This window comes from Rhodococcus sp. MALMAid1271 (assembly GCF_049195265.1).
GTDB lineage: Bacteria > Actinomycetota > Actinomycetes > Mycobacteriales > Mycobacteriaceae > Rhodococcoides.
Genome location: NZ_JBMIRQ010000058.1, coordinates 115344 through 170698 on the forward strand (window position 1 = coordinate 115344; position 55355 = coordinate 170698).

Here is a 55355-nt window from a genome sequence, read left to right on the forward strand (position 1 = left end):
CAGTACGGCGGACATCGACTGCACCGCGTCGAGCTGACGCGTCAGGGTTTCCACATCGGTCCGGTCGCGCACCGTCAGCACGGTACCCAGATCACGGCTGTCGCGCAGCACTTTTCGGGCGGCTGCAATGACCACCACCTCGTTCACGGCGGCGAGCACCGGCTCGGCCGTCGGAGTTTCGATGACCTCGAGCAGCCGCGGGGTCAGACCGATGTCCTCCACCCGCATCCCCGGCCTGCCGTCGATCGAGAGCAGCGTGCGCGCCTCGTCGTTGACGACCGTCACCACCCCGTCCGGGTCGATTGCCACCACGCCCTCACCGATTCCGTGCAGCACGGCCTCCTGTTCACGCACGAGTTCGGCCAGTTCCTCCGGCTCGAGCCCCAGGGTCAGTCTTTTCCACCTGCGCGCCAACAGAATCGAACCGACCAGGCCCAACAACAGCACGCCACCGGTGACCAACCCTCCGTTGATCAGATCCTTCGACATTTCGGTGCGAACGGCCGTCGTCGAAATGCCGACGCTTACTTCACCGATCACCACGTCCCTCGAACCGAGTGCCAACACAGGCACTTTCGCGCGTACGGAGTCGCCGAGGGTGCCGCGCTGCTGCTCGACCACCTCGTTTCCGGCCAGCGCGCCCGAGGGGTCGGTGCTGACGCGTTGACCGAGAACGGTGGGGTCCGGGTGCGCCAACCGCAGACCACGATCATCGGTGATGACGACGAACAAGGCATCGGTGCGAATCCGAGCACCTTCGGCCGCGCGTTGCAATGCCCCGCCTGCCAGCACTCCCGCAGGTGCGGCATCGGTGCCCGCGGTGTCGGCGGCCGAGAACTGCTCGACGAGCGAACGGACCTGCGGATCCGACGCCACCGTCCGCGCGACCGCGAGGGCGCGTTCACCGTATTCCTCGCTCGCCTGCCTGCCACTGCTGATCGCGAACACTCCGAACGCCACCGCCAGAGCCACCGCCACCAGTGCGGCCTGCAACAACAGCACCTGAGTCCTCAATCGCACTCGGCCAGGCTATGCCCAGAACACACCTTTGGGGTCATTCCGCAGGCTCCACTTCCGGGCCGTGAGCACAATGCGCAAAAGGCTCTTTACGTCGCTTGCGCGGGTAGTGCGCACAACAGCGACCCTGTGACGCCGGTTACGTAACTTCAGTCACACACCGAGTCCGACCGGACCCACCTCACACATTCGACAAGGAGTGCACGATGTTGGTGATACTCGGCTTCCTCATGGTCGCCGCCTTCATGTTCTTGATCCTGACGAAGAGAGCAACGCCCGTCGTCGCACTCACTCTCGTGCCCGTCATCTTCGGTCTGCTGGCCGGTGCCGGGCTCGGCATCGGCGATATGATCACCGACGGCATCAAATCGCTGGCCCCCACTGCAGCCCTGCTCTTCTTCGCCATCATCTTCTTCGGAATCATGATCGACGTCGGACTCTTCGATCCGCTGGTCCGCGGCATCTTGCGGGTCGTTCGCAACGATCCGATGAAACTCGTTGTCGGAACCGCTGTTCTGGCCATGGTCGTCTCGCTGGACGGTGACGGCTCGACGACGTTCATCATCGTCACGTCCGCCCTGTTGCCGCTGTATCTCAAACTCGGTGTCAGCCCGGTGATTCTGACGGTCGTCGCCGGTCTCGCCAACGGCACGATGAACATCATTCCGTGGGGCGGCCCGACGGTTCGCGCTGCTTCTGCTCTCGGAATCTCCCCGTCCGAGGTTTTCGTTCCGATGGTTCCCTCGATGATCGTGGGCCTGATCATCGTGCTGCTCTTCGCCGTTCACCTGGGCATCATGGAACGCCGACGCATCGGCAAGCTGATCTACGAGCCCGAACTGGTGGCCTCCGGTGGTGGCGGGGGCAGTATCGGTAGGAGCGGCACGGCAACCGGCGGGGCGGGCACCGGTGGATCGGACGACGGCGAATCGGGTCAGTTCTTCGACGGCCTCGACCCCAACCGCGCCACTCTGCGCCCGAAGCTGCTGTGGTTCAACGCTGCTCTGACGGTCAGCCTGCTCGTCATCCTCGTCATGGATGTCCTCCCGATTCCGGTGCTGTTCATGATCGCGGCCTCGATCGCATTGACGGTCAACTTCCCCAAGGTCAAGGAGCAGGGCGACGCGATCGCTCGGCATTCGTCCTCCATCGTCTCGGTGGTCGCGATGGTTCTTGCTGCGGCGATCCTCACCGGCGTCTTCCAGGGCACCGGAATGGTCGAGGCCATGGCCGAGTGGCTGCTCAACGTGATCCCGTCCGGTATGGGCCCGTACCTGGCCGTCATCACCGGCATTCTCAGCATCCCGCTGACGTTCTTCATGACCAACGACGCCTTCTACTTCGGGGTCTTGCCGGTGCTGACCGAGACTGCGGGCAAGTACGGCATCGACCCCGTCGAGATGGCCCGTGCCTCGATCACCGGCCAGCCCGTGCACCTGCAGAGCCCGCTGGTTCCCGCCATCCTGCTGCTGGTCACCCTCGCCGGAGTCTCGTTGGCCGATCACCACAAGAAGGTGCTGTGGCGAGCAGTGGTCGTGTCCCTGGCCATGCTGGCCGTCGGCGTCGTCCTCGGCCAGATTCCGTTCGGCTGAACCCCACCCCCACTTCGTAGGAGAAACCGCATGACTGTCGGCGTACTGCACAACAATGCACCCGAGGGCCGCGCCGCCCTGGCGGCCGCGGTTCGCGAGGCCCGTATCCGAGAAACCGATCTCGTCGTCCTGCACGCACTGTCCGGATCTGCCGAACCGGCTGCCGAGACGGTCGAGACTCAGGCGGTGTCCACTGCCGTGGACTCCGCGTTGAGCGATCTCGATCACGCCGGTGCCGTCACCTGGTCCGTGGCAGTGGGCCGACCCGATCCCGACGCCGTGAGCACCGTGTTGGCATTGGTGGAGGAGCACAAGTCCGACATCCTGGTCGTCGGCTCGCGCCATCGCTCGGCCGTCGGCAAGTTCCTGATGGGACAGACGATTCAACGCCTGCTCCTCGAGATTCCGGTTCCGGTTCTGCTGGTCAAGTCCGGAGCATGAGTGCGTCCGACCGGATGAGCCGAGCGCTCGGGGCCGACGGCACCGTCCTCGCGAATCAACCGTCCTCGCGAATCAGCCGTCGGCGCGGGGTAATTCGACCCGGAACCTCGCGCCCTTCCCCGGGACGCTCTGCACGCTCACGGTGCCACTGTGAGCAGCCACCAACGCCGCAACGATCGACAACCCGAGACCGCTGCCACCACTCTCGCGGGTCCGCGAGGAGTCCGCTCGATAGAAGCGCTCGAAGACGTGAGCGGCCTCGTCTTCACTGAGACCGGGCCCGGTGTCCTGCACGTCGAGCAGCACCGACGACCGGGTCGTCTCGACGCACACGGTGATCGACGCAGTGTCGGGGGTGTGCCGAACTGCGTTTCCGACGAGGTTCGCCACCACCTGACGCAGCCGTGGGTCATCGCCGATGACTTCGGGAATCCCTTGCTCTGCCATCACTTTCAGTGTGATGTCTCGGCCGGGCGAGATCGCCGTGGCGTCGTGGACGGCATCGGCGGCGATGGTCAGCACGTCGACCCGGCGCATGTCGAGAGGGCGTTGGGCATCGAGCCTGGCCAGCATGAGCAGGTCCTCGACGAGCAGACCCATACGCGCCGACTCGCCTTCGATACGCGTCATCAGCAACGAGATGTCACTCATCGCGCCCTGCCGATACAGTTCGGCGAATCCGCGAATCGTCGTCAGCGGCGTCCGCAGTTCGTGGCTGGCATCGGCGACGAACCTGCGCATCCGGTCTTCCGATGCACGGGCCGCCTCCTCCGAGGCCGCGGTTGCGGCGAACGCGCGCTGGATCTGCGAGAGCATTCCGTTCAGGGCCGCCGACAACCGACCCACCTCGGTCTTCTCACTCCATTCGGGTACGCGGCGATGCAGATCCCCGGCCGCGATGGCCGCCGCAGTCGTCTCCACCTCGCGGAGGGGACGAAGACTGCGTCGCACCACGAAGTAGGCCATCACACCCAGCGCGAGCAACACGGCCGCGCCGATGTAGAACTGCAGTACCACGAGCCTGCCGACGGTCATCTGATTGGCGCTGAGCGACATTCCCACGGTGGTCGAACCTGCGCTGTTGGTCACCGTGATCACCCGCCACTGCTTCGACGGGTCACCCTCGGACCCGACGGTTTTCGGGATCGCCGACGGCGGGCCCGACAGGTCCGGACCGTCGTTGGCCACATCGTTGATCGGGCCGCGCACGGTACCGTCCGTGGCCACCGAGCGAACGAAGAAGTTCGACGGGGGCCGACCCGGGTTCGGCTCGTCCAGCGGCGGGAGCGGGCGGGCGTCGGGTTGCGCCCACCCACGGGAGGCCTCCACCAGTTGGCTGTCCAGGCGACGCATCAGAGACGTCTCGAGCGAGGTCGTCACCGCCACTCCCGACGCCAACAGGCCCACCCCGACCAGAAGCAGCAGCGCCGCGACCAAGGTCAGTCGCAGCGGGAGATGTCGCAGCCGTGCCCGAAGCCCCCTCACCGTGGCCGGCGCATGACGTATCCGACTCCTCGCAGCGTGTGGATCAGGCGGGTATCGCCTGTGTCGACCTTGCGTCGCAAGTAGGACACGTAGGACTCCACCACTCCCACTTCGCCGCCGAAATCGTAGTGCCACACATGATCGAGGATCCGCGGCTTGCTCAACACGGTTCCCGCGTTGACCATGAAATACCGCAACAGCGTGAACTCGGTGGGCGAGAGGGAGATCGGCTCGCCTGCCTTCCAGACCTCATGGGTGTCGTCGTCCAGTTCGATGTCCGCGAACACCACTCGCGACGGTTGCGCGTCCTCGTCCTTGCCCCATCGCCGCAGAATCACCCGGAGCCGGGCGACCACCTCTTCGAGGGAGAACGGCTTGGTGACGTAGTCGTCCGCACCGAGGGTCAGGCCGGTCACCTTGTCGTCCACCGAATCGCGCGCCGTCAGGAACAGTGCCGGTGCATCGGTCCCGTCGGCGCGCAGGCGACGCAGCAGCCCGAAGCCGTCCATGCCGGGCATCATCACGTCGAGGATCAGGGCCTCGGGCCGGAAATTGCGGGCCTTGTCCAGAGCCTCGGGGCCGGACGAGGCCGTCGCCACCTCGAATCCCTGGAACCTGAGACTGACCGACAGCAGTTCGACGATGGTGGGCTCGTCGTCGACTATCAGGACTCTCGCCTCGGGTGTCTCGCTCACGGTACCCATCTTCGCGCGCGAGACTGCTGGTTCGCTGCACTCTCGCTGTGAGGTTGCTGTGAGCCTGTCGCCGAAACAGCGAGACCGAGGAGGGGGCATGATGGCAGCGATGCTCGATGCGAACACCGACTCCCGTCCGCGGGCTCGGCGTCCGATCTCATCCATGCACGTATTCGCAACTCTGCTCGTGTTGGGCATCGTCTTCGGTGCCGACGCTTCCCGGTGGGTCCTGTCGTCCCCGGCGCTGCGGACCGGTACGACGGTGTTCACCGGGATTTTCGTCCAGGCGACGCCTTTCCTGGTGCTCGGTGTGCTCGTCAGCGGTGGCATCGCCGCGTTCGTCTCGCCCCGTGTGCTGCAGAAGGTGGTACCGAAGAACGCCACCGCTGCGGTCGGAGTGAGCGGTCTCGCGGGAATGGCGTTGCCCGGTTGTGAGTGCGGGGCCGTGCCGGTCTCGCGTCGGTTGATGGATCAGGGTGTTCCTACCTCTGCAGCTCTGGCATTTCTGCTCTCGGCACCGGCGATCAACCCTGTCGTCCTGGTCTCCACCGCAGTGGCCTTCCCCGGCGAACCGGCGATGGTGCTCGCGCGGTTCCTCGGCTCGCTGGCGACAGCTCTGGTGATGGGTTGGCTGTGGACCAGATTCGGCAAGGCCGAGTGGATCACCGCACGGCTCGCTGATCGCGAACACCGCCACGAAGGCACCCCGTGGGAGACCTTCCGTGAGTCTGCGCGGGCGGACCTGCTCCAGGCCGGAGCCTTTCTCGTGTTCGGAGCAGCGGCAGCCGCGCTGCTGCACCTGGTGGTTCCGGACTGGGTGTTCGCGCATCTGGCTGGGCAGCTGCTGCTCTCCATCGTGGTCATGGCCGTCCTGGCGGTGATCCTGGCGCTGTGCTCGGAGGCCGATGCATTCGTCGCGGCCAGCATGTCGATGCTGCCGCTGTTGCCTCGGCTGGTGTTCCTGGTGGTCGGACCTGCTGTCGACGTGAAATTGATGGCGATGCAGGCGGGCAGTTTCGGACGCGCCTTCGTTGCTCGCTTCGCCCCGTTGACCTTCGTCGTCGCGATCGTCTGCGCCTCGGTGAGCGGCTACGTGTTGGTGGGTGCGCGATGAAACGTGAGGTGCAGAATCTGCTGCTGCTGTTCCTCGGCGGGGCCACGGTCAAGATCTCGTTGGACGGCACCTTTGTGCGATACGTCAAACCGTCGCTGCACCCGTATCTGCTGGCCGCCGGGGTGGTGATCGTCGCCCTGGCGATTGCGTCGATCGTTGCCGACATCCGCCGCGGTGGGCCCGGCGACGACGGACACGATCATGATTCGCGTCCGTATTGGCTGCTTCTGGTCCCGCTCGCGGTCATCGTGTTCATCGCCCCGCCCGCGCTGGGCGTCTCGGCCGTCGGCGATCGATCCGTCACCTCGGCAGCCGATCGTCAGAGGACAGCGTTTGCACCCCTGCCGGACGAGGACGCGCCCGAGGTTGCTCTCCTCGAGGTCGTCCAACGCGCGGTCAGGGACACCGAAGGCAGCCTCGACGGTCGGGAGATTCGCGTCACCGGATTCGCCGTCGCCACCGCAAACGGTGGCTCGCCGCGCGCCGACGGCACGAGAGAAGGCATCGACCTCGCCCGCATCCTCATCATCTGCTGCGCGGCCGACGCCAGGTCCGTTCGCATCCATCTCGATGCAGGTCGCGTCCCTCTCGACGGCATTGCGGAGGGCACCTGGCTGCGCGTCTCGGGGACCGTCGACGCGGCTACTGCCACCGAGCAGACGGCATTCACGCCCACGATGACGGTCTCGTCGGTAGAACGTATCGAGGCACCGGAGAACACGTACGCGTACTGATATGGCCACTTCGGCCCCAAATTGGTACGATCGTACAAGTCACTTCCGACAATCGGACGAGGGGCACCGTACCCGCTCAGACAAGACGGTGTCAGAGGAGTGATCTCTCATGGCTTGGCTGATTCTCGTCGTCTCCGGTGTTCTCGAAGCGATCTGGGCAACCGCGCTCGGCAAATCCGAGGGCTTCACCAAACTCGGGCCGTCGGTGGTGTTCGGTGTCGCGGTGGTGCTCAGCATGATCGGACTCGCGATCGCGATGCGGTCGTTGCCCACCGGTACCGCCTACGCAGTATGGGTCGGTATCGGTGCCACCCTGACGGTCACGTACGCCATGATCACCGGGGCCGAGGCCGCCTCGCTGCTCAAAGTTGCGCTCCTGCTCGGCATTGTCGGATGCGTTATCGGACTGAAGGTTCTTCACTGATTTTCCGAGCTACGAGCAGTTACAGTAAGACGATGAACTGGGTGTCAGCGATCACACTGCCCGCGCGCGCCGGACTCGCGATCGCCGAGCAGGCAGTCGGCGTCGCGGAGGTTGCCCTGGCGACCACCCGGATGGCATTGGCAACCGGCGCGTCCAATACTGCAGGCGTGGCCTCGCTGGCCAACCCGCGCGGCGGCACGATGCAGCTTCTCACCCAACTCGGTCAGCTCACCTCCGACGACCGCGCCTTGGGCAATGCACTCAAGGAGGGCGGGCCCCTCGACCGCCTGCTCGCCCAGGGAGGCGTCGTCGATCGCCTCACTTCCGAGGACGGGACCCTCGAACGGCTGCTGGCCCCGAGTGGGCCGGTCGAACGGATTCTCGCGCCGGGAGGACCCCTGGATCGGCTACTCGCCGAGGACGGACCGCTCGAGCGACTGCTCGCCGAGGGCGGCCTGCTCGACCGCATCACCGCCACCAACGGTCCGCTCGAACGGCTCACGGCCACGGACGGCCCGCTCGAGGTACTCACGCGTCAGGACGGCCTGATCGAACGCGCCATCGCCGAGGACGGCATCCTCGAGACGATGCTGGCCGAGGACGGAGCCGTCGAGCGCTTGACGGCCAAGGGCGGTCCACTCGATCAGTTGGTCAAACTCTCCGAGACGCTGACAGCGGTGGCACCGAACATCGAGCGGATGAGCATTTCGATCGACATCCTGCAGGATTCCGTGGAGATACTCTCCGCAGCGGTTCACCCGCTCGGAGAGTTGGTCGGTCGGCTTCCGAGTCGCTGGCTCAAAAGCGGCAAACAGTCGGTACACGAGCTGCACTGACTCACCGGACCGCTGGGTCCATGTCCGAGAGAACTCCCGTGTCGGACAATCACATCCGCAGCTGAATCTCGACGAGCAGACGTGCATCGGGATCGGTGAGATCGAGCTCGAGGATCTGCTCGACGCGGCGGATACGGTAACGCAGAGTGTTCGGGTGAACGTGCAGAGACTCGGCAGCGGACCGAACGTCGCCGAAGCACGCCAGGTACCTGTCCAGACTCTCCCTCATTCTCGCGTCGTTGGATGCGTCGTATCGGTCGAGGGCGGCGATACGCGGATCACGCAACTGTTCGTGGTTGCCGATCAGTTCGAGAATCTCCCCCAGCAGCACCGATGTTCTCGACTCTTCGAGCGTCGTGACACGCACCTCCCCGGTGGTGCCGTCGAGTACCCGATCCACCTCGAATCTGGCTACGGCCACGGCTTCGAGGTCTGCGATCGGCGCAGCCACCGCGGCACGCAGGGCCAGCGAGGTCCGCGTCTCGATCCGGCCGACGGCATCGGCGGTCCAGGCCGAAATCGGGGTGCCCGACGCCACCCCGGGAAACAGTGCGTAGATTCTCGCACCGATGGTGGTGACCAGGGATTCACGTCGAAAAGCGCTGGCGTGCAGACGGATCGACGGTGCCAGGGTGCCGATGTCGAAGTCTCCGCAGGGAGCGAACCCGACGACTGCCGAGGACCCGGAGGTGGGGATCGACAGCGCCGACGCCAGCGAGGGCACGTCCACTCCGCCGCCCCGCGCCCCGAGTAGTCGCTGAATCTGCAGGGTCTCGTTGGTCGGCGCGTTGGTGATGCGGGTGATCAGCCGGGCCGCGACAGCCGAGGCTCCGCGCAGTACCGCGTCGGCTTCCCCGGTGAGCGGAGTGAGGCCCTCCTGCACCCAGATGGTCCCGAGAGTCGTCGAGCTACCGATCAAACGACGAATCCCCACCGCGAGGCGTCGACGAATCCCCAGTTCGGGATCGGCGGGCACGTCGATGACGTCGTCGGTGCGACGCAGGCGATCGAACACCCCGCGCTCGTGCAGTCGGCGCAGATAATCGGCGGGTCCTTCTCTGCCGAGGATCGACAGGGTTCTCAGTTCGTCGGCTGCGTCGTCCGCCGCCGAGTAGGCCAACACGTGTGAGCGCTCGTCTTCGATGCTCACCATGCCCTTGGTCAGTGACGCGACCGTCTGCGCAAGTTCGTACAGATCGGTATCGGCCCCGAAGGTGTCGTTCTCCGGGTCGTGCGCACGTACTTGGTCGAGCACTCCGCGCGTCATCGACAGCAGCAGTTCCCATCGTGTTTGCCGGTGCACGGCAACCAACGCGATACCGGCCTCGCGCGCTCCGTGCGTCAGCGCAGCCGAGTCGGCGACCTTGGTCAGAACTGCGAGCGGCCTGTCGGTGGTGGAGCGCAGCGCGAGATCGTCGAGCCAGCGCACCACCTCGGCCTCGGTTACTCCCACCAGCAGCGTGACATCGGCGCAGGCACCGGGGGGCAGCCGGAGGTCGTCCGCGTCGAGCAACGCCACCGAGCCGACGGTCATGTCGATCCCGGCAGGGGCGAGGACGAGTTCGACGACCGCGCTGTGCAGTGATGCGAGCAGTGTTCGGAGCGTGACGGCGTTGGCCATGCGGACAAGTACATCACGAATTCTTTGGCCGATGAGCTGATTGAACGGCCTGCGGATCGGACTTCAATGAGCACAAGACATCGACGACGAGGAGCAGCCATGGACGCGGTCACATCCGTACCAACCCCCACCAACGAGCCAGTGAACACCTACGCCCCAGGGACCCCGGAACGCTCTCGCCTGCGTACGCACCTGACCGAGCTCCGAGGCTCCCCCGTGGACATCCGACAGGTGATCGGCGGAGAACACCGACATGCGGACGGTCCCGTGGAGAACGTCGTCGAGCCGCACCGGCACTCGTCCGTCATCGGCAGCTTCGCCGGTGCCGGTCACCAGGATGTGCGCGATGCCATCGACGCCGCCAGCGCAGCGGCCCCGATGTGGCGGGATCTACCGTTCGACGAGCGCGCTGCGGTCTTCCTGCGCGCGGCCGATCTACTGTCGGGTCCGTGGCGCGAAAGGATCGCAGCGGCAACGATGCTCGGTCAGTCGAAGTCCGCATACCAGGCCGAGATCGATGCCCCCTGCGAGCTGATCGACTTCTGGCGGTTCAACGTCGCGTTCGCTCGGCAGATCCTCGCCGATCAGCCGGTATCGGCTCCGGGAGTGTGGAACCGGCTCGAATACCGCCCGCTCGAGGGGTTCGTCTACGCCATCACCCCGTTCAATTTCACCGCCATCGCGGGCAACCTACCCACCGCGCCTGCGCTGATGGGCAACACCGTGCTGTGGAAGCCCTCTCCCACCCAGGCCGTGGCCGCGTACCTGACACTGCAACTGCTCGAAGCCGCAGGACTACCACCAGGGGTGATCAATCTGGTCCTCGGCGATGGGCCGATGGTCTCGGAGGTGGCCCTGGCCGATCCGCGCATGGCCGGCATTCACTTCACCGGCTCCACCGCGACGTTCCAGACGCTGTGGCGCGAGGTGGGCAACAACATCTCGAACTACAACTCCTACCCGCGTCTGGTCGGTGAGACCGGAGGCAAGGACTTCATCGTCGCGCACAGCTCCGCCGATCCGGATGTGCTGACCACGGCCATGATTCGCGGTGCATTCGACTTCCAGGGCCAGAAATGCTCGGCAGCATCGCGGGCTTTCGTCCCGAAATCGGTGTGGGCGAAGATGGGCGAGACGTTCATCGAGCAGGTTTCGGCGCTGAAGTACGGCGACGTGACCGACCTGTCGAATTACGGCGGGGCAGTCATCGACCGAAAGGCATTCGACCGCAACGCAGCTGCCCTCGACCGGGCCAAGTCGGTGCCGAGCCTGACCGTCGCTGCAGGCGGAACCTGCGACGACTCCGAGGGATACTTCGTCTCCCCCACCGTCCTCCTCGGCGACGACCCGACCGACGAGGCCTTCACCACCGAGTACTTCGGCCCCATCCTCGCCGTGCACGTCTACGACGACAGCAAGCCCGACGGCTACGCCGAGACGCTGCGCACCGTCGACACCGGATCGAAGTACGCACTGACCGGAGCAGTCATCGCCACCGATCGCGCTGCCGTCGAACAGGCCCACGCGGCATTGCGATTCGCGGCCGGGAACTTCTACGTCAACGACAAGCCGACCGGTGCCGTGGTCGGTCAGCAACCGTTCGGTGGCGCTCGCGCCTCGGGAACCAACGACAAGGCCGGGTCACTGCAGAACCTGCTGCGCTGGACCTCCGCCCGCACCGTCAAGGAAACGTTCGTCCCGCCGACCACCCACGGCTACCCACACCAGGAAGGCGAGGGAACGCGATGACCACCGTGCTCAACAATCCCCTTCGGCCGGCGCTGCTGGCGGCGGCCAGGTCCTCGAAACTGCAGGCCGGTCTCACCCGGATTCGGGCGACCCGATCGCTCGTCGACCGATTCGTTGCAGGAGAGTCCGAACCTGCGGCCGTCGCCGCCGTCGATACGCTCCTGTCCTCCGGCCGCTTCGTTTCGGTGGACTATCTCGGCGAAGATACCACCGACCGCTCCCAGGCTGCCGCCACCGTGGATTCGTATCTGTCTCTGATACAACGCTTTTCGACGAGGGACACGAGCGGAAGAGCGCTGGAGGTCTCGCTCAAGTTGTCGGCGCTCGGCCAGGGAATCGACCGCAGTCTCGCGCTCGAGAATGCGCGAACGATCTGCACCGCGGCCGAGGCAGCCGGAGTGTGGGTGACGGTGGATGCCGAGGACCACACGACCACCGACTCGACGCTGTCGATCGTCCGCGAACTGCGCGCGGATTTCCCCGATCTGGGCACGGTGCTGCAGGCGTACCTGCGGCGCACCGAGGCGGACTGCGTCGCCCTGTCGGGGCCGAGATCGCGGATCCGACTGTGCAAGGGGGCGTACAACGAACCGTCGTCGGTGGCGTTTCAGAGCGCTCGCGAGGTGTCCGATTCCTATCTGCGGTGCCTGCAGGTGCTGATGGAGGGCAGCGGATATCCGATGGTCGCCTCGCACGACCCGGACATGATCGAGGCTGCCGAGCGGCTGGCAACATCCGCAGGGCGGTCTTCCGATGAATTCGAGTTCCAGATGCTCTATGGGATACGCGATCCGGAGCAACGGCGGCTCGTCGACGCCGATCGACACGTTCGGGTGTACGTGCCGTACGGAGAGCAGTGGTACGGCTATTTCATGCGCAGGCTGGCCGAGCGGCCTGCGAACCTGATGTTCTTCGCGCGCTCGCTGATCTCGCGTAGGTAGCGGGTTCTCCGGTCGAGTCGATCACCGCGAATGCGCGCGCGTTTGCCAGGTGCGCGCGGAATCTCCCCTTTACTGAGACGATTTCGCACGCATTCGACGAATGCGCGCGCATTCGCGGACCGCGGGAGCCGGCCGCCGCTTCCCAGGGAGCGATCCGGCGTGGATTAGGTTGTGCCACATCGGGGCATCCCGAGGTCATGGCAAATTACAGAGTGATCGATCCGCACGGAACCGTCGTCGATACCAAGGACATCTCCAGTGCCGAGGACGCGCAGGCCTGGTTCAAGGACAGTCGCGCAGACAACGAGGACCTGGGGTGGCGACTGGAAGTCGAGCACGACGGCGAGTGGGCCTTCTTCAGTGACTCCGAAGGAACAAAGGACTAGATCGACTGTCCCGCAACGGAATCGGACGGCATTACAGATCGGTTGCAGCCGTCCGATTCTGCCGGAGTCGGTGCACCTGATGTCGATGGACCGGCGGTCGATGAACCGACCGGGGCATGCCCGTGCACAACAGTGGGCAGCCCCGATATCGGAGCTGCCCACCTCTTATCGCGGCGATGATCGCCGGAGCACTGAAGATTGCCGAAGTACTACCGCCCGTTCGACGGTCGAGCCATCGGAATCGTGGAGTCGAGCTGTGCGACCTGCAGCAGGCGCGAGACCGAACGTCCCGCGACGACCGACCAGGTTGCCCCGATGCCTGCGGTGTATTCGCGTACCGCATCGAACACGGTGAGTCCCGCGATACCGAAGAAATCGACATCGGTCAGCTCGAGGGTCACATGCGCTCTGCTGGACATGCGACTGCACACGAAATCGGAGAACATGGGCGCGCTGCGCATATCGATATCCCCGTGAACAGCGACGATCAGTGAACCGTCCGGTCCATCGTGTGCGGTGAAGATTGCGCCGGTTGCTGCCACGGATACGGACTTTTCCGCGACGGCCGACGAGGTAGTTCGGACTTTGTTGCCTGAAGATTCAACACTCATGGCAGATCCCATCGATCGGTCGAACTGAGGGGGAAACCGATTGACGCAGTGGGAGCATTGTGATGCCCGACCCGGACGCCGACTTCGCTGCGTTTCCCCGTGACCGGCTGTTAGCTCAACCGCTGCCAACCCTACGTCACCGGCAGCCTCAGCGTCCAGCATCGGCTCGAGCAGGCCGCCCACCAGCGTCTCGAACGTCAGGCGGTGCCTGCATTCATGTTCGACTGCGGTTGCCCAGGTCGGCATGGTGTTCGCGCATGGCACCGATGAGGGATTCGAACACTCGATGGGCGGCTGCCAGATCGGCGTCGGGAAGGTCCGCCAGAGCGGCACTGGTGCGTACACCGAGGGGGCCGAAGAAGCCCCGAGCCACCTCCATCCCGTGCTCGTCGTACCGCAGAATCACCTTGCGGCGGTCTGATACGTCCGACTCTCGCCGAATGTGCCCCGAAGCGATCATGCGCTCGACCAGATAGGTGATGGCCGCAGAGGACAGCCCCAGCATTGCGCCGAGTTCGCCTGCGGTGAGGGGCGAACCCTCCACATCGGCGACCATCACATGCAGCAATGCTCGAAAGTCGTTGGGCCGCAGATTGTGCAGGGCACCGAACACCTGGCCGATCTGCTCGGAGACCGAAGACAACGCTCGCAGATCCGCTGATATCGCGGATTCGAGGTGGTTTCGGTCGGACATGTCGGTGGTAACTCCTTCGCATCGGTCACCGTCAGCGTACTGCCCGCAATAGATTCAGTTGCTTAACATCTAAGTTAATGAGATTGTTTAGAACGTGGACAGTACCCGAACCGACCGCAACGACGCCTGGGACCGCATCGCCGCAGCAGTCACGCACCGAAGGTCCTGGGCTATCGCGCTGGCGATCCTCGTCCTTTCCGGTGCCGTGATGGGGCTCGTCGGCAGCAACGATTCCGCGGGCCAGTCGCCGAATTCACTGCCGACCTCCGCCGAGTCGTATCAGGTGGACCAACTGCTGGCCGAGTTTCCGGATTCCGACACCGCGCCCGTGATTCTGGTGCTCAGTCGCCCCGACGGCGCAGACCTGACCCCCGCCGATATCGACGCCGCCACCGCCGCTCAGAACAGGCTGCTCGCCGTCGATCGCTCGGTCCCCGACCAACCCGGCCCTCCCCCGATCGTGGCACCCGACGGAAAGGCCGCTATCGCGATCGTCCAGGTCGATTCGAAGTTGTCGGGCTTCACTCTCGACGACCTGATCACCGACCTGCGGAGCGCAGCAACCGAGAACCTCCCGCCCGATCTGCGCGCTCAGGTCACCGGCGGACCTGCGTTCGGTGCCGACATCGCGAACTCCTTCTCCGGTGCCAACTTCACGCTTCTCGCCGTCACCGCCCTCGTGGTGGCAGTACTACTGATCGTCACCTACCGGTCACCCATCCTGTGGTTGGTTCCGCTGGCCGTCATCGGATTCGCCGACCGATTCGCCACCACTGTCGGCACCGTCCTCGCACAGGCCACCGGACTCTCGTTCGACGGTTCGACCTCGGGCATCACCAGCGTGCTCGTGTTCGGTGCCGGGACGAACTACGCGTTACTGCTGATCTCTCGATACCGCGAGGAACTGCGTCGCGAGTCCGATCACCGGCGTGCCCTGCGGAACGCCGTCCGGCACGCAGGACCTGCCATCGTGGCCAGCAATGCAACCGTCGTGCTCTCGCTGCTGACCTTGTTGTTGGCGATCCTGCCGAGCACACGCAGCCTGGGAGCTCTCGCCGCCGCGGGCCTCGTGGTCGCAGCGGTCTTCGTCCTGTTCGTACTGCCTCCGCTACTGGCCCTGTTCGGCCCGAAGCTGTTCTGGCCGTTCGCGCCCAAGGAGACCGACCGAGACACCACCACCGAGGGCGTCTGGCACTCGGTGGCGGCGGGCGTCGCGAAGCGTCCCGTGGTGACGGCCTCGGTCACCATCGCTGCCCTGTTGGCGTGCTGCGCGGCATTGTTCGGGACCCAGATCGGACTCTCCCAAACCGAGCAGTTCCGAGTGACCGCCGAGTCCGTCGAGGGCTTCGATACTCTCTCGCAACACTTTCCGGCCGGTTCTGCCGACCCGATCACGGTTCTCGCACCCACCGACGAGGTCGACTCGGTGATCGGCATCGTCGAGGGCATCGGCGGAGTCGTCTCGGTCGATCGCGTCGCAGATTCCGACACGGGCCTGACCCGCCTGTCGGTCGTCACCGACGCTGCCCCCGCGTCGGACGCGTCGTTCACCGTGGTCGAGAATCTGCGCTCGGCACTGTCCGATGTGGACGGTGCCCGAGTCGGTGGTAGCGACGCCAAAGCGCTCGACACCACCGATGCCTCTGCTCGCGATCGCCTCGTGGTGATTCCCGCAATCCTCGTGGTGGTGCTGGCGGTCCTGGTACTGCTGCTACGAGCTGTTGTGGCACCGCTGATTCTCGTCGCGACAACGGTGCTGAGCGCAGTGGCCGCGATCGGCATCGGCAGTTGGGTGAGCCTGCACATCTTCGGATTTCCTGCACTCGACGACAACACACCGCTGTTCGCGTTCCTGTTTCTCGTCGCCCTCGGGGTGGACTACACGATCTTCCTGGTCACCCGGACCCGCGAGGAAACACATCTCCACGGCACCAGATCTGCCATCGTGCGGGCCGTATCGGCCACCGGCGGCGTCATCACGAGCGCGGGAATCGTTCTGGCAGCAGTGTTCTGTGTGCTCGGCGTGCTGCCTCTGATCACCCTGACCCAGCTCGGCATCATCGTCGGACTCGGCATTCTGCTCGATACCTTCGTGGTACGAACCGTCGTCATCCCCGCCCTGTTCACCCTCATCGGCCCGCGGATCTGGTGGCCGAACACACTCGATTCCGGCACGACCACAACACCCGGCACGAAATCAACACCCGGCACGACCACAACACAAGGAGCGAATTGATGAAGATCCGTAACGCATTCGGCCGCACCGCACTTGCCGGTGCCGTCCTGGCGGGCGCACTGCTTGCCGCTACCCCCGCGCAAGCGCAACCGGTGGGCCCGTTGGGATCGGTCGGCCTCGAACCGCTCGCCCCGGTCGCGTCGCTGGACATCGACCGCTACCTCGGCACCTGGAACCAGGTTGCTGCAGTACCGCAGCCGTTCAACCTGATCTGTGCGCGCGACACCCAGGCCAACTACCAGTTGATCGACGCGTCGAACATTCGCGTCGAGAACACCTGCACCACCTGGACCGGTCAGGAAAACCGCATCGTCGGTAACGCACGGGTCAATGACACCACCACCAATGCCCAACTGCACGTGAGCTTCCCGGGCGTTCCCACCCAGGAGAGCCTGGACGGTCCGACCAACTACATCGTGGCCTACATCGCCGAGGACTACTCCTGGGCATTCGTCGGAAGCCCGGCCCGCACGTCCGGATTCGTGCTCAAGCGCACGCCCGACGTCAGCGTCGAGCAGTTCCGCGAGATCCGCGGCGTCGTCGAATCGCTGGGTTACGACTCGAACTTCATCACCACCACGCCCACCCCAGGTGGAGCGACCACGATTCAGCAGCTGTCGACGGTGTAGTGCTTGCGGCAGTGGTGCGGCTCCGTTTCCGGATCGGTCGCGCCGCACCACTGCGGCTACGCACTCAGTTCGCGCCGAGGATCGAGATCGCGAAGATCAGGCTGTCGCCCGGTTCGATTCCGGCCTGCGGCTGCCCGCTGGGGTAACCGTCTGCCGAGGTGACCGCGACGGCGACCGTCGAGCCGACGGTCTGTCCGGCGATGGCCTTCTGGAAGCCCGCAACCACGCCGCCGAGCGGGAACTCGACCGGCGCTCCTCGCTCGTAGCTGCTGTCGAACGTCGTGCCGTCGCGTCCGTTCACACCCATGTAGCACACCGATACCGTCGCATCGTCGGCGACGACCGGGCCATCTCCGGCCTGCAGCGTCTCGACCTGCGTCTCGGCGACACTGAACGGCGTCTCGACCGTGACCGCAGGGGCCGTGGTGTCCGTGGGTCCGACGACGGCGATGCTGCCGGTGTCGCCGGCCAGCGTCCACTCGGGTGTTGCCGATGCATCAGGGGCGGCCGTAGGGCACGTGCTGGCCGCCGCTGCCTCGGCCGAACCAGCGGTGGAGCTGGAAGCGGTGGTGGACGTGGCAGTTGCCGAGGTGTCGGCGTCCGAACTGCACGCACCGGTGATCAGCGCGAGCGAAGCGGCGGCGGCCAGGAACAGGGTGCGGGTCGTCTTGTGATTCACCGCGCCCACGGTACAAGGAGCGCAGCGATCCCCGTCACAGTGCCGCGCGAAATATCTCGGCGACGGGAGTGGACGCACGCCCGATCAAAGCCTGCAGGTCACCGGAGTCGGTATCGAGCTCACCGCGAGAGATTCCGGCGTCAGCACTGGCGAGCATGGTCGCCACGACGTCCGGCAGGCCTGCGCCCTGGAGTACGGTCGCGTACTCGGCCTCGCCGAGATCCTTGTAGACGACCGGCTTTCCGGAGAGGTCGGCGATGATGGCGGCCAGATCGGCGTAGCTCAGGTGTTCGTCACCGCCGAGCTCGTAGATCTTCCCGCCCTGGTTGCTCGACGTCAGGACCGCAGCGGCCGCTTCTGCGTAGTCGGCTCGCGAGGCCGCGGCAATTGTGCCGCTGCCGGCTGCGCCGAGCAGAACTCCGCCGTCGACGGTCTGGGCGAGCGATCCGAGGTAGTTCTCCCAGTACCACCCGTTACGCAGGAACACCGCGGGAATGCTGGACGCGGTCAGGCGCTGCTCGGTGGCCCTGTGCTCAGGTGCCAGGCTCACTCCCGACCTGTCGGCGGCCAGCAGGCTGGTGTACGCGATCAGGCCCACTCCGGCCGCCTCCGCGGCCTCGATCACGTTGTTGTGCTGCGCAATTCGCTGGCCCACTTCCGATCCCGAGATCAGCAGCACCGTGTCCACTCCCGCGAATGCCGAGGTCAGGGCGGCAGTGTCGCTGTAGTCGGCCACGCGCACGACAAGACCGCGCTCGGCGAGCGGGGCCGCTTTGTCGGCGTTGCGCACGACGGCGACGATATCGGCCGGTGCGACGCCGCGGCGGAGCAGCGAGGCGATGACGAGCCCGCCGAGATTGCCGGTTGCTCCGGTGATTGCTGTGGTCATGAAGATCGCTCCTGAAGTTGAAGTATCAAGCTATATGCATCATGCACTTACTTTTCGTGCAGTGCAACATCGATCAATAGCACTTCCGGATTTGCTTGCGCTAACATGGTCGGATGTCCGAGGCAGCCGAATCTCTCGCAGCATCCGTCTTCGCACGCGAATGCGCGTCCAGGCAGACGCTCCACAACGCGACGAGCCGCTGGGCAGTACTGGTGTTGGCCGCACTCACCGAGGGCGACTACCGATTCAATGCCCTCCGCCGACGCGTCGACGGAGTCAGTGAACGGATGCTCGCGCAAACTCTGCAGACCCTCGAACGCGACGGCCTGACAGTGCGTACCGTGCTCGAAACCATTCCGCCGAAAGTGCAATACAGCCTGACCCCACTCGGTCGCGAGGTCGGATCACGATTGACCGATCTCATCGAACTCATCGAAGGCTCGATGCCGACCGTGCTGGAGTCACGCGCCGAGCACGACGCGCGCTGACGCACCGGGGCTTGTTCCAGGCGGGGTCACCAAGCACCACTCGTTGCCCTCGGGGTCGAGCAATACCTGAAAGGATCCGGCCGCGTCGGAGTGCTTCTGGCCGACCACTGTCGCACCGAGACCGACCGCCCGAACCACCGCGTCGTCGATGTTCGGTACATCGACATCGAGGTGCAGTCGGTTCTTGACGACCTTCCCCTCCGGAACTCGCTGAAATGCCAGGCGGGTGAACCCGGGAACATCCACGAAGGACCACGAGTCGTCGCGTGCTTCCGGTTGCCCGCCGAGCACCCCGGCCCAGAATTGCGCCAGCACCGCCGGTTGCGTGCAGTCGAACACGATTTCGTCGATGCGCCCGATCATGACGCCATCCTAGGGACCGACCACCCCCAATGGTGCGTTATCTTTTCGTTGCTGAACCGAGACCTATTCGAGATGTTCGCGAATCCGCGCCGTCGCTCGCCGAAGCCACACTCGAAACCAGGGAGTCGGGTCCCTGACAGAACTGGCCCAGCCCCCTCGACACGCGGCACACCGGTGCCGACACACCGATCTCGGGAGGCATTCACCATGTTCCACACCAAGAGAATTCTCGGCGGAGCGGCAGCATTCGGATTCGCCTGTACCTTCGCGGCCCTGGTGCCGGGCACGGCGTCCGCAGCTCCGGTCGCGTGCACCACCGCACCGGGAGGCATGGACATCACTGCTCTCGCGGGCGGATCTCAGTGCGACAGCTCGGCCGATGGCGCGAGCGCCGCAGCCGGCGTCGGGCTCGAAGGCTGGGGGTCGGCCGAGGCCATGAACAACGCTGCAGCCCTCGCACTGGGGCTCAATGGCGGTACCGCCGTCAGCAACGGCAGTTTCGGCGGCGCACCCGCAGCAATCGCCTTCGGCCCAGGCGCCCTCGCGCAGAACACCGCGTCCGGTCTCGGCCTGTCGATCGCAGTGGCCGCGCCGGGTTCGACGATCACGCTCACCCCCGAGGGTGCAGTATGCGAGGGCGCAGGCATCGCAGGCAGCTTCACCACATTGCAGGGCTGCATCGGCTGACGTCCGCCTCCGAAAAGACCGGTAGGCGATGTTGATGCCGCCGAGGGCCGGGTCATCTACAGTTTCAATGACCTACAAGTCTCGGCATGCGAGTCGGCAACGACCCGCTGAACAAGGAGTTCGACGGCAATGATGTCCTACCTGCTCTACGACGTGCTGCTCCCCCAGCTCGGCCACGACGTCGCGTCGTACTGGGCACACCTTCTGGTCATCGCCCCGATCTGATTCGGGTAGAAGACGAGGCACAACGAAGCATCCCCGCTCGGCAGAACAGTCCGGGCGGGGATGCTTCGAGCACGTGCGGTACTCGAGTCAGACGGGTTCGGGCAGAAGCCGCGTCAGCACATCCGAGAGAGTGACGACGCCGATCGTGCGTGAGCTCTCGCCCGCACCGACCGACGCGTCGACCACCAACGCCAGGTGGTGCCTGGTTTCCCGCATCGAGGCCAGCGCCACGTACACCGGGGTGGTGGAATCGAGCGTGTAGGCCGGACGCGTTATCTGCGCCAGATCCTCCGCATCGGTCAACGTATCTCGAACGTGCACAACACCTTTCACCACATCGTCATCGCTGACGAGAATCCTCAGATGTCCACTGATGCGCGAGACCTCCCGCACGTCGTCGATGGACGCCGAGGACGACACCGATGTGGGCGTGCCGCTCTGGGCAACCAGATCCCCGACGGTAAGATCCTGCAACTCCAGCGCACCGGAGATCTGGGCCTGGTAGCTGGCGTCGAGCGCCCCCACATTGACCGAATGCTCGACGAGCTGACGCAGGTCGTCGGCGTTCTGGCCCGAGCCCACCTGATCGGCAGGCTCCACCCCGACCCTGCGCAGGCACCAGTTCGCCATGTTGTTCAACACCGTCAACACCGGACGCGTGAGAAACATGAACCCGCGCATGGGAAGTGCGAGCATCGTGGCCGACTTCTCCGGATGCGCGATGGCCCAGGATTTCGGAGCCATCTCGCCGACGACGAGATGCAAGAAGGTGACGATGATCAACGCGAGGACGAAACCGAGAACATCGGCGAACCAGTACGGAAGGCCGATACTGCCGAACAGAGGCGTGAGCCAGTAGTGCACGGCGGGTTTGGTGGTCGCACCGAGCGCCAACGTGCAGATGGTGATGCCGAGCTGAGAGCCGGCGAGCAGCACGGTCAACTCCGACGAACTACGCAACGCGGCCCGTGCGGCCCGCGAGTTCGGTGCAGCATCTTCGAGGCGGTGCCGCTTGGCCGCGAGCAACGCGAATTCCACTGCGACGAAGAACGCACTCGCCGCAATGAGACCGATGGTGACGGCGAGGAATACCCAGATATTGCTCATCGATGTGCTCCTGCGGCGTCGGTCTCGGCCGAATTCTCGTCGTGCTCGGTTGCTCGCTCGTCGATGGTGAGAGTGAGCAGTGAGGGCACGTGGCTGTCGATCTCCTGCACCTCCACGGTGACGAATCGAACGGGCGTCTCGTCGTCATTGGCGAGATCGGCGTTGTCGGGCGGTAGATCCACTTCGATTCGGGTTCCGACTCCCGGCAGCGAACCGTGGTGCGCGATGACGAAACCGGCGATGGTCTCGTAATCACCCTCGGGCAGATCCACCCCGATCGCGCGTTCGACCTCGTCGATGTGCACCTCGCCCGCCATCGTCCAACTACCGTCGTCGGCGCTGACCGGGCTCGGGTCCGGTACACCGTCGTCGTGCTCGTCGGTGATCTCACCGACCAGTTCCTCGGCCAGATCCTCGATGGTGATGACGCCGGTCAGTCCGCCGTATTCGTCGATGACGCAGGCCAATTGGTTGCGGGTCGCCCGCAGTTCGCGCATCGCATCGGGCAGGCTCTGCATCTCGGGCAGAATCAGCGCCTCGCGGGCAAGACCGGAGATCGGCGTCGCATCGGGTTCGGCGGAGTCAAGCACGTCGTGCAGATGCACCACACCCACGATTCCGTCGTCCTCGTTCAGCACCGGGTAACGCGAATGTTCCTGCCCCATCAACGTTTTCACCTCCCCCAGCGTGTCGGTATCGCGCACGGTCGCGGCACGTGAACGCGGGATCATCGCATGTTCGACGTTGCGCGTCGGGAAGTCGAGAATCCGATCGAGGAGCGTCGAGAGCTCCTCCGGGAGGTCACCGGTCTCACGCGAGTCGGACACGATGTGTTCGAGATCGCGGGGACTTGCCGAGTGCTCGACATCGTGCACGGGCTCGATCTTCAGTGCTTTGAGCAGCAGGTTCGAGGACTGGTCGAAGATGGTGATCAACCAGCCGAAGAGTTTGAGATAGATGGTCGTCGACAGTGAGAGCCATCGAGCGACCGGTTCGGGACGAGCGATCGCGAAGTTCTTCGGAAACAGTTCGCCGAACAGCATCTGCACGAACGTCGAGAACGTCAGCGCCAGAACGGCACCGAGTCCCACGCCGACAGCGGTCGGAATTCCGATGCCGCCCAGCATCGTGCCGAACGACTGGCCGATCAGCGGTTCGGCGACGTAGCCGACCAGAAGTCCGGTGACCGTGATGCCCAGCTGGGCACCGGACAGCATGAACGAGGTGCGCTTGGTGACCGTCAATGTACGGGCCGCGACGGCGTCACCGGCTTCGGCACGCGCCTTCAGGCGGGACCGGTCCACGGTCATGTAGGCGAATTCCTGCGCAACGAAGTATCCGGTTGCGACAGTGATGAGAAAAACGACGAGCAGGCCGAGCAAAAGAGTGAGCAGAACGCTCATCCGCCGGACACCGCCTCGCACGTAGTAGCTGTAGTGCGGGGGGCCGTGTCCGGCCCGGGTTTATCGCTGTCCATGATTCCTCGGGGTTGTCTTGGGTGAAGTTTGTCCGATACTACCGGGTCAGCGTCGGTATCGGATCACGGTGCCTTCACGACGAGCACTGGAACCGGGCAATCGAGCAGCACCCGCTGCACCGTGCTCCCCATCAGGAACTTGCCCACCGCGGATCGACGCTTGGAGCCGATGACGACCAAGCTCGCGCCGACGTCTGCAACGAGATCGACCAATGCGCCCGCCGGATCGCCGCCATCGGGCTCGACGCGCAGGGTCGGAGCCGCTCCCGGGAGCACCCGCTGAACCTCGGCCTGCGCCGCGCTACGGTCCTCGGCCGATATCGAATCCCGGTCCACCACGGACAACACGACCAATGAAGCCCGCCGCAGTTCGGCCTCGGCAGCACCGCGGCGCAATGCTTCGTGTCCCTCCGGTGTGTTGCTCATAGCTACTGCCACTGCGCTCGCTACCGACACGGTCTCTCCCGTTGCTCGAATCCACCGAGGTCAACCTCGAGGTTTTTGTGAATTGGACTAATCAGACAGACTGTATCTAACCTGACGCTGTGACACATCACACGAAAGGTCTCTGATGGCGATCTCTCCCACACTCCTACGAACTGTCGGTGCATTGGTGGTGGTGGGAGCGGTGACTGTGGCAGGCATCGACGCCGCCCGCAGTACCAGCGGCTCCGACGCCCGCGCCAAACTGACCTTGATAGCACCGGCCGCCGCGGGCGGAGGCTGGGATCTGGTGGCACGCGAATCGCAGCAGGCGCTGCGCAGCGATGGCATCGTCAACAATGCCCAGGTCGTCAACGTTCCCGGAGCCGGTGGCACCATCGGTCTGAGCCAGCTCGAAAACCTCGCAGGTCAGCCGACGACGGTGATGATCACCGGCACCGTGATGCTCGGCGGAATCGCGATCAACAGGTCCGAGACCACTCTCGCCGACACCGTCCCGATCGCCAAGCTCGCCGAGGACTTCGAGGTGTTCGTCGTCCCCCAGGATTCACCGATCCAGAATCTGGACGACATGATCGAGGCCTGGCGGGCCAACCCGGGCGGACTTCCTATCGGCGGCGGCTCACTCGGCGGCATCGACCACATCGTCGCCGGGCAGTTGGCACAAGAAGCCGACATCGACCCTGCCGCAATCAATTACATTGCCTACTCCGGCGGCGGTGAAGTGCTGACGTCTCTGCTCTCCAACACCGTCGGCGTTGCAGTCAGTGGTTTCAACGACTTTCGCGATCAGATCGAGGCAGGCAACGTGCGCGCTCTCGCCGTGGCATCGCCCGAACCGCTCGACGGATTCGATGTGGACACCTTCATCGAACAGGGTTACAACGTCGATCTCGTCAACTGGCGAGGAATCGTTGCGCCACCGGGGATCTCGGACGAGGACCGACAGACTCTCATCGAGATCGTCGGCGAGATGGTCGAGACCGAGCAGTGGGCGACGGCCGTCGAACGCAACCGCTGGAAGGAATCTGTGGTGAGCGGGGACGAATTCGGAGAGTTCCTCGACGTCGAGCAGGCACGTATCACCGGAATTCTCGAGGAGTTGGGGCTGGTATGACAACGACGACTACCGAAACGAGCCGATCCTTCTGGACGGGCCGCAGTGGGCTGATCGTCCCCGCTCTGCTCGTCGCGCTCGGCGTGTTCCTGGTCTACGGAACTGTCACCATGGAAGTGCCGGCCACTGCCACTTCACCTGGCCCACAAGTGTTTCCGGCTATCGTCGCCGGTGGCTGCTTCGTCGTCGCAGTCCTGGTCGCCATCCAACTGATGGTCACCCCCGAGGTGATCGACCGTGGAGTCGACGACGACGGAATACCGCACAGCGGTTCGGTCAGCAACTGGCGCACGCTGTCGATCACCGTTGGATCGGTGGCTGTGTTCATCGCCCTGCTCGACCCGCTCGGCTGGGTCCTGGCCGGCGCAGTGCTGTTCTGGGGTGTGTCGATCGGATTGGGCGGACGCCGGTACGTGTTCGACGCGGCAGTGGCTCTTCTGGTCTCGAGCGCAATTCAGATCGCATTCTCCGCGGGCCTCGGCCTGAACTTGCCCGGCGGCGTCCTCGCCCAGATCTTCTGACGGAGCTGAACTTCTGATGGATTCATTGAGCAACCTTCTCGACGGGTTCGGCACCGCGCTCACTCCGATGAACATCGTCTGGGTGTTCGTCGGCGCACTGCTCGGCACCGCCGTCGGCGTCCTACCGGGCCTCGGATCGGCCATGGCGGTGGCACTGCTGCTGCCCGTCACGTTCACCCTCGACCCCACAGCCGCGCTGATCATGTTCGCCGGAGTGTATTTCGGCGGTCTGTTCGGCGATTCAATCTCCGGAATTCTGATGAACACCCCCGGCAACAGCACCGCCATCGCCGGCACGTTCGAGGGCCATCGAATGGCCAAGAACGGACGGGCTCCACAGGCTTTGGCGACCTCTGCCATCGGCGCTTTCATCGGCGGCATCGTTGCAACGACTCTGGTGGTGTTCTTCGCCCCGACTCTTGCATCGCTGGCAACCAATTTCGGACCCGCCGAGTACCTGGCCCTGGCCGTATTCGCCTTCATCGCGACCTCTGCGGTGGTGTCGGACTCCGTGCTCAAAGGCCTGACCGCACTGTTGATCGGTCTCACGCTGGCCGTGATCGGCATCGACGGGCCCTCCGGCGCTTCACGATTCACGTTCGAGGTACCGGCCCTGTTCGACGGCATCCACATCGTCGTCATCACCGTGGCCATGCTCGCACTCGGTGAGGTCATCCACATCGCGTCGAAGATCGGCCGCCCCGAGGATCGGACGCTGATCAAATCACAGGGACGACCGTGGTTGAGCAAGGCCGAGTTCCGCGATGCGCTACCCGCATGGTTGCGCGGCACTGCATTCGGTGTGCCGTTCGGTGTGGTTCCCGCGGGCGGTGCCGAAGTGCCGAGCTTCCTGGCGTACGGAACCGAGCGCAGGCTCGATCGCAAGCGCGCGACGCCCATGTTCGGCAAGGGGGCAATTCGCGGCGTCGCCGGTCCCGAGGCCGCCGGAAACTCCACCGCAGGTACAGCAATGGGTGCCCTGCTGGCTCTGGGTCTGCCGACGTCCGCGACCGCCGCGATCATGTTGGCGGCCTTCCAGCAATACGGCATGCAGCCCGGACCACTGCTGTTCGAGCGCAGCGGCGATATCGTCTGGGCCCTGCTGGCCAGCTTGTTCGTTGCGATGATCGTGCTGCTGATCCTCAACCTGCCGTTCGCACCCTTGTGGGCGCAGCTGCTCAAGATCCCGAAGAATTACCTCTACGCAGGTATCTCGGTCTTCGCTGCACTCGGGGTCTATGCGTCGAGTGCGTCGATCGTGGACCTGATCTTCATGCTGGGGCTCGGCATCGTCGGATTCATGATGCGCCGCTACGACATTCCGCTGGCACCGGTGTTGATCGCGGTGATCCTCGGCCCACTCGCCGAGGAATCGCTCCGACGCGCGTTGGCAGTCAGTGAGGGCGATCCCACGATTCTGGTCGGTAGCGGCATCACGATCGTGCTCTACGCACTGATGACCATCGCCGTCGTCTTCTCGATCGTCAGTAAGGTGCGCGCCCGCAAGACCGCAGACTTCTAGGTCTGCGGTTCGCAGTTCGTATACCCCGGGCACGCATCGCTTTCCGCGTGCCCGGGGCGTTCGTCAGTGCTGCAGGGCCGGATAGTCGGTGTACCCCTGGGCACCATCGGTGTAGAAGGTGCTCTGGTCCGGCTCGTTGAGCGGCAGATCCTCGCGCCAGCGGTAGGCGAGATCGGGGTTGGCGATCGCCGGACGGCCGACGACCACAGCGTCGCCGATTCCCTCGTCGAGCAGCGATCGTGCTTCGTTGCGGCTGGTGATCTCACCGAATCCGCTGTTGACCAGTACCGTGCCGCCGAACGCCCGCCGCAGGTCCTGGACGAGTTCGCCCGCCGGTTCCTTGTGCAGCACACTGAGATACGCAAGACCGAGTGGTGCGATTCGATCCACCAACGCTCGGTAGGTGGCACGCACATCCTCGGCGTCCGTCTCGAGCGCGTCTTGAATGTTGTGCGCCGGCGAGATCCGAATACCCACCCGGCCCGCACCGAGCGCCGCGACCACTGCCTCGACGACCTCGGCGACGAATCGCGCTCGATTCTCCGGCGCGCCGCCGTAGGCATCTTCCCGAATGTTCGATGCAGGCGAGAGGAACTCGTGGAGCAGGTAACCGTTGGCACCGTGGATCTCCACGCCGTCCATTCCGGCGGCAACCGCGTTCTTCGACGCCTGCACGAACTCTTCGATGACCGACGGCAGCTCGTCCTCGCGCAATGCTCGCGGGGTGGGGTACGGCTTCTTGCCCTCGTAGGTATGAGTCCGGCCGTCGATCGCGATCGCGCTGGGCCCGACGACCTCGTGGCCGCCGGTCGTCGCCTCGTGAGTGACGCGGCCTGCGTGCATCACCTGAGCGAAGATCACCCCGCCGTCGGCGTGCACTGCGTCGGCGACGGTGCGCCAGCCCTCGATCTGCTCATCGGTCACCAAGCCGGGCTGACCAGGAAAACCCTGACCGGCCCGGCTCGGGTAGGTGCCCTCGCTGACGAGCAGACCCAGAGATGCCCGCTGCCTGTAGTACTCGACCACCAGCGGGCCCGGCACACCGCTTGGCCCGGAACGCATTCGCGTGAGCGGGGCCATCACCAGGCGGTTGTCGAGCTTCAGGTCACCGAGGGTCATCGGGGAAAACAACTTCATGGATCTCTTCTCCTCACGGGCGTGCACAACGTGCGTCACTACGCCGAACCCACGAGAACCATGAAGCTATTCCGCCTCGAGATATTGCTCACGCAACTACACAAGTGGAACGTGGAGCGCACTCACAAGATGTAGAGCATCTCCTGATACGTCGGCAGCGGCCACAGATCGTCGGCCACCATCGCCTCGAGGATGTCCGCAGCGGATCGTACTGCCGCCATCGCAGGCAGCAGTTCTTCCTTGGCATGAGTGGCCTCGGCGAGAGCCTCACCGCCCGGATCGGCCTCGAGCGCGGCCTTCAAGGTGGCCAGCGCGCTTCGCAGCTCGGACAGCGGCTCCGAGACCGCCTGCAGCGCAGACATGTCCGGGTCGATTCCGGCACCGGAGAGTGCACTGACGTTCTGCGCCAACTCGGTCTGGTATCGCACCGCCGCGGGCAGGATGGAGGTCTGCCCCATCTCGAGGGTCAGACGCGCCTCCACGAACACCGTCAGCGCATACTGCTCGAGTCCTACCTCATAGCGCGAGTGCATCTCTCGGTGGTTGAAGACCTTGTACTTCTCGAACAGTTCCATCGCCGACTCCGAAACGAGTTCCGGGAGCGCGTCGAGCGTCGTCCGCAGGTTCGGCAAGCCGCGTGCCTTCGCCTCGATCTGCCAGTTGTCGGAGTAGCCGTCGCCGTTGAACACCACTGCCCCGTGTTCGGTGATGATCTCCGTCAGCAGGTTCTGCACCGCGGTGTCGAAGTCGGTGCCCTCGGCGACAGCAGTTTCGAGGTTGGTCGCCATGTAATCGAGCGCCTCGGCCATGATCGTGTTGATCGTGACCATGGGGCCGTTGACGGTCTGCATCGAACCGGGTGCGCGGAACTCGAATCTGTTGCCGGTGAACGCAAACGGGCTCGTCCGGTTGCGGTCGCCCGGATCTGTCGGCAACACCGGCAGAGTGTCGGCACCGATCATCATGGTGCCCTTGCCCTTCGAGGACGTGGCTGCGCCCTTGGCGATCTGGTCGAAGACGTCGGCCAGTTGGTCGCCCAGGAAGATCGAGATGATCGCGGGCGGTGCCTCGTTGGCACCGAGTCGGTGATCGTTGGTCGCCGACGCCACCGAGGCGCGCAACAGACCGCCGTACTTGTGCACCGCGCGAATAACGGCGGCGCAGAAGACGAGGAACTGCGCGTTGTCGTGCGGATTGTCGCCGGGCACCAACAGCGATCCCAGCTGGGAGTTTCCGAGCGAGAAGTTGACGTGCTTACCCGAGCCGTTGACGCCTTCGAAGGGCTTCTCGTGGAACAGGCACTCCATGCCGTGCTTCTTGGCGATCGTCTTGAACATCGTCATCAGCAGTTGTTGGTGATCTGCTGCGATGTTGCCGCGCTCGAACATCGGCGCGATCTCGAACTGTCCGGGCGCAACCTCGTTGTGCCGAGTCTTGGCCGGGATTCCCAGCTTGAACAGCTCACGCTCGGTGTCCATCATGAAGCCGAGCACTCGCTCGGGAATGGCGCCGAAGTAGTGGTCGTCGAATTCCTGGCCCTTGGGCGGCTTCGAACCGAACAGGGTGCGACCGGCATTGAGCAGATCGGGGCGAGCGAGGAAGAAGTGGCGGTCGACCAGGAAGTACTCCTGCTCCGGCCCGCAGAACGAGACGATGTTCTCGATGTCCTCGTGCCCGAACAGCTTCAGGATCCGCTCGGCGTGAGCGCCCATTGCCTGCTGCGATCGCAACAGCGGCGTCTTGTGGTCGAGCGCTTCGCCGGTCATCGAGACGAACACCGTCGGGATGCACAGGGTGTTCCCGTTCGGGTTCTCGAGCACGTATGCGGGACTGGTGACGTCCCAGCCGGTGTATCCACGGGCCTCGAACGTGTTGCGCAGGCCGCCGTTGGGGAAGCTCGATGCGTCGGGCTCGCCTTGAATCAGCGTTTTGCCTGCGAACTCGGCGAGTGCGCTGCCGTCCCCGACGGGGTCGAAGAAGCTGTCGTGCTTCTCGGCCGTCAACCCGGTGAGGGGGTAGAACACGTGCGCGTAATGCGTCGCGCCCTTCTCGAGCGCCCAGTCCTTCATCGCCGACGCGACCGCGTCGGCGACCATGGGGTCGAGCTTCTTGCCCTTGTCGATCGTCGCCATCACCGACTTGAACACCGATTTGGGCAGACGCTTCTGCATGACGACCTTGCTGAAGACGTTCTCACCGAAGATCTCGCCCGGCTTCTCGTCTCCGACGAAGCTGACCGCAGGCGGTACATAGGCCTCGACGTCTTTGATCGCCTGCAGGCGGACGGCATTTCCACTCATGGCTACCCCTCGACACGGTGTGCGCTCCGCAGCTGGATTGTGCGGAGTCCGACGGGGCGACTGTACGAACGCGACGTGGCGGTCGTGTTTCGTCATTGTGTCCACTGCGAGGCAAAACCCGAGCCACAGTTTCCATCTGTGCCCGCCCGGGTAGACCCAGACAACCATGCCACCACCGGAAGGCGTAACCCCATGACCGATGAGTTGACCGTCCGCCGCGTGATTACCGCACCCCCGGCATCGGTGTTCACAGCGCTGGCCAACCCCGAGGTTCACGCTGCTGTCGACGGCTCGGAGATGCTCCGCGGCGCGATCGACCCGGTGCCGATGCGTGAGGTGGGTGACACCTTCGCGATGCAGATGTATCAGCCGCAGCTGGGCGAGTACGTCATGGAGAACACCGTCTTCGTCTTCGAACAGGACCGACGCATCGGCTGGATTCCCCGACGCCAGGGCATGGAGCCTCGCGGTACGCGATGGTCGTGGGAACTCGACGACTTGTCCGAGGACCGTACTGCGTTGACCCAGGTCTACGACTGGTCCCGCGTCACCGACCCGGAGTTTCGGGCGGCGGCGGGCTTTCCCCGGGTGACCGAGGAGCAGATCGTCGGCACCATGGGGCGACTGGCCGACCATCTCGGCGTCACCGTCGAGAACTGACCCACCCAGACGAGAAAGAGAACACGATGGTCGACGTCACCAGAACCTTCACCGTTGCGGTCGCGCGCGAGAACGCCGCCGCGTATCTCCGGGACTTCGCCCACGCGTCGGAGTGGGATCCCGGAACCCAGAGCTGCAGACAAGTGTCCGACGGCCCAGTCGCCGCGGGTACGCAGTGGCACAACGTCTCGAAGTTGTTCGGGATCACCACCGAGCTGACCTACACGTTGGTCACCGACGAACCGAACCACATCGTCTTCGAAGGTGAGAACAAGACCGCCACGAGTGTCGACGACATCACTCTGACGGACGAGGGGCCGCAGTCGACCCGAATCGACTACCACGCTCGCGTCGAATTCAACGGTGCCGCAAAGGTTGCCGGTCCATTCCTCAAGGCTGGATTCGAAGCGAAGGTCGCACCCGAGACGGTGGAGAAGATGACCGAGGCTCTCGAACGACTACGCTGAGGACCTGCTTGCGCGAGAACTACTTACGCGCGACGACGGTGAAATTGTCGGCCGAACTCGTCACCGCGTCGGGCTCGACTATCGACCCGTCGTCGGCGAAGATCTCCACGATCGTGAAACCCGCCTCGGTCACCAGTGCCCGCACATCCGAGACGGTGGTGAAGTGCATGAACGGCGCGAAGTCGTGGGCGGCGAGTGGAGCGGTGGCCCACGTGCCGCGGTCGTCGACGCGGGTCCTTCCCGACCACCAATTCCTCACGCTGCGAACAACTCCGGCAGGATCGAGTAGTCGGCGTCCGGCCGCGGTCACGGCCCGTTTCGGTGAGAACGTGAAGGGCTGGGTCGGCCGGCTGAGTTGAAACGGAGTCTCCCCGAAGGACGGTCCGTTGCGGTTGAGGGTGGAGAACACCACCATTCCCGACGCACCGAGGACTCGGTGAAATTCTGCGAGAACTCGACCCCGCTCCTCATGGGTGACGGTATCGATTCCGTTGTTGCTGAAGACGATCAGGCCGAACTCGCCGTCCGCGAAGTTCTCCAGATTGCGCGCGTCGGCCACGTACGCCTGCACGTTCGGAAAATTCCGCCGAAAGGCATCGACCATGGTGGGCGCGTAGTCGATCGCAACATAGCTCTCGCTCATCAGCCGCAGCATCGCCGTGGTTCGACCGCTGCCGACACCGACGTCCAGCACCGGTGTTCCGCGCGAGACCCCGGCCGCAGCGACCAACGCTGCAGCCTCCCCTCGGTCGAGAAAACCATCGGTGGGACCGGCGTATTCGACGTACGCCGCTGCCACCCGAGCACTGTCGAACACATCTCTGTTGTGGTCCACGGACACGCGATCACCTCTGTCTCTCGAAACCCGCTGACACCGACGTCACGCCCCTGTGACCAGACGGTACCGGCGAACCCTGAGGACCGCCTGAGGCCGACTCGAGGCGAAACCACAACGAAACAACCGCGGCCACCCGGTGATCGGGTGGCCGCGGTCGGGTAGAGCTCGAGGGGGTACGTCAGTCGTCGCCGCGGGGCGGCGGTTGAACGTCGACACCGCCGGAGTTGTGCTCCGGTCCGGCCGCGGGGTGACCGGACGGTACGCGGCCACGCGTCTTCGCGGCCTCACTGTCCTTGGTGGCACCCTCGGCGAACTTACGACGCCAGCTCTCCTCGGGACGGTAAGGGCCGGGCTTGGGCCGAACCTTGCCACCGGGGAAGGCCAACCGTGCGATGGTCCGCTGGACCATGCCGTACTGCTGCATCAGCGGTCCCGAGTTGTAGGGCAGCTGATAGCGCTCGCAGATGTCCTTGATCTTGGGAGCCACTTCCGAGTAACGGGTGCTGGGCATATCCGGGTACAGATGGTGCTCGACCTGGTAGCTCAGGTTGCCACTCATCAGATGGAAGAATGGGCCGCCGTCGATGTTGGCCGCTCCGACGAGCTGACGGACGTACCAGCCGCCTCGGGTCTCGTTCTCCACCTCTTCCTGACTGAAGGTGTACGCCTGATCAGGAAAGTGACCGCAGAAGATGATGCCGTGCGACCACACGTTGCGGATGATGTTGGCCGTGAAGTTGGCCGCCAACGTGGACAGGAACGTGCTCTCGACCCCGCTGAATCGACTGTCCAGCAACGATGCCGCGCGACGGTTCTTACCGAATCGCGTCGACGACCGCAGCTTCGAGGCGAGCCTCGACCTCTTGCTCTCGGACAGGCGACCACCCGAGACCACCTGCGCGAGCGCGAACGCACCGGCACTGATCAGCGGCCAACCCACGTAGTCCTTGACGAACTGCTTACGCGCCTTGACGCCGATTCCCTTGAGGTCCTCGATGAGGTCCTTGACGGGCTTGTCACCGCGACGAATGGCCTCGATATCGAGATCGTGCAGCGCAACACCCCACTCGAAGAACGCCATCAGCAGAAGGTTGTAGAGCGGCTGGGCGAGATACGCCGGATGCCACTCCTGCCGCGGATCGATGCGCATGATCTCGTATCCGAGATCCTTGTCCTTACCGCGAATGTTGGTGTACGTGTGATGAACGTAGTTGTGCGAGTGCTTCCACGAGCTGGCAGTGGATGCGGTGTCCCAGTCCCACACCGAGGAGTGAATCTCCGGATCGTTCATCCAGTCCCACTGGCCGTGCATGACGTTGTGACCGATTTCCATGTTCTCGAGAATCTTCGCGATACCGAGGCATGCGGTGCCTGCCAGCCATGCGGGCTTGCTGGTGGACCCCAGCAACAGCACTCGGCCCGCCACGAGCAGCTGGCGCTGAGCGGCGATCACCGAGGTGATGTACTTACGGTCCTTGTCCCCGAGGCTGGCGTACACCTCGTCGTGGATGGCGTCGAACTCCTTGGCCAGTTCGGCAATGGTCTCGTCACTCAGGTGCGCCAGTGGGCTCACGGGCTCATCACTGGTATCGGTACGCCTGGTGGTTTCGTCGATAGTCATACATTCCCCTGTTCGATGTGTTGATCAGAGTTCGATTTCGATGTCGCCCTCAGCAGTATTGACACAGATCCGAACGGCCTGCCCCGTAGGTTCGGAGACATCCCCGTTACGCAGGTCACGTAAACGTCCCTTTTTCAGGGTGCCGACACAGGTGTGACAGATGCCGATTCGGCAGCCGAAGGTCAGATCCAGGCCGGCTTCCTCACCCGCGGCGAGAATTGTTGTGCCGCCGTCACATTCGACTTCCTTCTCGCTGTTGAGGAACTTGACGGTGCCGCCCTCACCCGCATCGTCACCACCACCGATGACCGGCTGGAAACTCTCGTGATGGAAGCGGTCGTAATCGCCCTGGTCCTTCCAGTACGAGCGCAGATCGTCCAGATGCTCGCCAGGGCCGGAGCAGAATGCTTCTCGATCACGCCAATCCGGGACCAGTTCGTCCAATTCGGACGCTTTCATTCGCCCCTCGTCGCTGGTGATCCGCAGCTTCACCGTCAACCCGTCGTGCTTGGCCTCGAGTTGGTCGAGGGTATCGGCGAACATCAACTGCTCACGGTTGTGCACCGAATGCACCACCACGACATCGCGAACCTGATCGTGATGGTCCAGGGACCGCAACATGCTGATGATCGGGGTGATGCCGCTGCCCGCGCTGATGAACACCATCTTGTCCGGAACAGGACTCGGCAGAGTGAACTCGCCCTCCACCTCGCTGAGCCGGACGATATCGCCGGTTCTGATGGTGCCCACCAGATACGGCGAGACGGTGCCCGAGGGCACCAGCTTGGGACTGACACTGACCAGCCCGTCTTTCGGGTCCGGATCGGAGGTCAAGGAATACGCCCGCCAGTGGTACCGACCGTCGATCAACACACCGAGCCGGACGTACTGCCCGGGCGTGTGACCGGCCCACTCGAAACCGGGACGGATGTACACCGAGACCGCCTCCGACCCCTCCGGAACGATCCGCTCGACCTTCCCCCGAAGCTCGCGAGTGGTCCACAGCGGATTGATCATCGACAAGTAGTCGTCGGGACGAAGAGGATTGAACAATGACCGGACTGCGCGCAGCATCGTCCGTCGTACGAAAGAAACCTGGGGCTTGGCCCCCCGTTCAGCCATACTCAACGGTAACCCTGCGCGGCGCACAGCGCGCCGAAAATGCTCAGACTCGAATGCGGCTGCTACACAATGTGAACAGAACCGAACAGCCCTCGACTGGTCAGCGCGCTCTCGACACCCGATCGCCCAGAGCCGCACTCACTTTTCCGTACCAACCACGCGGACGCACAGAGCCTCGGGTGGGGACATCGGCCAACAGAGCTTCGGCCGTCTCCTCTGCATCGATCTTGTTGTCGCCGATGCCGCCGGTGGCACCACGCTTGGCCCAACCCACCACGTAACAGCCAGGAACCGGGCTGCCGTCCGCGGCAGTGACACGCCCTCCGACGTTGCAGATGGTGCCCGTGATGTCGTCGAACGGAACACCCGGTGCCGGGGTTCCGCGATATCCGATGGCCAAGAGAACCAGCTCGGTCGGCAACGTCACGGCATGCTCACCGACACCGAACTCGATGGCGTGCACCGAGTCCTCGCCATGCAGAGCAGCCGGTGCCCGACCGAAGGCGAAAACGATACGGCTGCGTGATACATCTCCGGGTCGTTCCGCAGGCTCCACTCCTGATTTTCCGGGTCGTTCCGCAGGCTCCACTCCTGCCCCCGAACCCAACTCGACGCGAGGAACACCGGCCAACGCCGACGCCGAAGCCGACAGTGGAAGCCGATCGAGCGCCTCGACGATTCCATCGGGTCCCGCCACCACGACATCGACACCGGGGCGATCGACCAGGGCCTTGCACTCCGAACGGGTGAAGGCCGCGAACTCCGGCCCCCGCCGAGCCAGGACGACGACCTCCGACACCCGGTGGCGACGCAATTCGGCCAACGCATGTGGGGCGATCTCGGTTCCTTCGAGCTGATCCGGGTCCGCGGTGAGGATGCGGGCCGCATCGAGGGCGACGTTGCCGTTTCCGATGATGGTGACCCGGTCCACGCCGGTGAGGTCGATCGCGTCTGCAGGCACATCTGGATGACCGGTGTACCAACCCACCAGGGTGCGCGCGCTGACCGAACCGTCGAGGTCGATGCCGGGAATCTCGAGCGCTCGATCCTTGTCGGCCCCGACGGCGTACACGACGGAATCGAACTTTCGAGCCAGTTCCACATGGTCGACGTCCTTGCCGACCTCCACTCCGAGCTTCATGGTCACCCGCGGATGCGCGAAAATTCCCCGGAAATGCTCGCTGATGCGCCGCGTACCGAGATGATCCGGAGCGACGCCGTAGCGGGCGAGACCGCCCGCGGTGGGCAGCCGGTCGTAGAACGTGATTTCGGTGCCAGGCACGCGCAGCAGCGCCTGGGCGGTGTAGCAGGCAGCCGGTCCGGTCCCGACGATGGCGATGTCGATCGGCGGCAGATCGTTGACCGTCGCCACCGGGAACCGAGGCGCGCCCCACTCCGCCACGGCGGGCTTGTCCTTGTAGTAATCGGCGTTGATGTCGGCGTAGATCTGCTGGTCCGGCGTCAGCCGAGACACGCGTGCAATCGCGTCGACCGGGCATGCATCCGCGCAGGCACCGCAGTCGATGCACGAACGCGGATCGATGTAGAGCAGCTCGGTCTTACCGAAGTCCGGCTCGTCGGGTGTCGGGTGAATGCAGTTGACCGGGCACACCGACAGGCAGGATGCGTCGTTGCAACAGTTCTGCGTGATCGCGAACGGCATGGGTTCTCAGATGTCCTTCACGGCCTCGAAAAGCGCTGTCAGAGCATGTGCAGTCGACGGTAGATCATCTCGGCCGGCTTGGTGATCAAACCGCAATCGAGAAGAAACGCCATCAGATGCTCGCTCGAAGTGCGCATCATCGTGTGGTGGTGAGCGTTGTTCTTCGCTTCCTTCACCGCGCGGTCGACATCGAGACCTGCCGCTGCGTAGACCTCCTTGTTGACCATGTTGGACACGATCAGACGAGCAGCGATCGCGACGACGAGGGCACTGGCCTTGCGGCGGGCCGGGCTCTTCTGGGCGATCTCCTCGCGCATCTGCGCGCGAGCGAAGGTCATGTGCCGCGACTCTTCCACGACGTGGATCTTGCTCGTGGTGCGCACGAGAGGCAGTACGTTCTCGCCGCGCATCCAGTCGCGCTGCATCACATCGAGGACCTCTTCGGCGACGAGGATGCCGCCGTAGGCCACCTCGGCCGAGGCGAGAGCCTTGAAGCCGCGGCCGAGCTCGATACTCGAACGGCGCGGCAGGTATGCCTTGATGCCCATCTTCTGGCAGGCGCGGGCAAACATGATCGAGTGGCGGCATTCGTCGGCGATCTCGGTGAGCGCGAACTGGAAATCCGAGTTCGACGAGTCCTTGCAGTACTGATCACGCAGGACCATTTGCTGCAGGATCATCTCGAACCAGATGCCGGTGCTCATGATGGAGCAGACCTCGTGACGAGTGAGCGTGATGCGCTGCTCCTCGCTCATCTCGTCCCACAGCTTCGTGCCGTAGAGCGTGCTCCACTCGGGGTTGAGTCCGTAGAGGGAGGGATCGAGATCGGCCTCCCAGTCGACCTCCTCGGCCGGGTCGTACGACAGTTGGGCGGCGGAATCGAGCAAACGAGCGGACACATCCTCGGGCTCGAGGACGTCATTCCTGGAGAGTGTGCTGGTCATCGCCGTGGTTCCTTCCATCGTCGAAAGTCTTTCAGTACCTGTTACCGACATTACCAGGTACCTGACGACACAGGTAGCCCTTCCGGCAGAATGATCGGAATTCTCGGCGGCGGACAACCCTGGAGTGCAGGCCTCCGCGAGACGGTGATCAACCGGTGCTCCCAATCGGCACCGAGGAGGCAACCCCCGAACCGGCTCACCCCCGCCGCGATGCGCGCGAAACCGCGCCTGCCGGGTACGACGTGAACGGCCCGCCGACACACCGAACAATGGTCGCGAGTAAGCAGACGATGTCGGTCCTGTGATCGTTGACTCAATAGATTGCCGGTTCGCCGCATGCCCGGAGAATCGAGTCATGACTTCTCCTGTGGCGATCAGCCGCGAGACCGCCGTCGGTGCCGAAGCTCGACTGTCGTGGATCTTGTCCGGACTCGCTGGAATGGTCGGAGCCGTCGCATTCCTGCACTCTGCCGGCTATTTCGTGACGTTCATGACCGGCAACACCGAACGTGCCGTCGTCGGACACTTCGGCCACCCCGACGGTAAGGAGGTTGCCCCTGGTGCCTCGCCGATTGCGGCCTTGGCCCTCATGGGCTCGTTCCTGACCGGCGTGGTCGTCTCGTCGATCTGCCGGCGTCGCTACTGGTCCAATCATCCCCACGGCGCGACGGTGCTGACCACCGTCGCGCTCGCCGGAGCGGCATCGCTGGACATCGCCATCTCCGGCTGGTCCTCCGCCACCGTCAATTTCTACCCAATTCTGTTGGTGGCCTTCGCACTCGGCGCACTCAACACCGCATTCACGAAGAAAGAAGAGACGTACATTCCGCTGAGCTACGTCACGGGCACGTTGGTCAAACTGGGCCAGGGCATCGAGCGACACCTGTGCGGCGGAGGGACGTACTACGACTGGCTGTGCTACTCGATCCTGCTCGGGTCCTTCGCGTTGGGCGGGGCGATCGGTGCTGTCATCGGCGTTGTCATCACCGGCCCTCAGGTATTGCTGATCGCCGCACTCATCAGCCTCGGCGCGACGATCTTCACGTTCACCCACACCGAGCGTCGGTCACTACTGGGCTGACGCCCGCCCCATGCTCGATCTGCTGTCAGCGGGGTCGATCTGCTATCAGCGGTGAGGGGCCCACGATCGAACGCAGCATCTGCTCCACGAGAGACCGAGGCAGAGGCGAACCGATCAGCACTTGCCGCTGAATCAGTCCCTCGATCATGATCACCAGTGTTTCGGCCTCCGACTGCGGGTCCTGGGACTCGAGGGAGGCCACGACCCATTCGGCGAAGGTGACGAACGACGCTCGCTGAGTGTCGAACAACTCGCGGACCCCACGATCGTGTTGCGCCTCCCCGAGCATGATGTGGCGAGCGATGACCCGTTTCGCGGCGACACCGGTCGTCATCGCATCGATGAAGTCGGCGATTCGGGACACCACGACATCGACGGTGAGAGGTTTGACGTCGACCAGACTCCCGAACGTGGCTCCGGCAACCTCGAAATCGCGGATGAACAGTTGTCCCAACGCCAGATGCAACAATCGACTTCTGGTGGGCGCGTGATAATTCACCGATCCCGGACCGAGTCCCGCAGCAGCATCCACTGCTCGGTGAGTCAGGCCACGAAAGCCCTTGGTGGCCAGCACCTCGATCGCGGCCGTGGCAATCTCTTCGCGCCGACGCACGCCGGACTCGTCGTCCTTGGCAGAGGCATGAGTCATACCGGGCAGTCTACTGACAGGGCGTTGACATGGCCCGAGTACGCGACCTAATCTCAACAAATGTTGAGATTAGGTCGTGCATGAACCGGAGACCGACACGACGCCAGGTCGTCGTGGGTGCCGCAGCAGCGATGACCGTCACCGTCCTCGGGACTGCTTCGAGGGCGGCCGCGGCACCGGCGGTGGGGTCTGCAGACGAATGCGGTGAGCGCTACCAGGGCTATCGAGACACCGACCGACATCGGCCGTATGCCCATTACATGGCAGTGCGAACAGCTCCGGCACCTACCGTGGTGACCGATACGTACTCGGGGCCACCGCTCTCACCCGATGCGGTACCCGGATTCGACTCGATCACAACCGATCTCGCCCCCACCGGATACTCCAGGGTCGAGACCGGATACGGGCAGAGAGCCGACGGTGTGACGTTCGTGGCGGTACGAACCGTGATGCCTCGGGTGACAGCAGCGATGTGGGACTGGTGGTTCGGATGGCATTCCACCGAAGCCGGTCGCTACAAGCTGTGGCATCCCGATGCCCACCTGTACGCCGCTCTCGCGGAGGATCGGACGGCGCTCGACATACCCGACAAGGCCAAGTACGTCGGCAACACGACGTTCGTGGACGAGTACGTCGGGCCGAAACTGCAGCAACTGGGCATCGGTTTTCGTGATCCGATCGCGCACGGCTTCGACGTTCCCTCGGATCAGACGATCGTCTTCGGCCGAGTGGGAAGCTCCATCGCACCGGTGGACCTGGGTTGGCTGGCCCATCAGGTGCGGCCGGTAGACGGCGGTGCCGAGATGCGCAGCCGCTTCTACCTGAACCTGCGCGGGTTGCACGTTCCGGACGTGAAGCAGGCGGCGTGCGCCGTCCGCCGGGGAGCGTCGGTGGATCCGACCGACCTCGTACTCGGTCTCGATCTCGCCCGAGATCTGATGCTGCACTGCGGACAGGAGATGAACCACCTCGCAGGCTTCCTACCGGAGCTGTACGCAGAGTTCCGTCGCTAGTACCCCGGAGACACCGTGGCCAACACGATCAGAGCAGCGACCGCAGCGGTGGCCAACCCACCGATAACCGCACGAAAGGTCAACGGATTGCCGCAAATTCGCTCCGCGACCATCCATCAGCGCAGGTCCGGTGCCGGACCTCGGAACGGACGTTCCACGGCAGCACCGATCATTCGACGGGAACGCCGAGCCGTCCGGCCTGATAGTCCTCGAATGCTTGCAGCACTTCCGATTTGGTGTTCATCACGAACGGGCCTGCCATGGCGACGGGTTCGCGGATCGGCTTGCCGCCCAGGACGAACACCTCCAGCGAGTCCCCCACAGCCGAGGCAGACATCTCGATCGTGTCGCCACGGCCGAACAACGCTGTCTGCCCCATCCTGATCGGACGCTTCTCCGCCCCCACTGTGCCCTCGCCTGCGAGAACATAGACCAATGCATTGAAATCGCGATTCCACGGCAGTGACAGTGCTGCACCCGGTGCGATCGTGCTGTGCGAGAGCGCAATCGGGGTGTACGTCGAGCCAGGCCCCGCCAGGCCCGCGATCTCACCGGCAATGATGCGCACCAGCGCACCACCGTCCGGACTCGATGCGAGGGTGACCTTGCTGCCGGTGATGTCCTGGTAGCGCGGGTGCGCCATCTTGTTCTCCCGCGGCAGATTGACCCAGAGTTGGACACCGTGGAACAGCCCACCCGAGAGCACCAGATGCTCCGGTGGGGCCTCGATGTGCAGGATGCCTCCGCCCGCCGTCATCCACTGGGTGTCACCACCGCTGATGATGCCGCCGCCACCGTGAGAGTCCTTGTGCTCCATGATGCCGTCGATCATGTACGTCACCGTCTCGAATCCGCGATGCGGATGCCACGGCGTGCCCTTGGGCTCGCCGGGGGCATAGTTCACCTCGCCCATCTGATCCATGTGGATGAAGGGATCGAGGGAGGCCAGGTCCAGACCGGCGAACGCTCGGCGGACCGGAAAACCCTCGCCCTCGTACCCCGTCGGTGCTGTCGTGACGGACTTGACGGGCCTCGGGGTCGACGTGGGGTCGAGCACGGGAACTCGAGGCAGAGCGAGGATGTTGTCGACTGTCACTGCGGGCATGGCTGCAACCTTTCGGCAATGTAGTTGACTACGCAACTAGTGTATTCGAGCCAACCATGCGAGGTCCGACGGTATTCCCGCCGTCAGCCCTGATGGTCGGCCAGCCACTGTCTGATCTCGTCGGTGGGTTGCTCGACGATGTCGTCGTACTCCGGATGCTCGACCACGAAATTGGCGACCATTTCGCAGATCGGAACGACCCGCCTGGTGTCGGCGCGAGTGGCATCGAGTGCGTGCTGTACGAGGATCTTCGCCAAGCCGCGACCCCCGTACGCCGCATCGACCTCGGTGTGAAAGAAGATCCGTCGCGCCTGCTCGTCGTCGGCGAATTCGGCGAAGCCGACCCGCGTGCCGTCGACCGACACCGTGAAACGATCTGCTTGCTGGGCAACCTCGGCCTGGGCACCGGTTTTGTCGACCGCCATACCGACCTCCTCCTCGCTCGTGGGCGCGCACCGCACCTGTTGGTGTTCACGATCGTCCCCGATCGAGGTGAATCTGTCGTTCGAATGCCGTGGTGGACACCCGCGGGCGGGGCGTTCACGAGCATCGGACATGCATACGGTGCCCAGTGGCAGATGCTGCCGCTGTACGGTGGATCGAAGGACCTCGACCGATGAATCATCTAGGGGAAGGAACTTCATGGCTCAGCCAACCAGGCTGGAGAAAGACCCGAACAAAGGTTTCGTGGCCCTGCTGGGCTGGAGTCTGGCCGCAGTGGAAGCACTGGACAAGTTCGATCGGCGCTACGTCGTCGTCGCTCCCGAGTGGGCGGAGGCGTACTGCAGCGAGCACGACATCCCCTACATCCCGTGGAACTTCGAGCGACTCAACGACCGCTCGCTCGAGATCGCCGAGACCCTGCAGGACAAGGGTGTCGATGTTGCGATTCCGCTCTACGAGGAGACGGTCGAGTGGGCCGGTGCCATCAACTCGGTACTTCTCGACAACCCCCGGCTGTTCGGTCAAGCGATGCTACTGCGCGACAAGGCGCTGATGAAGCGTCGCGCCCAACTGGGCGGTATCCGCGTGGGCATCTTCGAAGAAGCCCATGACCGCGAGGACGTCATCCGATTCCTCCGCCGCGTCAATCAGACCCTGCTCAAACTCGACGGAGATCCGAACGACCCCATTCACCTCAAGGCCTTCGACAAAGCCGGTTGCTTGGGTCACCGCATCATCCGCACGCCGGACGAGGTCGACTCGATCCCGGACGAGGAATTTCCGGTGCTGATGGAATCGCATCTCGACGGCTGGGAATTCGCCGTCGAGGCATGGATTCACAACGGCAAGATCAAGTTCCTCAACATCTCGGAGTACGTCACTCTCGGTTACTCGGTATTCGTTCCCGCGACCCCGGAACTCGAGCGGTACCGCGAGCAGATCACGGTGCAGATCGAGAAGCTGATCAAGGCCTTCGACATCGAGTTCGGCTTCATCCACCCCGAGTACTTCGTCACCAGTGACGGCGAGATGTACTTCGGTGAAGTGGCATACCGCCCACCGGGTTTCAAGGTCTTCGAGCTTCTCGAGCGAGCCTACGGCTTCAACGCATATCAGGGTCTGGCGTTGGCGTTCGACCCGAAAACCACCGAGGAAGAGATCGACGCCTTCTTCCCGCGCGAGGTTGTCGATGCCACCGGTGTGGCCGGATGTTTCGGCGTCTATCCACGACGACGCGTCGTCAGCCATTTGGAAATTCCGGAGGAGACGACCGGGCACGACTACTACGAAACCAACGATCTGTCGGCACCCGTCGAGGAAACCGTCACCAAGAGAACAGCGTTCGGCACCCACTGGGGACTGCTCTACTTCTTCGGCGACGATGCCTATGTCATGCGTGACCTGCTCAAACATCAGGAAGAACTGGACTTCTACGTGTGAGGCAACAACTCGGGAACGACACCGACCCGCCGTCGCAGACGATGGATGATCCCGCGCCGACCAACGCCACCACCGCAGTGGACCGGGCTCTGGCGTCGCGGCTGGCGCAACTCGACCATGCGATTCACGCCTTGGCCGACGCACCCGAGTTCAGCAAGAGCACCAAGGTGCGACGCGTGCTCGACGGCTTGCATCGAGTGTTGTTGCAGCCCGGCGGGTGTGATGCCATTCGCGAACGCGCCGAGACGCTCGAATCCGCCGGATTGTTCGCGGGCACCGATTGGGCCCAGCCCGACATTCTCGTCCCGGGGTTCGTCGGCCCGAGTCTGCGCAGCGGCAACGACGACACCTTCGTGCTCGAGGCGACCAGCGAACTGCGAATGGTGGCAATCGTCGCCGGTGAGTACCAGCATCCCGCGGTCACCGCCGAGGATGCCCGTCGGTTCCTGTCTCAGGTTCTTGCGGTGAATCTCGACGTACTGTTCACGCCGCCGTCGGAGTCGGAGCGAGTTCGCTTGGGCCGCACCGCGCATCTGATCCGTGAGCTCTTCGGGTACGTGGCCGGGCAGATCGGCTACGACAGTGTTCTCGACGAGTTGGTCGAGGAGATCTGGCGAATCCTGCGTCAACGCCCGATTCAGGTCGACACCATCAAGGCCATGGTCACCCGCATCGCGATCTACCGCGATGACCCCACCGTCGACCTCGGGACATCCGGACAAGGCCTGGACCGGTTGATCACCGCATTGTTCGGCACCACCGACGCCTGCCGTGAGGATCCGGGCGTCGAGGTGTATCGGTCTCGGCTCGAGGTGATGGACGTCGAGGCACTGCAATACGAGGCGCGAGGGTTCGCGCGGGCGATGCACGACACCGGGTTGGTCTCGCCGTATCACGCCACGTTGACCCAGTACCTCGTCGATCACTACTCCTACGTGCTGCCCGAGGCACTGGGCCTGTCCGACACCGGCCGCACCTGCCTCACGCGCTACCCGGAACTGGTCCACCGCCTCATCGAGGAAACGGTCTACCCCGAGACCGCTCAGTGCCTCTACGGGCTGGCTCTGCTACTCGACCGCGGCATCCTGCACCAGCCGCCGATCGTGCCCTCACTGTGGCGACAGATTTCACTGACCCTCGCCCCGGCCGTGCAGGAAAAACTGACCACCACCTTCGGTCCCGTTCCTGCACCGCAGTCACGCCTGCTCGGCGGGCTGTTGTCCATGCTCGGCCAACCGCTCGGCATCGGGCAGGGCGACAATCCGACGTGCCAGTCCGCGCGCGCACTGTCGATGTGGGCCTACAACGATCCCGACTACCTCCTGCAGATGGTGGTGTGGGCCGCGCGTGACGAGGAGATCGTCATGCACTTCGAGGGGCAGTCGATCTCCTCTACCGACAGTGCAAGCGGCGTGGCCACCTCCGATCCGGTGGACCTCGATCCCGCATCGCTCCTACTCGTGCCGCACCTCGATCGCATCTACGCCGAGATGGTCCGGCGCTGCGCAGACCGTCCCGGCGACCCGCACCGCTGGGTCAACCCGGAATTCCACGGGTGGTGGTCGGCACGCGAATTCCACATCGACGTCGACGTGGCCACCGGCAACCTGGTGGACCTGGACGCGTTCTTGCGGCAGTTCTACGCGTCGTATCACCCGGAATACAACGGACACCAGCCACTGATCCATCCGCAGCCCGCGGGTGTGGCCGTAACCGACAGTGCTGCACGCTATGTGGGGTGGCATGCCATCACGATCCTGCGGGTGGCCGCCGATCCCGAGGGCGTCATGCGGGTCTATTTCTTCAACCCGAACAACGACAGCGGACAGGACTGGGGCGACGGCGTCGTGGTGGGAACGGCGGGCAACGGCGAACGCGCGGGCGAAGGTTCGCTGCCGTTCGACCAGTTCGCGTCGCGGCTCTACATCTTCCACACCGACCCACTCGAGAACGGCCGACCGGAGCGGATTCCTGCCGAGGACATCGAGAGGATCCGGGGCTACATCGAACGAAGTTGGGGCGCAGAACGTTCGGTGCCTCAGGCCTGAGGGGCGGTCAATCGGTCTTGTCGAGCGCCTCCGGTGTGTGCACGGCATCCTTGCCGGACTTGTCGCTCTCGACTCGGTACTGCGGGTCGTCCTTCGAGGCCTTCACGGTTCTACCCGCAGCCTCGGTCTCGGAGGTGATCTTCTCCACCACCGTGCCCTCGGTGGTGGTTCCGTGCGTCTTCCATTCGACCTTGTCACCCTTGTGCAGTTCTTGTTCGGCCATGTTCCGGCGCTCCTTTCACTGGTTCGAGCCACGGGTACCCACGACCGGACCGATGCACACTCCGGTGCCGCGGCCTGGTGACGCATCGATCGATGCGCCCGTCCTCAGCTCCGTGCAGCTCGAATCCGCGCCGCCTGCAGCGCCAGATGATGTCGCTCGGCTATCGACGATGCCTGTTCAGCTGCGGCCGCGTACAAGTCTGCGGCGCGCCGCAGATCCCCCGCCCTGAAATGCATGTGGGCGGCCGCGGCCGTGTGGCGAGGGACTGCAGAATCGACGTCGGCGAGCGCCGCGAGTCCTGCGGCAGGGCCGTCGGCTTCCCCGACGGCGACGGCGCGGTTGAGTCGCACGACCGGACTGTCGGTGAGGGCCGCCAACTCGTCGTACCACTCGACGATCTGCACCCAGTCGGTCTCCTCCACTCGCGTCGCGTCGGCATGCAACGCAGCGATGGCGGCCTGCGCTTGAAACTCACCCAGCCGATCTCGGGCGAGCGCCGCCTGCAGAATCCGAACTCCCTCCGCAATCAGAGTGGTGTCCCAACGGCCTCGGTCCTGCTCGGCCAACGGAATCAACTGACCGTCGGGGCCGGTTCTCGCGCTGCGTCGCGCGTGATGGAGCAGCATCAGGGCCAGCAGTCCGGCCGTTTCCTCGTCCTCGGAGAGCGTCGCCAACTGCCGGGTCAACCGAATTGCCTCGGCCGCGAGGTCGATATCACCGGAATATCCCTCGTTGAACACCAGATACAGGACCCGCCGCACGGTTGCGAGATCGCCAGGAGCGTCGAAACGCACGTTCCGCACCGTGTTCTTGGCCCTGCTGATGCGCTGCGCCATGGTCTTCTCCGGCACCAGATACGCCTGCGCGATCTGCCGCGTCGTCAGTCCCCCGACGGCCCGCAAAGTCAGCGCCACTGCGGCCGCAGGGCCGAGGCTGGGATGCGCACAGAGAAAGAACAACTGCAGCGTGTCGTCGACGCCACCCACGCTGCCCGGGCCCGGCTGCGCCGCAAGCCGATCCTCACGGTCTCGACGCGCCTGCTCCGAGCGTCGAGCATCGAGAAATTTCCGCCAGGCGACGGTCACCAGCCAGCCCTTGGGGTCCGTCGGCGCACCCTCGGCCCACGTGGATGTGGCCTGTACCAGCGCCTCCTGCACGGCGTCCTCGGCCGCCGCGAAATCTGCTCCGCGATGGACGAGAACGCCGATCACAGCAGGCGTGCATTCTCGTAGCACTCGAGGGTCCACGACGACCGTCAATCTTCGATCGTGTCGGGAGCCTCCATGAAGGGGCGCAACTCGAGCCACTCGTTGATCGGCCTTCCACCTGCGCCCGGCGCTGCCGACAACTGCCCGGCCAGCTCCAGCGCCCGGTCGTAGGTCTCGACGTCGATGACCATCCAGCCTGCGATGAGGTCTTTGGTCTCCGCGAACGGACCATCGGTCACCGGCGGCTTTCCTGCCCCGTCCGAGCGAACCCACGTTCCCTCGGGGGCCAGGCCCTGCGCGTCGACGAATTCACCGGTCTTCTCGAGCTCCGCGGCGAAATCCCGCATGAACTGGATGTGATCGTGCACCTCGGCTGGGGTCCAGCGGTCCATCGGGATCCAGTCGGCCGGCTCGGGCGCGCCGCGGTAATGCTTGAGCATGAGGTACTTCGCCATGATCTCTCCTGAGGTCGGATGCAGCCATTGTTGCTGCATTCGATCCTGGGACGGAGCCGGACCGACGATTTCTACATGCTCGCTCGATATTTTTTTCAGTGCATCGAGCGACCTACCGAGCCGAGCATCTGCGTCGCTTGGACAACCCGGGCCGCCATGGCCGTCTCGGCGGGCTTGCCCCAGGATCGAGGGTCGTAGGCCTTCTTGTTTCCGTAGTCACCGTCGACCTTGAGGACTTGGTCGTACTTGCTCAGCATGTGTCCTGCGATGGATCGGGTGAACGCGTACTGAGTGTCGGTGTCGATGTTCATCTTGATCACGCCGCTGGCAACCGCGGAGGCGATGTCCTCGGCACTCGATCCCGATCCGCCGTGGAACACCAGATCGAACGGCTTGTCCTTGCCGGTCTCGTTGCCGACGACGGACTGGATCTCGGCAAGGATCTCGGGCCGCAGGTGCACCGAATCGGGGTTGTACACGCCGTGGACGTTGCCGAAGGTCAGCGCGGTCATGTACCGACCACGCTCCCCCGTGCCGAGAGCCGCGACGGTCGCACGTGCATCGTCGACCGTCGAGTAGAGCTGTTCGTTGATCTCGTGTGAGACACCGTCCTCCTCGCCGCCGATCACTCCCACCTCGATTTCGAGGATCGTGTCGGCCTCCACCGACAGGTCCAGCAACTCGCGTGCAACACGTAGGTTCTCGTCGAGCGGTACGGCCGAGCCGTCCCACATGTGTGATTGATACAGCGGCGGCAACCCACGACGACGACGTTCGATGGCGTCGGCCAACAGTGGCCGCACCCAGTCGTCCAGATTCTCTGCGGGGCAATGATCCGTATGCAGCGCAACGTTGATCGAATAGTGTTGCGCCACTTCGTGCGCATACTGAGCGAGCGCCTTCGAACCGGCGAAACGATTCTGGACCGCGTTGCCGGAGAGATACAGGGCGGTACCGACCGATACCTGGATGATACCGTCGCTCTCCGCCTCGGCGAAGCCCTGCAGCGCGGCGTTGAGAGTCTGCGAGCCGGTGACATTGATCGACGGATACGCGAACCCGCCTTCCTTGGCGCGGTCCAGCATGGCCGCGTACTGCTCCGGACTGGCGATCGGCATGAGCTGTCCTATCTTTCGGTTGCGGCCGGTCAGTCGGCCGAGGTAGCGGTGCAGCCACAGGAATTTCCGTGGGTGAAGGTGGTCGGGACTCGAATCGATCGAGGAGCGTCCTGCCTCCCCTCGATTCGGCCGAGAAGCAGGTCCACCGCAGTTCTGCCGATAGTCTGCACGTCCTGCGCAGCCGCCGTCAGACGCGGCTCGAACAGCGCCGACCACTCGAAATCGTCGTAGCATACGAAGGCGAGGTCGACGGGAATCGACAAGCCAAGGCCGCGAAGAGCTTTGAGGGATCCGATGGTCATCGAGTTGTTCATCGACACCAGAGCCGACGGACGATCCGAGTTCGACATCAGCTCCCGCACCCGAGACTCGGCCACCTCGACATTGGACCGGCCGTCCAGAATCAGGTCAGGATCGAGTGCGATTCCCCGCTCGTCCAGGGCCCGGGAGTAGCCGGCAAAGCGCTCTGTGGTCGACGAGATTCCCTCGATTCCTCGGACGATCGCAATGCGCCTGTGCCCGGCGTCGAGCAGGTGATTCGTCAGTCGGTATGCGGACTCGTCGTTCTCGGGCCCCACTTGATCACACGCAAGATCGAGCATGCGGTCGATCAGCACGAGCGGCGTTCCACTGTGCATGATCTCCGGAATGGTCGACTCCTGAGAACCCGCTGCGGGTGCCAGAATCATGCCGTCGACCTGACGGTCCAGCAGCGAATCGACCACACGCCGCTCCGAACTCGGCTCGTCGTGCGAGTCGCCGAGAATCAACACGTAGCCGGCCTCCGACAATCGCTGCTCCACGGCATGGACCAGACTGCCGAAATACGGGTTGGTCAGCGCCGCGATCGAAAGGCCCACGGTGTGCGTCCTACCGGCGGCAAGAGACCGAGCCACGACGTTGCGCCGATAGCCGATCTCGACGATGGCGGCATCGACACGCTGCCGGGTCGAGGGATTTACCTTTCGCGTCCCGTTGAGCACGTGGGACACCGTCGACACCGACACTCCGGCGAGGCGGGCCACATCGTCCATCGTCGCCACGTCAATGCCCCCGTCGTGCCCGGGTATCGGCGACGGTCATGTCAGGCGCAGGATTCGCTCTGCGCGCCGTGCCGTCGACCCGATGAGTTCTGCATTGCGTTCGTCCGAGCCCAACGCCCAGAATTCGGCTTCCGCGTGCGACTTTCCGTACGCCTCGTGCCTGGCGACCAAGCGCTGGTGCCGAACCTCGTTGTGCGGGGCGAGAAACCACACCTCGTCGATCAAATCTCTGGCGGCAGGCCACGCGTTCGATTCCATCAGCAGATAGTTGCCCTCGGTGACCACGAGCGGCACGGTCGACGACACCGGGATGGACGAACCGATCGATTCCTCGATCTCCCGCCGAAATCTCGGTGCATACACATCGGGATCACCGGGTCGCTGGCCGTGGATCGCCGCGATCAGCCGCGCGTACCCTCCATCGTCGAAGGTGTCGTGCGCGCCTTTTCGATCGAGCCGACCCAGATCGATCAGCACCTCGTTCGCGAGGTGGAAGCCGTCCATCGGGACCAATACCGCCCGCTCCGGACCGAGGGCATCGACCAGTTGTTGCGCCACCGTCGACTTTCCGGCTCCCGGAGCACCGGTCAGGCCGAGTATGTGCCGTTCACCGGCGACGGCCAGCTGCCCGGCCAGCTCCACGAGCTCACCGAGGGTGGCTTCCTGTACGTCCTGGTCAATACTCACCATTGCCGCCTTCGGGTCCGTTGGTGGAAAGTGTGCGAAGCCAGGTTCGCGGTCCGACCACCGAGCAGCGCAGGGCCGCAACATGAGCCGACCTGTGGATCCGCTCGGGCACAGTGCACCCCTGCGTCGAATAGTAGGCATACGCGCCGTGGAAGGCGTCACCGGCACCTACGGTATCGACCACCGTCACAGGCTCGACGTCCACCGAGCCCGATACCTCCTCCGACCACCATCGCACGGGGTCGCCGCCGTGAGTGGTGACGACCGTGTGCACACCCGAGCCTACGAGGGCCGCAGCGGTGGCGTCCGTGTCTGCGGCCCCGGGCACCCGAAAGTCCGCCGAGCACACCATGTCCGTGGCCAACGGGATCAGCTCTCCCATCACCGGCTTCCACCGACCGGCGTCGACGACCACGGTGGTAACCCGCGCCGCCGCATGTTCCGCGGCGGCGCAGGCGATCAGGGGGTGGTGCCCGTCGACGAGAACGACATCGGCACCGGCTATCGAATCCTCGAGCTGCACGGGCGGGGCGGCGTCGGACGTGACGGCATCGGCCGATACGACCGACCGGTCGCCGGTCGATTCGATCACCGTCACCGCCGAGACCGGCACCGATCTGTCGGTGCCCTCGGCCGCGTCGATCACCTGCACCCCGAACGCGGCCAGGTCCGCCTTCACCAGCGCCGCCACCGGGTCGTCTCCGAGCGCAGTGACGAGCACAGCAGTGCCGCCCAACGCGGCGAAAGTGACCGCCGCGTTGGCAGCGGGCCCGCCCGCCGCGACGAACTGCATGCGCGAGGTGATCTTCTGGTTCGACGTCGGGGCAGCGGCCACTCGATGGATGACATCGAGCGTGGCCAGCCCGACGAAGACCCCGACCGGACGTGCCGACTCAGCGACCGGCGCGTTCATCGTCGGTCGGCTCCTCCGCGCCGGTCATCAGTGCTACGACCTCGGACATGGTGCGGTTCTTCGGATTCACCACGCCCGCGCGCCTGCCGAGTCGATGGATATGGATCCGGTCGGCCACCTCGAACACGTGCGGCATGTCGTGGCTGATGAGAACCACCGGAATGCCGCGGTCGCGGATCGTACGGATCAGATCGATCACCATTCCCGATTCCCGCACGCCCAGTGCAGCAGTCGGCTCGTCCATGATGATCACGCCGCGGCCGAATGCCGCCGCACGGGCCACCGCGACGCCCTGCCGCTGACCTCCGGACAACGTCTCGACCGCCTGGTTGACCGACTTGATGCCGATCTTCAGATCCTGCAGATGCTTCGAGGACTCGTGCCGCATCCTCGGCATGTCCAATCGGCGAAACACGCTCCCGCTGATGCCCTTGCGCTTGATCTCACGACCGAGATAGACGTTCGACGCGATGTCGAGCGCGGGAATGACAGCCAGGTCCTGATAGACCGTTTCGATCCCCGCCGCCCGGGCGTCGCGCGTGTTCTTGAACGACACCGGTGATCCGTTCATCAGGATCCGGCCCGAGTCGGGAATGACAGCCCCGGCCAAAGCCTTGATGAGACTGGACTTTCCGGCCCCGTTGTCGCCGATGACCGCCAGCACCTCGCCGGCTCGCAACTCGAAGTCGGCACCGTTGATGGCCGTCACGCTGCCGTATCTCTTGACCAGACCACGCGCTTCCAAGACCGGGGTTGCACTCACTGTGACCTCCTGCGCGCGAATTGATCGACGGCCACCGCGACGATGACCAGAATTCCGGTCGCGATGTTCTGGTAGAGACTGTCGACGCCCGCCTGGGTGAGACCGTTGCGCAGCACGCCGACGATCAGGGTTCCGACGAGCGTTCCGATGACACTGCCGCGGCCGCCGAAGAGGCTGGTGCCGCCGATGACCACCGCCGTGATCGTCTCGAGATTGGCGTTCTGATAGGCATTCGGGTCGGCGTTGGGGATTCGCCCGAGTGCCGCCCAGGCGGCGATCGCAGCGATCACGCCGGTGACGATGTAGACCGAGAACAGCACTCGACCGGACTTGATACCGGAGCGATCCGAGGCCTGCGGGCTGCCACCCACTGCGTAAATATGCCTGCCCCAGGATGTTTGGGACAGCGCGTACCACATGACGGCATACACCAGCAGCATCACCACCACGCCGTAGGTGGTGGAGAAGCTACCGATCTTGAACGAGTTGCCGAGCAGCGTCAACGGTCCGCTCGGTACCTGATAGGTCTCCGAGCCTGCGAGCAGCCTGGTCGCCGCTTGAATGGCCGTGAAGGTGCCCAACGTGACGATGAACGGCGGCAATCTCAGTACCGTCACCAACCCGCCGTTGATCGCACCGAAGGCGACACATACGGCGAGCGTCGAACCCAATGCGACGACCGGCCCGTTCGCACCGGCCGACTGCGCCATCACGATGGTGCCCATCACAGCGACGGCACCGATAGACAGATCGATACCCGAGGTGAGGATGATCAGAGTCTGGCCGACGGCCAGGATGCCGACCACCACGGACTGCTGCAGAATCAGAGAAACGTTCTGCGGGTTGAGGAACGAGCTCGAAATCGAACTGAAGACGATGATCGCGATGACGAGAGCGGCCATCGGCCCGAGCAGCGGTTCACGCAGGATCGTTCCTACGCTGAACCGACTCGCAGTGGTGGACTCGGCAGCGGAGGCGGTATCGGTACTCACGGATCAGTCCTCGTGCTCGACGGTGGTCCGGTGACCCGAGATCAGCCCCAGCAATTCTCTTCGCCCCATGCGGTGTCCTGCGAATCGAGGCCTGCGACCGGCTTGTCGGTGATGAGCTGCGAGCCGGTGTCGTTGAAGCCGCTGGGCTTCGTGCCGTCCTGGGCGAACTTCACAACGGCGTCGACGCCGTCCTGGGCCATCTTCGCCGGGAACTGCATCACCGTCGCACCGATGATCCCGGACTTGACGTTCGCCACGCCGGTGCAGCTGCCGTCGATCGAGCCGATGACGATCTGATCTGCGCGGCCTGCCGACTCAATTGCCTGGTAGGCACCGGCCGCTGCGGGCTCGTTGATGGTGTAGAGCGCGTTGACGCCCGGGGCTCTCTGCAGCAGATTCTCCATGGCGGTCTGCGCCTTGGTCTGATCGCCGTTGGTGTTCTCCTGACCGACGATCTCCGGCGAGTTGTTCGTCAGGCCCATGCCCTGCAGGAAGCCGTCGTGCCGGAAGGTGTCGACCGTGCCACCTGCGGTGCCGTCGAGCATGATGACCTGCGGCACGGTGGACCCCAGAGTGCCCTTGACCCATTCGCCCTGGCTCACGCCCGCGGCCTTGTTGTCGGTGGCGAACGTGGCGTCGACCGCATCCTCGGGATCGGTCGCGGTATCGAGGGCGATGACGACGACGCCGGCGTCACGGGCCTTCTTGATCGCGTCCAGCACACCGGTCGAGGAGTTCGGAGTGATCAGAATTCCCTTCACACCCTGTCCCACCATGTTCTCGATGGCCGAAACCTGGCCCTCGTTGTCACCGTCGAAGGCACCGGCCAGGGCCACCAGCTGGGCTCCGCTGGCGTCGGCCTGGGCCTGCGCTGCTTCACGCAGCTTCACGAAGTACGGATTCGAGTCCGTCTTGGTGATGAGACCGACCTTGACACTGTCCGAGTCAGAGCTGCTGCAGGCGGTCAGGCCGAGTACGAGCGACCCGGCCATGAGCGCGGTCCCGATCGTCAACGCGGACTTCCGACGGTGATTGAACATCTGGACTCCCTTGTCCCCGGCCACGCGGTCGCGTCGCTCGATTGCAGGAGCTTAAGGAGCATACAAGCGCTTGCGCATGCGCTTTCGTCAAAAAAATTTTCGATTTCCTTCCGAAGCCCGAAGAGACCGATTTATGACGGGGGTCACGATGGCCCGGCACCCTCCCCGATGTCCGCTCGCCGGTCTTCATTCGCCGGTCTTCACTCCCCGGTCTTCATTCGCCGGTATCCACTCCCCGGTCTTCACTCGCAAACGCGCGCGCGTTCGTCATCCGCGTTCGGATTTGCGCTCTGCGATGGGGCTACTTCGCGCGCGTCTGGCGAATGCGCGCGCTTTTGCCGAGGGCAGAACACCGGGCCGCGCCACTCAGCGAGTGAGTGCGTTCCAGAAGTCGCAGTGATGCTCTGCATCGGCGTCGATCACCGAGATGTCGCCCGAGACGAACTGCAGCACGGGTGTGTCGGTGACGGTGGTGCGCGGCCACTCGGGCGCACCGTCGGCCTCGGGTGTTCCCGTATGCGCGAACGAGGTGAGGTACGCGATCATCGTTCGGGCGAGATCGTGCTGCGCCGGAGTCTTCAGCACATCGTGACCGTCAAGGTCGAAGAAATACGGAATATCGGTTGCATGAGCAGCGTCCTGCGGCACACCGGACGCGCCGACACCGCTCACGTCCGCGGTCCCGGTATCGGCGAATTCGTACGAGTACACCGGTGCCTGCGCCGCGAGCGCGCGATTGTTCCGATAGGTGGGGCAGGACCATCCGGCGTCGGTGGTCGCCGACGCCCAGGCGACGGCGGCAGACGAAAAGCCCTGCAGCGGATACAGATCGGCTACGCGACCCGCATTGCCCCCGAACGCGTCGGCCAGAAGGGTTGGGTACGACTGCGCCGTCACGGCGGAGGGGTCCGCCAACAACGCACCTCCGACGAACGAATTCTGCTCCGCTCGATTCCCACCGGAGAACACCGGAACCGGCAGTGCAGCACCATTTTCGACGGCCTGCCTCGGATCCTCGGGGAGCAGGTCGGTCCCGTACGCGAGGACATCGGAGAAGTACTCCCCATTCGCCACCAGAGCGTCCACGGGTAGTGCGCGCAGACAGTCCACGACGCCGCTTCCGGTACAGCCCAACTGCTGCGCGACATCGCTTCCCACCGACTCGTTCTCGGCCAGCGACACGTACGGGCGCTGCTCGGGTACACCCGGGTAAATCGAGCCGGCGGGAAAGGCCAACGCACACGATCCCGACATGATCGCGGCCTTGTCCACCAGCCCCTGTGCCGCAGGCGAAGTCATAAGAGCGCACGTAGCCATTCCACCCGCGGACTCCCCGAACACCGTCACATTGTCGGGGTCTCCTCCGAACGCCGCCGCGTTGTCGTTCACCCACCGTAGGGATTGAATCTGATCGGCGAAGCCGAAGTTCCCGGCACCGTCCACACCGTGCTCTGTGACTCACGTCTCATTACTGCGGCGTGCGCTTTCGGCGTCGAGCATCGACCAACTCTTCAGTACCAACCCGGCACGAGAAAAGGAATTCACATGAGCTTCATCGACAAGGCGAAGAACGCAGCAGAAGATGCCCTCGGCAAGGCAAAGGAAGTTGTCGGCGACGTCACCGACAACAAGGACCTCGAGGCCGAGGGCAAGAAGG

The 55355-nt window shown here is 64.4% G+C and carries 56 protein-coding genes and 1 riboswitch (2 of these 57 cut by a window edge); of the genes, 23 read left to right on the plus strand and 33 right to left on the minus strand.

What is annotated here, in order from left to right:
* Positions 1 to 1020, minus strand: the 5' portion of a protein-coding gene (locus tag ACOQFP_RS07055) for an ATP-binding protein (protein ID WP_421583878.1). 645 nt of this gene lie to the left of the window's left edge; 1020 of the gene's 1665 nt are visible here — the first part of the coding sequence; its start codon is at positions 1018 to 1020; the stop codon falls past the left edge of the window.
* 203 nt (positions 1021 to 1223) lie between these two features.
* On the opposite strand from ACOQFP_RS07055, the gene ACOQFP_RS07060 reads away from it, so the two are divergent.
* Positions 1224 to 2609, plus strand: coding sequence for a CitMHS family transporter (locus ACOQFP_RS07060; RefSeq protein WP_341243411.1), 1386 nt, complete (start codon positions 1224 to 1226; stop codon positions 2607 to 2609).
* Between the two features lie 30 nt (positions 2610 to 2639).
* Positions 2640 to 3050 carry a universal stress protein gene (locus ACOQFP_RS07065; protein ID WP_206492195.1) on the plus strand — a complete coding sequence of 137 codons (411 nt, stop codon included), beginning with the start codon at positions 2640 to 2642 and terminating at the stop codon, positions 3048 to 3050.
* A 72-nt stretch (positions 3051 to 3122) separates the two neighbouring features.
* Here the strand turns inward: ACOQFP_RS07065 and ACOQFP_RS07070 are convergent, their stop codons facing one another.
* Positions 3123 to 4535 (minus strand): HAMP domain-containing sensor histidine kinase, encoded by a 1413-nt coding sequence (locus ACOQFP_RS07070; protein WP_307830913.1) that lies wholly within the window; start codon positions 4533 to 4535, stop codon positions 3123 to 3125.
* Positions 4532 to 5239 (minus strand): response regulator transcription factor, encoded by a 708-nt coding sequence (locus tag ACOQFP_RS07075; RefSeq protein ID WP_206492194.1) that lies wholly within the window; start codon positions 5237 to 5239, stop codon positions 4532 to 4534. The genes ACOQFP_RS07070 and ACOQFP_RS07075 overlap by 4 nt, the downstream gene beginning before the upstream one ends.
* A gap of 100 nt (positions 5240 to 5339) precedes the next feature.
* Here ACOQFP_RS07075 and ACOQFP_RS07080 point away from each other — a divergent pair, with 100 nt between their 5' ends.
* The 4 genes from ACOQFP_RS07080 to ACOQFP_RS07095 all read left to right on the plus strand — a co-directional run bounded on the left by ACOQFP_RS07080 (position 5340) and on the right by ACOQFP_RS07095 (position 8338).
* A complete protein-coding gene (locus tag ACOQFP_RS07080) occupies positions 5340 to 6344 on the plus strand; it encodes a permease (protein WP_421583937.1) in 1005 nt (334 codons plus the stop codon).
* Entirely contained in the window at positions 6341 to 7078 is a 738-nt protein-coding gene (locus tag ACOQFP_RS07085; protein ID WP_421583879.1) for a TIGR03943 family putative permease subunit, read from the plus strand. Before ACOQFP_RS07080 ends, ACOQFP_RS07085 begins: the two co-directional genes overlap by 4 nt.
* A gap of 33 nt (positions 7079 to 7111) precedes the next feature.
* Positions 7112 to 7173, plus strand: a riboswitch (guanidine-III (ykkC-III) riboswitch).
* A 14-nt stretch (positions 7174 to 7187) separates the two neighbouring features.
* Positions 7188 to 7502 carry an SMR family transporter gene (locus ACOQFP_RS07090; RefSeq protein WP_341243407.1) on the plus strand — a complete coding sequence of 105 codons (315 nt, stop codon included), beginning with the start codon at positions 7188 to 7190 and terminating at the stop codon, positions 7500 to 7502.
* A gap of 32 nt (positions 7503 to 7534) precedes the next feature.
* Positions 7535 to 8338, plus strand: coding sequence for an ABC transporter (locus ACOQFP_RS07095; protein ID WP_421583880.1), 804 nt, complete (start codon positions 7535 to 7537; stop codon positions 8336 to 8338).
* A gap of 49 nt (positions 8339 to 8387) precedes the next feature.
* On the opposite strand, the gene ACOQFP_RS07100 is transcribed toward ACOQFP_RS07095, so the two are convergent.
* Complete coding sequence (locus tag ACOQFP_RS07100) at positions 8388 to 9959, minus strand: PucR family transcriptional regulator (protein ID WP_421583881.1); 1572 nt, start codon at positions 9957 to 9959, stop codon at positions 8388 to 8390.
* Between the two features lie 99 nt (positions 9960 to 10058).
* On the opposite strand from ACOQFP_RS07100, the gene pruA reads away from it, so the two are divergent.
* The 3 genes from pruA (at position 10059) to ACOQFP_RS07115 (ending at position 13035) form a co-directional block, all read left to right on the plus strand.
* On the plus strand, positions 10059 to 11708 hold the full coding sequence (pruA, locus tag ACOQFP_RS07105; RefSeq protein WP_421583882.1) for an L-glutamate gamma-semialdehyde dehydrogenase: 1650 nt from the start codon (positions 10059 to 10061) through the stop codon (positions 11706 to 11708).
* Positions 11705 to 12649, plus strand: coding sequence for a proline dehydrogenase family protein (locus ACOQFP_RS07110; protein WP_421583883.1), 945 nt, complete (start codon positions 11705 to 11707; stop codon positions 12647 to 12649). Before pruA ends, ACOQFP_RS07110 begins: the two co-directional genes overlap by 4 nt.
* A gap of 197 nt (positions 12650 to 12846) precedes the next feature.
* On the plus strand, positions 12847 to 13035 hold the full coding sequence (locus tag ACOQFP_RS07115) for a hypothetical protein (protein WP_206492187.1): 189 nt from the start codon (positions 12847 to 12849) through the stop codon (positions 13033 to 13035).
* Between the two features lie 209 nt (positions 13036 to 13244).
* Here the strand turns inward: ACOQFP_RS07115 and ACOQFP_RS07120 are convergent, their stop codons facing one another.
* Both ACOQFP_RS07120 and ACOQFP_RS07125 read right to left on the minus strand, forming a co-directional pair.
* On the minus strand, positions 13245 to 13577 hold the full coding sequence (locus tag ACOQFP_RS07120; protein ID WP_341244360.1) for an STAS domain-containing protein: 333 nt from the start codon (positions 13575 to 13577) through the stop codon (positions 13245 to 13247).
* Positions 13578 to 13860: 283 nt separating this feature from the next.
* The gene (locus ACOQFP_RS07125) at positions 13861 to 14340 is read right to left on the minus strand and encodes a MarR family winged helix-turn-helix transcriptional regulator (protein WP_206492185.1); all 480 of its coding nucleotides are present in this window, start codon (positions 14338 to 14340) and stop codon (positions 13861 to 13863) included.
* Between the two features lie 208 nt (positions 14341 to 14548).
* Between ACOQFP_RS07125 and ACOQFP_RS07130 the strand changes: the two genes are divergently transcribed.
* The gene (locus ACOQFP_RS07130) at positions 14549 to 16576 is read left to right on the plus strand and encodes an MMPL family transporter (RefSeq protein WP_206492255.1); all 2028 of its coding nucleotides are present in this window, start codon (positions 14549 to 14551) and stop codon (positions 16574 to 16576) included.
* Positions 16576 to 17205 (plus strand): lipocalin family protein, encoded by a 630-nt coding sequence (locus ACOQFP_RS07135; protein WP_421583884.1) that lies wholly within the window; start codon positions 16576 to 16578, stop codon positions 17203 to 17205. The genes ACOQFP_RS07130 and ACOQFP_RS07135 overlap by 1 nt, the downstream gene beginning before the upstream one ends.
* Positions 17206 to 17269: 64 nt before the next feature.
* Here ACOQFP_RS07135 and ACOQFP_RS07140 read toward each other — a convergent pair whose 3' ends face one another.
* Complete coding sequence (locus ACOQFP_RS07140) at positions 17270 to 17893, minus strand: FKBP-type peptidyl-prolyl cis-trans isomerase (RefSeq protein WP_421583885.1); 624 nt, start codon at positions 17891 to 17893, stop codon at positions 17270 to 17272.
* A gap of 25 nt (positions 17894 to 17918) precedes the next feature.
* Complete coding sequence (locus ACOQFP_RS07145) at positions 17919 to 18773, minus strand: SDR family oxidoreductase (RefSeq protein ID WP_421583886.1); 855 nt, start codon at positions 18771 to 18773, stop codon at positions 17919 to 17921.
* A 113-nt stretch (positions 18774 to 18886) separates the two neighbouring features.
* On the opposite strand from ACOQFP_RS07145, the gene ACOQFP_RS07150 reads away from it, so the two are divergent.
* Positions 18887 to 19261 carry a winged helix-turn-helix transcriptional regulator gene (locus tag ACOQFP_RS07150; RefSeq protein WP_206492181.1) on the plus strand — a complete coding sequence of 125 codons (375 nt, stop codon included), beginning with the start codon at positions 18887 to 18889 and terminating at the stop codon, positions 19259 to 19261.
* Here ACOQFP_RS07150 and ACOQFP_RS07155 read toward each other — a convergent pair.
* Complete coding sequence (locus ACOQFP_RS07155; protein ID WP_206492180.1) at positions 19235 to 19624, minus strand: VOC family protein; 390 nt, start codon at positions 19622 to 19624, stop codon at positions 19235 to 19237. The two genes, ACOQFP_RS07150 and ACOQFP_RS07155, sit on opposite strands and share 27 nt — an antisense overlap.
* A gap of 207 nt (positions 19625 to 19831) precedes the next feature.
* Between ACOQFP_RS07155 and ACOQFP_RS07160 the strand changes: the two genes are divergently transcribed.
* Entirely contained in the window at positions 19832 to 20311 is a 480-nt protein-coding gene (locus ACOQFP_RS07160) for a DUF6764 family protein (RefSeq protein ID WP_206492179.1), read from the plus strand.
* Positions 20312 to 20623: 312 nt separating this feature from the next.
* Here ACOQFP_RS07160 and ACOQFP_RS07165 read toward each other — a convergent pair whose 3' ends face one another.
* The 3 genes from ACOQFP_RS07165 to ACOQFP_RS07175 form a co-directional block, all read right to left on the minus strand.
* Positions 20624 to 21643 (minus strand): hemolysin family protein, encoded by a 1020-nt coding sequence (locus ACOQFP_RS07165; protein ID WP_206492178.1) that lies wholly within the window; start codon positions 21641 to 21643, stop codon positions 20624 to 20626.
* Complete coding sequence (locus tag ACOQFP_RS07170; RefSeq protein ID WP_421583887.1) at positions 21640 to 23046, minus strand: hemolysin family protein; 1407 nt, start codon at positions 23044 to 23046, stop codon at positions 21640 to 21642. Before ACOQFP_RS07170 ends, ACOQFP_RS07165 begins: the two co-directional genes overlap by 4 nt.
* A 137-nt stretch (positions 23047 to 23183) precedes the next feature.
* The gene (locus ACOQFP_RS07175) at positions 23184 to 23546 is read right to left on the minus strand and encodes a universal stress protein (protein WP_206492176.1); all 363 of its coding nucleotides are present in this window, start codon (positions 23544 to 23546) and stop codon (positions 23184 to 23186) included.
* A 145-nt stretch (positions 23547 to 23691) separates the two neighbouring features.
* On the opposite strand from ACOQFP_RS07175, the gene ACOQFP_RS07180 reads away from it, so the two are divergent.
* The 3 genes from ACOQFP_RS07180 to ACOQFP_RS07190 are packed head-to-tail and all read left to right on the plus strand — an operon-like array spanning position 23692 to position 26724.
* A complete protein-coding gene (locus ACOQFP_RS07180; RefSeq protein WP_341244364.1) occupies positions 23692 to 24681 on the plus strand; it encodes a tripartite tricarboxylate transporter substrate-binding protein in 990 nt (329 codons plus the stop codon).
* Positions 24678 to 25202 (plus strand): tripartite tricarboxylate transporter TctB family protein, encoded by a 525-nt coding sequence (locus ACOQFP_RS07185; RefSeq protein ID WP_421583888.1) that lies wholly within the window; start codon positions 24678 to 24680, stop codon positions 25200 to 25202. The genes ACOQFP_RS07180 and ACOQFP_RS07185 overlap by 4 nt, the downstream gene beginning before the upstream one ends.
* 16 nt (positions 25203 to 25218) lie before the next feature.
* Positions 25219 to 26724: a tripartite tricarboxylate transporter permease gene (locus ACOQFP_RS07190; RefSeq protein ID WP_421583889.1), complete on the plus strand. Its 1506-nt coding sequence runs from the start codon at positions 25219 to 25221 to the stop codon at positions 26722 to 26724.
* Between the two features lie 63 nt (positions 26725 to 26787).
* Here ACOQFP_RS07190 and ACOQFP_RS07195 read toward each other — a convergent pair whose 3' ends face one another.
* Both ACOQFP_RS07195 and ACOQFP_RS07200 read right to left on the minus strand, forming a co-directional pair.
* Positions 26788 to 27861 carry an alkene reductase gene (locus ACOQFP_RS07195; RefSeq protein WP_421583890.1) on the minus strand — a complete coding sequence of 358 codons (1074 nt, stop codon included), beginning with the start codon at positions 27859 to 27861 and terminating at the stop codon, positions 26788 to 26790.
* 122 nt (positions 27862 to 27983) lie between these two features.
* Entirely contained in the window at positions 27984 to 30161 is a 2178-nt protein-coding gene (locus tag ACOQFP_RS07200; protein WP_421583891.1) for a glutamine synthetase III, read from the minus strand.
* Between the two features lie 192 nt (positions 30162 to 30353).
* Between ACOQFP_RS07200 and ACOQFP_RS07205 the strand changes: the two genes are divergently transcribed.
* Positions 30354 to 30821, plus strand: coding sequence for an SRPBCC domain-containing protein (locus ACOQFP_RS07205; protein WP_206492170.1), 468 nt, complete (start codon positions 30354 to 30356; stop codon positions 30819 to 30821).
* A 26-nt stretch (positions 30822 to 30847) separates the two neighbouring features.
* Entirely contained in the window at positions 30848 to 31288 is a 441-nt protein-coding gene (locus tag ACOQFP_RS07210; RefSeq protein WP_206492169.1) for an SRPBCC family protein, read from the plus strand.
* Between the two features lie 19 nt (positions 31289 to 31307).
* On the opposite strand, the gene ACOQFP_RS07215 is transcribed toward ACOQFP_RS07210, so the two are convergent.
* From ACOQFP_RS07215 to ACOQFP_RS07235, 5 genes are all read right to left on the minus strand, one after another.
* Entirely contained in the window at positions 31308 to 32123 is an 816-nt protein-coding gene (locus tag ACOQFP_RS07215; protein WP_421583892.1) for a class I SAM-dependent methyltransferase, read from the minus strand.
* A 181-nt stretch (positions 32124 to 32304) separates the two neighbouring features.
* On the minus strand, positions 32305 to 33747 hold the full coding sequence (locus tag ACOQFP_RS07220) for a fatty acid desaturase family protein (RefSeq protein WP_206492167.1): 1443 nt from the start codon (positions 33745 to 33747) through the stop codon (positions 32305 to 32307).
* A gap of 24 nt (positions 33748 to 33771) precedes the next feature.
* Positions 33772 to 34869 carry a ferredoxin reductase gene (locus ACOQFP_RS07225; protein ID WP_206492166.1) on the minus strand — a complete coding sequence of 366 codons (1098 nt, stop codon included), beginning with the start codon at positions 34867 to 34869 and terminating at the stop codon, positions 33772 to 33774.
* Positions 34870 to 34969: 100 nt separating this feature from the next.
* Positions 34970 to 36532, minus strand: a complete 1563-nt coding sequence (locus ACOQFP_RS07230) for an FAD-dependent oxidoreductase (RefSeq protein WP_421583893.1) — start codon at positions 36530 to 36532, stop codon at positions 34970 to 34972.
* Positions 36533 to 36570: 38 nt separating this feature from the next.
* Positions 36571 to 37476, minus strand: a complete 906-nt coding sequence (locus ACOQFP_RS07235; RefSeq protein ID WP_206492164.1) for an AurF N-oxygenase family protein — start codon at positions 37474 to 37476, stop codon at positions 36571 to 36573.
* 355 nt (positions 37477 to 37831) lie between these two features.
* Here ACOQFP_RS07235 and ACOQFP_RS07240 point away from each other — a divergent pair, with 355 nt between their 5' ends.
* Complete coding sequence (locus tag ACOQFP_RS07240; RefSeq protein WP_206492163.1) at positions 37832 to 38557, plus strand: YoaK family protein; 726 nt, start codon at positions 37832 to 37834, stop codon at positions 38555 to 38557.
* Positions 38558 to 38582: 25 nt separating this feature from the next.
* Here ACOQFP_RS07240 and ACOQFP_RS07245 read toward each other — a convergent pair whose 3' ends face one another.
* A complete protein-coding gene (locus ACOQFP_RS07245; protein WP_341245282.1) occupies positions 38583 to 39206 on the minus strand; it encodes a TetR family transcriptional regulator in 624 nt (207 codons plus the stop codon).
* A gap of 80 nt (positions 39207 to 39286) precedes the next feature.
* On the opposite strand from ACOQFP_RS07245, the gene ACOQFP_RS07250 reads away from it, so the two are divergent.
* Positions 39287 to 40219, plus strand: coding sequence for a DAPG hydrolase family protein (locus ACOQFP_RS07250; protein ID WP_241257374.1), 933 nt, complete (start codon positions 39287 to 39289; stop codon positions 40217 to 40219).
* A gap of 169 nt (positions 40220 to 40388) precedes the next feature.
* Here ACOQFP_RS07250 and ACOQFP_RS07255 read toward each other — a convergent pair whose 3' ends face one another.
* Together ACOQFP_RS07255 and ACOQFP_RS07260 are read right to left on the minus strand one after the other, a co-directional pair.
* Positions 40389 to 41324: a pirin family protein gene (locus ACOQFP_RS07255; protein ID WP_421583894.1), complete on the minus strand. Its 936-nt coding sequence runs from the start codon at positions 41322 to 41324 to the stop codon at positions 40389 to 40391.
* Between the two features lie 83 nt (positions 41325 to 41407).
* Entirely contained in the window at positions 41408 to 41749 is a 342-nt protein-coding gene (locus ACOQFP_RS07260; RefSeq protein WP_421583895.1) for a GNAT family N-acetyltransferase, read from the minus strand.
* A 217-nt stretch (positions 41750 to 41966) separates the two neighbouring features.
* Between ACOQFP_RS07260 and ACOQFP_RS07265 the strand changes: the two genes are divergently transcribed.
* Both ACOQFP_RS07265 and ACOQFP_RS07270 read left to right on the plus strand, forming a co-directional pair.
* Complete coding sequence (locus tag ACOQFP_RS07265; RefSeq protein WP_206492159.1) at positions 41967 to 43208, plus strand: ATP-grasp domain-containing protein; 1242 nt, start codon at positions 41967 to 41969, stop codon at positions 43206 to 43208.
* Between the two features lie 41 nt (positions 43209 to 43249).
* Entirely contained in the window at positions 43250 to 45256 is a 2007-nt protein-coding gene (locus ACOQFP_RS07270; protein ID WP_421583938.1) for a hypothetical protein, read from the plus strand.
* Positions 45257 to 45263: 7 nt separating this feature from the next.
* Here the strand turns inward: ACOQFP_RS07270 and ACOQFP_RS07275 are convergent, their stop codons facing one another.
* The 11 genes from ACOQFP_RS07275 to ACOQFP_RS07325 all read right to left on the minus strand — a co-directional run bounded on the left by ACOQFP_RS07275 (position 45264) and on the right by ACOQFP_RS07325 (position 55141).
* Positions 45264 to 45479 carry a DUF2945 domain-containing protein gene (locus tag ACOQFP_RS07275; RefSeq protein ID WP_206492158.1) on the minus strand — a complete coding sequence of 72 codons (216 nt, stop codon included), beginning with the start codon at positions 45477 to 45479 and terminating at the stop codon, positions 45264 to 45266.
* 104 nt (positions 45480 to 45583) lie between these two features.
* Complete coding sequence (locus tag ACOQFP_RS07280; protein ID WP_421583939.1) at positions 45584 to 46726, minus strand: RNA polymerase sigma factor; 1143 nt, start codon at positions 46724 to 46726, stop codon at positions 45584 to 45586.
* Positions 46727 to 46734: 8 nt separating this feature from the next.
* Positions 46735 to 47142, minus strand: a complete 408-nt coding sequence (locus ACOQFP_RS07285; RefSeq protein WP_341244612.1) for a YciI family protein — start codon at positions 47140 to 47142, stop codon at positions 46735 to 46737.
* 95 nt (positions 47143 to 47237) lie between these two features.
* Positions 47238 to 48260 carry a class II fructose-bisphosphate aldolase gene (gene fbaA, locus ACOQFP_RS07290; protein WP_421583896.1) on the minus strand — a complete coding sequence of 341 codons (1023 nt, stop codon included), beginning with the start codon at positions 48258 to 48260 and terminating at the stop codon, positions 47238 to 47240.
* 29 nt (positions 48261 to 48289) lie between these two features.
* Positions 48290 to 49294: a LacI family DNA-binding transcriptional regulator gene (locus tag ACOQFP_RS07295; RefSeq protein ID WP_421583897.1), complete on the minus strand. Its 1005-nt coding sequence runs from the start codon at positions 49292 to 49294 to the stop codon at positions 48290 to 48292.
* A gap of 45 nt (positions 49295 to 49339) precedes the next feature.
* Positions 49340 to 49993, minus strand: a complete 654-nt coding sequence (locus ACOQFP_RS07300) for a nucleoside/nucleotide kinase family protein (RefSeq protein ID WP_206492154.1) — start codon at positions 49991 to 49993, stop codon at positions 49340 to 49342.
* Entirely contained in the window at positions 49980 to 50903 is a 924-nt protein-coding gene (locus tag ACOQFP_RS07305) for a PfkB family carbohydrate kinase (protein ID WP_421583898.1), read from the minus strand. Before ACOQFP_RS07305 ends, ACOQFP_RS07300 begins: the two co-directional genes overlap by 14 nt.
* Complete coding sequence (locus ACOQFP_RS07310; protein ID WP_421583899.1) at positions 50884 to 51666, minus strand: ATP-binding cassette domain-containing protein; 783 nt, start codon at positions 51664 to 51666, stop codon at positions 50884 to 50886. Before ACOQFP_RS07310 ends, ACOQFP_RS07305 begins: the two co-directional genes overlap by 20 nt.
* On the minus strand, positions 51663 to 52658 hold the full coding sequence (locus ACOQFP_RS07315) for an ABC transporter permease (protein WP_206492151.1): 996 nt from the start codon (positions 52656 to 52658) through the stop codon (positions 51663 to 51665). The genes ACOQFP_RS07310 and ACOQFP_RS07315 overlap by 4 nt, the downstream gene beginning before the upstream one ends.
* A gap of 41 nt (positions 52659 to 52699) precedes the next feature.
* On the minus strand, positions 52700 to 53698 hold the full coding sequence (locus tag ACOQFP_RS07320) for a substrate-binding domain-containing protein (protein ID WP_421583900.1): 999 nt from the start codon (positions 53696 to 53698) through the stop codon (positions 52700 to 52702).
* A 366-nt stretch (positions 53699 to 54064) separates the two neighbouring features.
* Positions 54065 to 55141 (minus strand): carboxylesterase family protein, encoded by a 1077-nt coding sequence (locus ACOQFP_RS07325; RefSeq protein WP_421583901.1) that lies wholly within the window; start codon positions 55139 to 55141, stop codon positions 54065 to 54067.
* Between the two features lie 102 nt (positions 55142 to 55243).
* On the opposite strand from ACOQFP_RS07325, the gene ACOQFP_RS07330 reads away from it, so the two are divergent.
* On the plus strand, positions 55244 to 55355 hold the 5' portion of the coding sequence (locus ACOQFP_RS07330; RefSeq protein ID WP_206492147.1) for a CsbD family protein. 59 nt of this gene lie beyond the right edge of the window; 112 of the gene's 171 nt are visible here — the first part of the coding sequence; it begins with the start codon at positions 55244 to 55246; its stop codon lies beyond the right edge, outside the window.

Excerpts from the sequence above, each read along its gene's own strand:
- ACOQFP_RS07295 (WP_421583897.1), bottom strand. The coding sequence starts at position 49,294 with ATGGACGATGTGGCCCGCCTCGCCGGAGTGTCGGTGTCGACGGTGTCC.
- fbaA (WP_421583896.1), bottom strand. The coding sequence starts at position 48,260 with ATGCCGATCGCCAGTCCGGAGCAGTACGCGGCCATGCTGGACCGCGCC.
- ACOQFP_RS07270 (WP_421583938.1), top strand. The coding sequence starts at position 43,250 with ATGGATGATCCCGCGCCGACCAACGCCACCACCGCAGTGGACCGGGCT.
- ACOQFP_RS07090 (WP_341243407.1), top strand. The coding sequence starts at position 7,188 with ATGGCTTGGCTGATTCTCGTCGTCTCCGGTGTTCTCGAAGCGATCTGG.
- ACOQFP_RS07175 (WP_206492176.1), bottom strand. The coding sequence starts at position 23,546 with ATGAGCAACACACCGGAGGGACACGAAGCATTGCGCCGCGGTGCTGCC.
- ACOQFP_RS07235 (WP_206492164.1), bottom strand. The coding sequence starts at position 37,476 with ATGACCAGCACACTCTCCAGGAATGACGTCCTCGAGCCCGAGGATGTG.
- ACOQFP_RS07200 (WP_421583891.1), bottom strand. The coding sequence starts at position 30,161 with ATGAGTGGAAATGCCGTCCGCCTGCAGGCGATCAAAGACGTCGAGGCC.
- ACOQFP_RS07115 (WP_206492187.1), top strand. The coding sequence starts at position 12,847 with ATGGCAAATTACAGAGTGATCGATCCGCACGGAACCGTCGTCGATACC.
- ACOQFP_RS07190 (WP_421583889.1), top strand. The coding sequence starts at position 25,219 with ATGGATTCATTGAGCAACCTTCTCGACGGGTTCGGCACCGCGCTCACT.
- pruA (WP_421583882.1), top strand. The coding sequence starts at position 10,059 with ATGGACGCGGTCACATCCGTACCAACCCCCACCAACGAGCCAGTGAAC.
- ACOQFP_RS07080 (WP_421583937.1), top strand. The coding sequence starts at position 5,340 with ATGCTCGATGCGAACACCGACTCCCGTCCGCGGGCTCGGCGTCCGATC.
- ACOQFP_RS07110 (WP_421583883.1), top strand. The coding sequence starts at position 11,705 with ATGACCACCGTGCTCAACAATCCCCTTCGGCCGGCGCTGCTGGCGGCG.
- ACOQFP_RS07225 (WP_206492166.1), bottom strand. The coding sequence starts at position 34,869 with ATGGCTGAACGGGGGGCCAAGCCCCAGGTTTCTTTCGTACGACGGACG.
- ACOQFP_RS07260 (WP_421583895.1), bottom strand. The coding sequence starts at position 41,749 with ATGGCGGTCGACAAAACCGGTGCCCAGGCCGAGGTTGCCCAGCAAGCA.
- ACOQFP_RS07180 (WP_341244364.1), top strand. The coding sequence starts at position 23,692 with ATGGCGATCTCTCCCACACTCCTACGAACTGTCGGTGCATTGGTGGTG.
- ACOQFP_RS07135 (WP_421583884.1), top strand. The coding sequence starts at position 16,576 with ATGAAGATCCGTAACGCATTCGGCCGCACCGCACTTGCCGGTGCCGTC.
- ACOQFP_RS07170 (WP_421583887.1), bottom strand. The coding sequence starts at position 23,046 with ATGAGCGTTCTGCTCACTCTTTTGCTCGGCCTGCTCGTCGTTTTTCTC.
- ACOQFP_RS07205 (WP_206492170.1), top strand. The coding sequence starts at position 30,354 with ATGACCGATGAGTTGACCGTCCGCCGCGTGATTACCGCACCCCCGGCA.
- ACOQFP_RS07255 (WP_421583894.1), bottom strand. The coding sequence starts at position 41,324 with ATGCCCGCAGTGACAGTCGACAACATCCTCGCTCTGCCTCGAGTTCCC.
- ACOQFP_RS07210 (WP_206492169.1), top strand. The coding sequence starts at position 30,848 with ATGGTCGACGTCACCAGAACCTTCACCGTTGCGGTCGCGCGCGAGAAC.
- ACOQFP_RS07250 (WP_241257374.1), top strand. The coding sequence starts at position 39,287 with ATGAACCGGAGACCGACACGACGCCAGGTCGTCGTGGGTGCCGCAGCA.
- ACOQFP_RS07230 (WP_421583893.1), bottom strand. The coding sequence starts at position 36,532 with ATGCCGTTCGCGATCACGCAGAACTGTTGCAACGACGCATCCTGCCTG.
- ACOQFP_RS07130 (WP_206492255.1), top strand. The coding sequence starts at position 14,549 with ATGGGGCTCGTCGGCAGCAACGATTCCGCGGGCCAGTCGCCGAATTCA.
- ACOQFP_RS07095 (WP_421583880.1), top strand. The coding sequence starts at position 7,535 with ATGAACTGGGTGTCAGCGATCACACTGCCCGCGCGCGCCGGACTCGCG.
- ACOQFP_RS07160 (WP_206492179.1), top strand. The coding sequence starts at position 19,832 with ATGTTCCACACCAAGAGAATTCTCGGCGGAGCGGCAGCATTCGGATTC.
- ACOQFP_RS07195 (WP_421583890.1), bottom strand. The coding sequence starts at position 27,861 with ATGAAGTTGTTTTCCCCGATGACCCTCGGTGACCTGAAGCTCGACAAC.
- ACOQFP_RS07075 (WP_206492194.1), bottom strand. The coding sequence starts at position 5,239 with ATGGGTACCGTGAGCGAGACACCCGAGGCGAGAGTCCTGATAGTCGAC.
- ACOQFP_RS07320 (WP_421583900.1), bottom strand. The coding sequence starts at position 53,698 with ATGTTCAATCACCGTCGGAAGTCCGCGTTGACGATCGGGACCGCGCTC.
- ACOQFP_RS07100 (WP_421583881.1), bottom strand. The coding sequence starts at position 9,959 with ATGGCCAACGCCGTCACGCTCCGAACACTGCTCGCATCACTGCACAGC.
- ACOQFP_RS07150 (WP_206492181.1), top strand. The coding sequence starts at position 18,887 with ATGTCCGAGGCAGCCGAATCTCTCGCAGCATCCGTCTTCGCACGCGAA.
- ACOQFP_RS07285 (WP_341244612.1), bottom strand. The coding sequence starts at position 47,142 with ATGGCGAAGTACCTCATGCTCAAGCATTACCGCGGCGCGCCCGAGCCG.
- ACOQFP_RS07220 (WP_206492167.1), bottom strand. The coding sequence starts at position 33,747 with ATGACTATCGACGAAACCACCAGGCGTACCGATACCAGTGATGAGCCC.
- ACOQFP_RS07125 (WP_206492185.1), bottom strand. The coding sequence starts at position 14,340 with ATGTCCGACCGAAACCACCTCGAATCCGCGATATCAGCGGATCTGCGA.
- ACOQFP_RS07245 (WP_341245282.1), bottom strand. The coding sequence starts at position 39,206 with ATGACTCATGCCTCTGCCAAGGACGACGAGTCCGGCGTGCGTCGGCGC.
- ACOQFP_RS07065 (WP_206492195.1), top strand. The coding sequence starts at position 2,640 with ATGACTGTCGGCGTACTGCACAACAATGCACCCGAGGGCCGCGCCGCC.
- ACOQFP_RS07185 (WP_421583888.1), top strand. The coding sequence starts at position 24,678 with ATGACAACGACGACTACCGAAACGAGCCGATCCTTCTGGACGGGCCGC.
- ACOQFP_RS07305 (WP_421583898.1), bottom strand. The coding sequence starts at position 50,903 with ATGAACGCGCCGGTCGCTGAGTCGGCACGTCCGGTCGGGGTCTTCGTC.
- ACOQFP_RS07165 (WP_206492178.1), bottom strand. The coding sequence starts at position 21,643 with ATGAGCAATATCTGGGTATTCCTCGCCGTCACCATCGGTCTCATTGCG.
- ACOQFP_RS07155 (WP_206492180.1), bottom strand. The coding sequence starts at position 19,624 with ATGATCGGGCGCATCGACGAAATCGTGTTCGACTGCACGCAACCGGCG.
- ACOQFP_RS07060 (WP_341243411.1), top strand. The coding sequence starts at position 1,224 with ATGTTGGTGATACTCGGCTTCCTCATGGTCGCCGCCTTCATGTTCTTG.
- ACOQFP_RS07145 (WP_421583886.1), bottom strand. The coding sequence starts at position 18,773 with ATGACCACAGCAATCACCGGAGCAACCGGCAATCTCGGCGGGCTCGTC.
- ACOQFP_RS07240 (WP_206492163.1), top strand. The coding sequence starts at position 37,832 with ATGACTTCTCCTGTGGCGATCAGCCGCGAGACCGCCGTCGGTGCCGAA.
- ACOQFP_RS07275 (WP_206492158.1), bottom strand. The coding sequence starts at position 45,479 with ATGGCCGAACAAGAACTGCACAAGGGTGACAAGGTCGAATGGAAGACG.
- ACOQFP_RS07265 (WP_206492159.1), top strand. The coding sequence starts at position 41,967 with ATGGCTCAGCCAACCAGGCTGGAGAAAGACCCGAACAAAGGTTTCGTG.
- ACOQFP_RS07300 (WP_206492154.1), bottom strand. The coding sequence starts at position 49,993 with ATGGTGAGTATTGACCAGGACGTACAGGAAGCCACCCTCGGTGAGCTC.
- ACOQFP_RS07085 (WP_421583879.1), top strand. The coding sequence starts at position 6,341 with ATGAAACGTGAGGTGCAGAATCTGCTGCTGCTGTTCCTCGGCGGGGCC.